The sequence below is a fragment of the uncultured Treponema sp. genome (assembly GCF_946187725.1).
Classification (GTDB): Bacteria; Spirochaetota; Spirochaetia; order Treponematales; family Treponemataceae; genus Treponema_D.
Genome location: NZ_CAMHSK010000001.1, coordinates 57,672 through 114,465, shown reverse-complemented (window position 1 = coordinate 114,465; position 56,794 = coordinate 57,672). Strand labels below are relative to the sequence as shown.

General features: G+C 42.6%; 56 protein-coding genes, 3 tRNA genes and 1 other RNA gene (1 of these 60 running past the window's edge). 31 read left to right on the top strand and 29 right to left on the bottom strand.

What is annotated here, in order from left to right:
* Positions 1 to 75: 75 nt before the first annotated feature.
* The 4 genes from Q0Q74_RS00560 (at position 76) to Q0Q74_RS00545 (ending at position 1,303) form a co-directional block, all read left to right on the top strand.
* Positions 76 to 160 (top strand) — tRNA-Ser (locus Q0Q74_RS00560).
* Between the two features lie 20 nt (positions 161 to 180).
* Positions 181 to 265: transfer RNA gene (locus Q0Q74_RS00555), tRNA-Ser, on the top strand.
* A gap of 36 nt (positions 266 to 301) precedes the next feature.
* Positions 302 to 376, top strand: a tRNA-Arg gene (locus Q0Q74_RS00550).
* A gap of 177 nt (positions 377 to 553) precedes the next feature.
* A complete protein-coding gene (locus Q0Q74_RS00545) occupies positions 554 to 1,303 on the top strand; it encodes a DNA/RNA non-specific endonuclease (RefSeq protein ID WP_294427486.1) in 750 nt (249 codons plus the stop codon).
* Positions 1,304 to 1,360: 57 nt separating this feature from the next.
* Here Q0Q74_RS00545 and ffs read toward each other — a convergent pair.
* From ffs to Q0Q74_RS00530, 3 genes are all read right to left on the bottom strand, one after another.
* An RNA gene (gene ffs, locus Q0Q74_RS00540) (signal recognition particle sRNA small type) lies at positions 1,361 to 1,455 on the bottom strand.
* Between the two features lie 78 nt (positions 1,456 to 1,533).
* Positions 1,534 to 2,802, bottom strand: a complete 1,269-nt coding sequence (locus Q0Q74_RS00535) for a M48 family metallopeptidase (protein ID WP_294427485.1) — start codon at positions 2,800 to 2,802, stop codon at positions 1,534 to 1,536.
* A 114-nt stretch (positions 2,803 to 2,916) separates the two neighbouring features.
* The gene (locus Q0Q74_RS00530; protein ID WP_294427483.1) at positions 2,917 to 3,105 is read right to left on the bottom strand and encodes a hypothetical protein; all 189 of its coding nucleotides are present in this window, start codon (positions 3,103 to 3,105) and stop codon (positions 2,917 to 2,919) included.
* A 164-nt stretch (positions 3,106 to 3,269) separates the two neighbouring features.
* Between Q0Q74_RS00530 and Q0Q74_RS00525 the strand changes: the two genes are divergently transcribed.
* Positions 3,270 to 4,631, top strand: coding sequence for a PFL family protein (locus Q0Q74_RS00525; RefSeq protein WP_294427481.1), 1,362 nt, complete (start codon positions 3,270 to 3,272; stop codon positions 4,629 to 4,631).
* 5 nt (positions 4,632 to 4,636) lie between these two features.
* On the opposite strand, the gene Q0Q74_RS00520 is transcribed toward Q0Q74_RS00525, so the two are convergent.
* From Q0Q74_RS00520 to Q0Q74_RS00510, 3 genes are all read right to left on the bottom strand, one after another.
* A complete protein-coding gene (locus Q0Q74_RS00520; protein ID WP_294427479.1) occupies positions 4,637 to 5,335 on the bottom strand; it encodes an epoxyqueuosine reductase QueH in 699 nt (232 codons plus the stop codon).
* A gap of 5 nt (positions 5,336 to 5,340) precedes the next feature.
* Complete coding sequence (locus Q0Q74_RS00515) at positions 5,341 to 6,201, bottom strand: DUF4846 domain-containing protein (RefSeq protein WP_294427478.1); 861 nt, start codon at positions 6,199 to 6,201, stop codon at positions 5,341 to 5,343.
* A 92-nt stretch (positions 6,202 to 6,293) separates the two neighbouring features.
* Positions 6,294 to 7,139 carry a YitT family protein gene (locus Q0Q74_RS00510; protein WP_294427476.1) on the bottom strand — a complete coding sequence of 282 codons (846 nt, stop codon included), beginning with the start codon at positions 7,137 to 7,139 and terminating at the stop codon, positions 6,294 to 6,296.
* Between the two features lie 97 nt (positions 7,140 to 7,236).
* On the opposite strand from Q0Q74_RS00510, the gene Q0Q74_RS00505 reads away from it, so the two are divergent.
* Positions 7,237 to 8,610 (top strand): MATE family efflux transporter, encoded by a 1,374-nt coding sequence (locus Q0Q74_RS00505; protein WP_294427474.1) that lies wholly within the window; start codon positions 7,237 to 7,239, stop codon positions 8,608 to 8,610.
* Here Q0Q74_RS00505 and Q0Q74_RS00500 read toward each other — a convergent pair.
* The 4 genes from Q0Q74_RS00500 to Q0Q74_RS00485 all read right to left on the bottom strand — a co-directional run bounded on the left by Q0Q74_RS00500 (position 8,607) and on the right by Q0Q74_RS00485 (position 11,446).
* Positions 8,607 to 8,771, bottom strand: a complete 165-nt coding sequence (locus tag Q0Q74_RS00500; protein ID WP_294427472.1) for a hypothetical protein — start codon at positions 8,769 to 8,771, stop codon at positions 8,607 to 8,609. The genes Q0Q74_RS00505 and Q0Q74_RS00500 overlap by 4 nt on opposite strands.
* Positions 8,752 to 9,438: a hypothetical protein gene (locus Q0Q74_RS00495; RefSeq protein ID WP_294427471.1), complete on the bottom strand. Its 687-nt coding sequence runs from the start codon at positions 9,436 to 9,438 to the stop codon at positions 8,752 to 8,754. The genes Q0Q74_RS00500 and Q0Q74_RS00495 overlap by 20 nt, the downstream gene beginning before the upstream one ends.
* A gap of 180 nt (positions 9,439 to 9,618) precedes the next feature.
* Entirely contained in the window at positions 9,619 to 10,395 is a 777-nt protein-coding gene (locus tag Q0Q74_RS00490; RefSeq protein ID WP_294427468.1) for a hypothetical protein, read from the bottom strand.
* Between the two features lie 238 nt (positions 10,396 to 10,633).
* The gene (locus tag Q0Q74_RS00485; protein WP_294427466.1) at positions 10,634 to 11,446 is read right to left on the bottom strand and encodes a hypothetical protein; all 813 of its coding nucleotides are present in this window, start codon (positions 11,444 to 11,446) and stop codon (positions 10,634 to 10,636) included.
* Between the two features lie 124 nt (positions 11,447 to 11,570).
* On the opposite strand from Q0Q74_RS00485, the gene Q0Q74_RS00480 reads away from it, so the two are divergent.
* Positions 11,571 to 11,873: a helix-turn-helix domain-containing protein gene (locus Q0Q74_RS00480; RefSeq protein WP_294427464.1), complete on the top strand. Its 303-nt coding sequence runs from the start codon at positions 11,571 to 11,573 to the stop codon at positions 11,871 to 11,873.
* Positions 11,874 to 11,915: 42 nt separating this feature from the next.
* Here the strand turns inward: Q0Q74_RS00480 and Q0Q74_RS00475 are convergent, their stop codons facing one another.
* Genes Q0Q74_RS00475 through hisD form a run of 4 tightly spaced genes read right to left on the bottom strand, consistent with a single transcriptional unit; the run spans position 11,916 to position 16,007 of the window.
* Entirely contained in the window at positions 11,916 to 13,769 is a 1,854-nt protein-coding gene (locus Q0Q74_RS00475; protein ID WP_294427462.1) for a YgiQ family radical SAM protein, read from the bottom strand.
* A complete protein-coding gene (locus tag Q0Q74_RS00470; protein ID WP_294427459.1) occupies positions 13,766 to 14,002 on the bottom strand; it encodes a NifU family protein in 237 nt (78 codons plus the stop codon). Before Q0Q74_RS00470 ends, Q0Q74_RS00475 begins: the two co-directional genes overlap by 4 nt.
* Before the next feature lie 10 nt (positions 14,003 to 14,012).
* A complete protein-coding gene (def, locus tag Q0Q74_RS00465) occupies positions 14,013 to 14,588 on the bottom strand; it encodes a peptide deformylase (protein WP_294427458.1) in 576 nt (191 codons plus the stop codon).
* A 48-nt stretch (positions 14,589 to 14,636) separates the two neighbouring features.
* Positions 14,637 to 16,007: a histidinol dehydrogenase gene (gene hisD, locus Q0Q74_RS00460; protein WP_294427456.1), complete on the bottom strand. Its 1,371-nt coding sequence runs from the start codon at positions 16,005 to 16,007 to the stop codon at positions 14,637 to 14,639.
* Positions 16,008 to 16,100: 93 nt separating this feature from the next.
* Here hisD and Q0Q74_RS00455 point away from each other — a divergent pair, with 93 nt between their 5' ends.
* Positions 16,101 to 17,591 (top strand): type I 3-dehydroquinate dehydratase, encoded by a 1,491-nt coding sequence (locus tag Q0Q74_RS00455; RefSeq protein ID WP_294427455.1) that lies wholly within the window; start codon positions 16,101 to 16,103, stop codon positions 17,589 to 17,591.
* A 29-nt stretch (positions 17,592 to 17,620) separates the two neighbouring features.
* The gene (rpiA, locus tag Q0Q74_RS00450; protein WP_294427453.1) at positions 17,621 to 18,340 is read left to right on the top strand and encodes a ribose-5-phosphate isomerase RpiA; all 720 of its coding nucleotides are present in this window, start codon (positions 17,621 to 17,623) and stop codon (positions 18,338 to 18,340) included.
* A 5-nt stretch (positions 18,341 to 18,345) separates the two neighbouring features.
* Here rpiA and Q0Q74_RS00445 read toward each other — a convergent pair whose 3' ends face one another.
* A complete protein-coding gene (locus tag Q0Q74_RS00445; protein WP_294427451.1) occupies positions 18,346 to 19,947 on the bottom strand; it encodes a CTP synthase in 1,602 nt (533 codons plus the stop codon).
* 155 nt (positions 19,948 to 20,102) lie between these two features.
* A complete protein-coding gene (locus Q0Q74_RS00440; protein WP_294427449.1) occupies positions 20,103 to 21,584 on the bottom strand; it encodes a chorismate-binding protein in 1,482 nt (493 codons plus the stop codon).
* 343 nt (positions 21,585 to 21,927) lie between these two features.
* Here Q0Q74_RS00440 and Q0Q74_RS00435 point away from each other — a divergent pair, with 343 nt between their 5' ends.
* The 3 genes from Q0Q74_RS00435 to Q0Q74_RS00425 are packed head-to-tail and all read left to right on the top strand — an operon-like array spanning position 21,928 to position 23,938.
* Entirely contained in the window at positions 21,928 to 22,869 is a 942-nt protein-coding gene (locus tag Q0Q74_RS00435) for a CsgG/HfaB family protein (RefSeq protein ID WP_294427447.1), read from the top strand.
* Between the two features lie 26 nt (positions 22,870 to 22,895).
* Complete coding sequence (locus Q0Q74_RS00430) at positions 22,896 to 23,258, top strand: DUF4810 domain-containing protein (RefSeq protein ID WP_294427446.1); 363 nt, start codon at positions 22,896 to 22,898, stop codon at positions 23,256 to 23,258.
* The gene (locus tag Q0Q74_RS00425) at positions 23,255 to 23,938 is read left to right on the top strand and encodes a GNA1162 family protein (protein ID WP_294427445.1); all 684 of its coding nucleotides are present in this window, start codon (positions 23,255 to 23,257) and stop codon (positions 23,936 to 23,938) included. The genes Q0Q74_RS00430 and Q0Q74_RS00425 overlap by 4 nt, the downstream gene beginning before the upstream one ends.
* A gap of 81 nt (positions 23,939 to 24,019) precedes the next feature.
* Here the strand turns inward: Q0Q74_RS00425 and Q0Q74_RS00420 are convergent, their stop codons facing one another.
* On the bottom strand, positions 24,020 to 25,150 hold the full coding sequence (locus tag Q0Q74_RS00420) for a D-alanine--D-alanine ligase family protein (protein ID WP_294427444.1): 1,131 nt from the start codon (positions 25,148 to 25,150) through the stop codon (positions 24,020 to 24,022).
* Between the two features lie 19 nt (positions 25,151 to 25,169).
* A complete protein-coding gene (locus Q0Q74_RS00415) occupies positions 25,170 to 26,942 on the bottom strand; it encodes a Mur ligase family protein (RefSeq protein ID WP_294427443.1) in 1,773 nt (590 codons plus the stop codon).
* Positions 26,943 to 27,057: 115 nt separating this feature from the next.
* On the opposite strand from Q0Q74_RS00415, the gene Q0Q74_RS00410 reads away from it, so the two are divergent.
* Positions 27,058 to 28,014 (top strand): M15 family metallopeptidase, encoded by a 957-nt coding sequence (locus tag Q0Q74_RS00410; protein ID WP_294427442.1) that lies wholly within the window; start codon positions 27,058 to 27,060, stop codon positions 28,012 to 28,014.
* 19 nt (positions 28,015 to 28,033) lie between these two features.
* On the opposite strand, the gene Q0Q74_RS00405 is transcribed toward Q0Q74_RS00410, so the two are convergent.
* A complete protein-coding gene (locus Q0Q74_RS00405; RefSeq protein WP_294427441.1) occupies positions 28,034 to 30,196 on the bottom strand; it encodes a methyl-accepting chemotaxis protein in 2,163 nt (720 codons plus the stop codon).
* 147 nt (positions 30,197 to 30,343) lie between these two features.
* Between Q0Q74_RS00405 and Q0Q74_RS00400 the strand changes: the two genes are divergently transcribed.
* The 3 genes from Q0Q74_RS00400 to Q0Q74_RS00390 are packed head-to-tail and all read left to right on the top strand — an operon-like array spanning position 30,344 to position 32,648.
* Positions 30,344 to 31,327, top strand: a complete 984-nt coding sequence (locus tag Q0Q74_RS00400) for an ABC transporter substrate-binding protein (protein WP_294427440.1) — start codon at positions 30,344 to 30,346, stop codon at positions 31,325 to 31,327.
* 13 nt (positions 31,328 to 31,340) lie between these two features.
* Positions 31,341 to 31,910, top strand: coding sequence for a DUF308 domain-containing protein (locus Q0Q74_RS00395; RefSeq protein ID WP_294427439.1), 570 nt, complete (start codon positions 31,341 to 31,343; stop codon positions 31,908 to 31,910).
* Between the two features lie 9 nt (positions 31,911 to 31,919).
* A complete protein-coding gene (locus Q0Q74_RS00390) occupies positions 31,920 to 32,648 on the top strand; it encodes an IMP cyclohydrolase (RefSeq protein ID WP_294427438.1) in 729 nt (242 codons plus the stop codon).
* Positions 32,649 to 32,691: 43 nt separating this feature from the next.
* Here the strand turns inward: Q0Q74_RS00390 and fabV are convergent, their stop codons facing one another.
* On the bottom strand, positions 32,692 to 33,909 hold the full coding sequence (gene fabV / locus Q0Q74_RS00385; protein ID WP_294427437.1) for an enoyl-ACP reductase FabV: 1,218 nt from the start codon (positions 33,907 to 33,909) through the stop codon (positions 32,692 to 32,694).
* Between the two features lie 70 nt (positions 33,910 to 33,979).
* The gene (locus Q0Q74_RS00380) at positions 33,980 to 34,711 is read right to left on the bottom strand and encodes a hypothetical protein (RefSeq protein WP_294427436.1); all 732 of its coding nucleotides are present in this window, start codon (positions 34,709 to 34,711) and stop codon (positions 33,980 to 33,982) included.
* Positions 34,712 to 35,057: 346 nt separating this feature from the next.
* On the opposite strand from Q0Q74_RS00380, the gene Q0Q74_RS00375 reads away from it, so the two are divergent.
* The 3 genes from Q0Q74_RS00375 to Q0Q74_RS00365 are packed head-to-tail and all read left to right on the top strand — an operon-like array spanning position 35,058 to position 38,528.
* Positions 35,058 to 36,464: an SPFH domain-containing protein gene (locus Q0Q74_RS00375; protein WP_294427435.1), complete on the top strand. Its 1,407-nt coding sequence runs from the start codon at positions 35,058 to 35,060 to the stop codon at positions 36,462 to 36,464.
* Positions 36,465 to 36,474: 10 nt separating this feature from the next.
* Positions 36,475 to 37,578, top strand: a complete 1,104-nt coding sequence (locus Q0Q74_RS00370; protein ID WP_294427434.1) for a hypothetical protein — start codon at positions 36,475 to 36,477, stop codon at positions 37,576 to 37,578.
* Positions 37,575 to 38,528, top strand: coding sequence for a hypothetical protein (locus Q0Q74_RS00365; RefSeq protein WP_294427433.1), 954 nt, complete (start codon positions 37,575 to 37,577; stop codon positions 38,526 to 38,528). Before Q0Q74_RS00370 ends, Q0Q74_RS00365 begins: the two co-directional genes overlap by 4 nt.
* Positions 38,529 to 38,538: 10 nt before the next feature.
* Here the strand turns inward: Q0Q74_RS00365 and Q0Q74_RS00360 are convergent, their stop codons facing one another.
* Positions 38,539 to 39,549: a LacI family DNA-binding transcriptional regulator gene (locus Q0Q74_RS00360; RefSeq protein ID WP_294427432.1), complete on the bottom strand. Its 1,011-nt coding sequence runs from the start codon at positions 39,547 to 39,549 to the stop codon at positions 38,539 to 38,541.
* Between the two features lie 128 nt (positions 39,550 to 39,677).
* On the opposite strand from Q0Q74_RS00360, the gene Q0Q74_RS00355 reads away from it, so the two are divergent.
* Positions 39,678 to 40,484 (top strand): hypothetical protein, encoded by an 807-nt coding sequence (locus Q0Q74_RS00355; protein WP_294427431.1) that lies wholly within the window; start codon positions 39,678 to 39,680, stop codon positions 40,482 to 40,484.
* Positions 40,471 to 41,532, top strand: coding sequence for a hypothetical protein (locus Q0Q74_RS00350; protein WP_294427430.1), 1,062 nt, complete (start codon positions 40,471 to 40,473; stop codon positions 41,530 to 41,532). The genes Q0Q74_RS00355 and Q0Q74_RS00350 overlap by 14 nt, the downstream gene beginning before the upstream one ends.
* A gap of 47 nt (positions 41,533 to 41,579) precedes the next feature.
* Here the strand turns inward: Q0Q74_RS00350 and yhbY are convergent, their stop codons facing one another.
* Entirely contained in the window at positions 41,580 to 41,894 is a 315-nt protein-coding gene (yhbY, locus tag Q0Q74_RS00345) for a ribosome assembly RNA-binding protein YhbY (protein WP_294427429.1), read from the bottom strand.
* A gap of 147 nt (positions 41,895 to 42,041) precedes the next feature.
* Here yhbY and Q0Q74_RS00340 point away from each other — a divergent pair, with 147 nt between their 5' ends.
* Positions 42,042 to 42,446, top strand: a complete 405-nt coding sequence (locus Q0Q74_RS00340) for a hypothetical protein (protein ID WP_294427428.1) — start codon at positions 42,042 to 42,044, stop codon at positions 42,444 to 42,446.
* Entirely contained in the window at positions 42,443 to 42,754 is a 312-nt protein-coding gene (locus Q0Q74_RS00335) for a hypothetical protein (protein WP_294427427.1), read from the top strand. Before Q0Q74_RS00340 ends, Q0Q74_RS00335 begins: the two co-directional genes overlap by 4 nt.
* Before the next feature lie 159 nt (positions 42,755 to 42,913).
* Here Q0Q74_RS00335 and Q0Q74_RS00330 read toward each other — a convergent pair whose 3' ends face one another.
* From Q0Q74_RS00330 to hypB, 4 genes are all read right to left on the bottom strand, one after another.
* Positions 42,914 to 43,996 carry a DUF5692 family protein gene (locus tag Q0Q74_RS00330; RefSeq protein WP_294427426.1) on the bottom strand — a complete coding sequence of 361 codons (1,083 nt, stop codon included), beginning with the start codon at positions 43,994 to 43,996 and terminating at the stop codon, positions 42,914 to 42,916.
* 35 nt (positions 43,997 to 44,031) lie between these two features.
* Entirely contained in the window at positions 44,032 to 44,376 is a 345-nt protein-coding gene (locus tag Q0Q74_RS00325; protein ID WP_294427425.1) for a hydrogenase maturation nickel metallochaperone HypA, read from the bottom strand.
* 58 nt (positions 44,377 to 44,434) lie between these two features.
* Positions 44,435 to 47,161, bottom strand: a complete 2,727-nt coding sequence (locus tag Q0Q74_RS00320; protein ID WP_294427424.1) for an FAD-dependent oxidoreductase — start codon at positions 47,159 to 47,161, stop codon at positions 44,435 to 44,437.
* Between the two features lie 130 nt (positions 47,162 to 47,291).
* Positions 47,292 to 47,960, bottom strand: coding sequence for a hydrogenase nickel incorporation protein HypB (gene hypB, locus Q0Q74_RS00315; protein WP_294427423.1), 669 nt, complete (start codon positions 47,958 to 47,960; stop codon positions 47,292 to 47,294).
* A 173-nt stretch (positions 47,961 to 48,133) separates the two neighbouring features.
* Between hypB and pheT the strand changes: the two genes are divergently transcribed.
* The gene (pheT, locus tag Q0Q74_RS00310; RefSeq protein WP_294427422.1) at positions 48,134 to 49,897 is read left to right on the top strand and encodes a phenylalanine--tRNA ligase subunit beta; all 1,764 of its coding nucleotides are present in this window, start codon (positions 48,134 to 48,136) and stop codon (positions 49,895 to 49,897) included.
* 34 nt (positions 49,898 to 49,931) lie between these two features.
* Here pheT and Q0Q74_RS00305 read toward each other — a convergent pair whose 3' ends face one another.
* Positions 49,932 to 50,084, bottom strand: a complete 153-nt coding sequence (locus Q0Q74_RS00305; protein ID WP_294427421.1) for a hypothetical protein — start codon at positions 50,082 to 50,084, stop codon at positions 49,932 to 49,934.
* A 35-nt stretch (positions 50,085 to 50,119) separates the two neighbouring features.
* Here Q0Q74_RS00305 and Q0Q74_RS00300 point away from each other — a divergent pair, with 35 nt between their 5' ends.
* The 7 genes from Q0Q74_RS00300 to Q0Q74_RS00270 all read left to right on the top strand — a co-directional run bounded on the left by Q0Q74_RS00300 (position 50,120) and on the right by Q0Q74_RS00270 (position 56,112).
* Complete coding sequence (locus Q0Q74_RS00300; RefSeq protein ID WP_294427420.1) at positions 50,120 to 51,004, top strand: hypothetical protein; 885 nt, start codon at positions 50,120 to 50,122, stop codon at positions 51,002 to 51,004.
* Positions 51,005 to 51,120: 116 nt separating this feature from the next.
* A complete protein-coding gene (locus Q0Q74_RS00295; RefSeq protein WP_294427419.1) occupies positions 51,121 to 51,903 on the top strand; it encodes a TatD family hydrolase in 783 nt (260 codons plus the stop codon).
* 78 nt (positions 51,904 to 51,981) lie between these two features.
* Complete coding sequence (gene dusB, locus Q0Q74_RS00290; protein ID WP_294427418.1) at positions 51,982 to 53,034, top strand: tRNA dihydrouridine synthase DusB; 1,053 nt, start codon at positions 51,982 to 51,984, stop codon at positions 53,032 to 53,034.
* A 150-nt stretch (positions 53,035 to 53,184) separates the two neighbouring features.
* Positions 53,185 to 54,207 (top strand): M23 family metallopeptidase, encoded by a 1,023-nt coding sequence (locus Q0Q74_RS00285; protein ID WP_294427417.1) that lies wholly within the window; start codon positions 53,185 to 53,187, stop codon positions 54,205 to 54,207.
* Between the two features lie 6 nt (positions 54,208 to 54,213).
* Positions 54,214 to 54,633, top strand: a complete 420-nt coding sequence (locus Q0Q74_RS00280) for a polymer-forming cytoskeletal protein (RefSeq protein ID WP_294427416.1) — start codon at positions 54,214 to 54,216, stop codon at positions 54,631 to 54,633.
* Entirely contained in the window at positions 54,633 to 55,175 is a 543-nt protein-coding gene (locus tag Q0Q74_RS00275; RefSeq protein ID WP_294427415.1) for a YaaR family protein, read from the top strand. Before Q0Q74_RS00280 ends, Q0Q74_RS00275 begins: the two co-directional genes overlap by 1 nt.
* A 4-nt stretch (positions 55,176 to 55,179) precedes the next feature.
* Positions 55,180 to 56,112, top strand: coding sequence for a regulatory iron-sulfur-containing complex subunit RicT (locus tag Q0Q74_RS00270; protein ID WP_294427414.1), 933 nt, complete (start codon positions 55,180 to 55,182; stop codon positions 56,110 to 56,112).
* Between the two features lie 2 nt (positions 56,113 to 56,114).
* Here Q0Q74_RS00270 and Q0Q74_RS00265 read toward each other — a convergent pair whose 3' ends face one another.
* Positions 56,115 to 56,794, bottom strand: partial view of a hypothetical protein gene (locus Q0Q74_RS00265; RefSeq protein ID WP_294427413.1) — the 3' portion only. Its footprint extends 52 nt past the window's final position; only the last 680 of its 732 coding nucleotides appear in the window; its start codon lies beyond the right edge, outside the window; it ends in the stop codon at positions 56,115 to 56,117.

Below are 56,794 nucleotides of genomic sequence, written 5' to 3'. Positions count from 1 at the left end.
AAAATTTGATTATTTTTTTGAAAAACTATTGACACAAATGATGAAAAAGTAATATAGTATCTAAGCATCATTCATGGAGCGATGGCAGAGAGGCTGAATGCACCGGTCTTGAAAACCGGCATACCGCAAGGTATCGGGGGTTCAAATCCCTCTCGCTCCGTTTTTTTATGATTGCAGATTGGAAGCGTGGTAGAGCGGTAATACAACGGATTGCTAATCCGTCACTTCCGTAAGGGGTGGGCAGGTTCAACTCCTGTCGCTTCCGTTAAAAACATCACTCTTCCAAAGTGTTGTTCATTCTGAGATTGTAGCTCAGTTGGATTAGAGCGCCACCCTGCGGAGGTGGAGGTCGCACGTTCGAATCGTGTCAGTCTCACGATTTAAGGTCAGTGAGTTCTGACCTTTTTTTTTGCCCTTTTCAATTTCAAATCATTCCTGTATTTACACGCCATTCTTTTCAGCAAATGTTTTACAGATAATTTTTATAAAATCAATAAAATTTTCTTCAAATAATTCCAAAAATATGCTAAAATACGGATAAGAGGTCTGTTTTATGAAAAAGCTCATCTTTTCGTTATTGCTTGTATGTCCTTTGTTTGCAGAGCCTGTTGTGGCACCTGTCGCAAATGGAAAAAATGCCTATACAATCCAAAATACAACTTATGAACTCGGATTTGCAGAGAATTATGGCCTTCCTGTCTGGGAAATGCACGAACTTACTCCACCGATGATGGCTGGTCTTCCTTCAGAAAAAGATGAATGGAAAATCGACACTCGTGTAAAAGGTTATAGAATCACACCAAAAGATCTTACGAGCATCAAGCTTGAAGCCGTTCAGCTTTATCCAAAAAGTCACGCACTTAACGACTACACGGCTCAGGATTCAGCTTTCTTTCTGTCAAATGTTCTTTTTATGCATAAGCAGCTCAAAGAATCCGTTTGGGACAGAATTACCAAATCTTTTGAAGAGCTCACTACACAATACGGAAGAAGCTATGTATATTCCGGTCCAATCTTCGAAAAAGAAATGCTCAAAGTAAAATACATGCACAATAATAAACTTGCGGTTCCTACGCACTTTTACCGCATCATCCTTTACTTTGATGGAGACCGTGCTGTTTATAAGTGCTACTGCATTCCGAACCGAATTCCTACCGATTATGAGCGTGGTTGTGATTTGGAAGAATTCTCTTACAACCTTTACCAGCTCGAAGCCGAAACAAACATAGATTTCTTTTCGCGTGAGATAGACGCATTCTTCCGGCAGGATAAAATGAAGTATCTTGAAAAGAAAGCACGCTAACTACAAAGCACTGATTGGCTACAAAAAGCTAAATCAGTGCTTTTTTTTGGCATAAAAAAAGGTCAGGGAGACCATGCACAATCCTTTACATCATAGAGCTGCTGCTTCCGCCCTGACTCGGTTTTGAAGAAAGGATTTGCTGGCGCCTGACCAACAAAAAGACTATATCAGAAAATGCAGTTCAAATCAAGAGAGAGACTCCACTGTATTCCCTGACAGATTTTGCAATATTAATCTTTTAAAGCAGAAATTCGCTCTAAAAGCGGTGGATGATTATAATTGAATACACTGTAAATCTTTGGCACTTGAATTTCGCTTAAATTTTCTTTATTGAGCTTAACCAATGCTGTACAAAGATGCGTTCCTGTACCGCAGATATTTTTTGCGAAAGCGTCAGCCTGAAATTCATCATGCCTGCTTAAAGTGTTCATAATCGGACTCAAAAGAGTTCCCCATTCACCAAAAACAAGGCTCATCAAAAAGATTCCGATGAACATCATCTGATAAGGAACAGTTTCTTCAATAAAGTTAAATCCAAATCCTGTATAAAGGGAAGGAAGTTTGACTAAAAAGCTCACAACAAAAAGCACGGCAAACACGGCAGGAATCATAATCAGCATTCTTTTAAGAATGTGATGGTGCTTATAATGTCCAAGCTCATGGCCAAGAACCGCTTCAATTTCATCAATCGTCAGCTGTTCAATCAATGTATCATAAAGAACTACCCTTTTTGATTTTCCGAAGCCTGTAAAATAAGCATTTGAATGACCAGAACGGCGAGAGGCATCCATTACAAAAAGACCGCTGGCCTTAAATCCGCATTTTTCGAGCAGCTCTTCAAGGCGAGTTTTAAGTTCACCATCTTCAAGTGGAGTGAATTTATTGAAAATCGGGGCAATGAAAATTGGATATATAATAGAAATTGACAGCGAAAAAATAAAATATACACAGCCAAGAAGAATCCACCACCAGGCAGAAGCGTACTTAAAAAGCCCTGTCATTACGAGAAGGAGCGGCGCAAAAATCACTATATTGACGAGGAAGCCTTTGATTTCGTCGGAAATCCACATTCCGAAAGTCATATTGCTGAAACCGAAGCGTTTTTCGATACCGAATTCTGAATAAAGTGCAAATGGAAGGGAAAGAAGAGCACCAGGAATTCCGCCCAAAACAAGGAAAATCATGGCAACAAAGAATGAATTATCTGTCCATGTCCAGATTCGCTCAAAGAGAGCAGGATAAAAATCGCAAAAAACCAGATAGAGAGTCAAAAGCAATTCTAGGATAGCACTTGGAATCCAGAGATGATATTTTGCATCTTCATAAAGGCATGTTTTATCGAGAGTTTCAAAATCAACATGACCAGTCAGAATTTCGGGGATTTCACGGCCATGCTTTTTGCGGAAAGAAAAATCAACACGCTCCAGAATCATATCCATGACAAAGCTGAAAGCAGTGCCAGCCAAAAAAATCAATACGAAAATATTAGATAAATCCATTATGGAAGAGATAGTAACACTTAATTGTGCTTTCAGCAATGAGCCAGCACTGACACGCCGGCAATGAGGATTATCTTTTCTGGAACGAGGGGAAAGAGTTCCCCTCCTATGTTATTAGCCGAAAATCAAGCTTGCAAGTTTACCGATTGGATCAAAATCAAGAAGAAGGATGTCGAGTGCGAAGAAAACCGCAAACCCTACCACTGCAATGAGCAAAAGGAGAGCGATTCCAATCAGCATCTGAACAGCAATTGGAAGAGAATCAAAACGAGAAGAATTTTTCTGAAGTGTATTTGCAGCCATAATAAACCTCTTTATGTTGGAATTTAGTCAGTAATATATTAAAGGTTGATTTTTCTGCCGTCCATGACATAAACCGACATCTATTTGAACTTTAAGCGATTTTATAATATGATAAGCATAATTGCTTTCCAAACTGGCAATTACGAAAACATCTGGAGAATGATATGTTATTTACACCTGTTGAAATTCAAGAAACTGTAAATATGTTTTTGCGTCACAAACTTGATGTGCGCTGTATAACAATGGGAATTTCCCTTTTGGATTGTGCCGATTCTGATTCAAAAAAGGCTAACCAGAGGATTTACGATAAAATCATGCGCAAAGCCGGAAACCTTGTTAAAGTCGGACAGGATATTGAAAAAGAACTTGGTGTTCCAATCATCAACAAGCGTATTTCTGTCACTCCGATTGCACTTGTCGCAGGTGCCAGCGAAGCAAAATCTTATGTCGAATATTGCAAAACCCTCGATAAATGTGCTCACGAACTTGGAATCAACTTCATCGGCGGCTTTTCTGCCCTCGTTCAAAAAGGAATCACTCCTGCTGACCGCATTTTGATTGATTCAATTCCAGAAGCACTTGCCACTACTGAATTCGTCTGTTCAAGCGTAAATGTCGGTTCAACAAAATCTGGAATCAACATGGACGCCGTAAAACTCATGGGCGAGACAATCAAAAAGACTTCCGAAGCAAGTGCGCACTGTGCAGTAAACGGCTGCTCAAAGCTCGTCGTATTCTGTAACGCACCTGAGGACAATCCTTTCATGGCAGGCGCATTCCACGGACCTGGCGAAGCTGACAGCGTAATCAATGTCGGTGTTTCTGGTCCTGGCGTAATCCTTGCCGCAGTCCGCGAATACAAAGGCCGCCCGATTAACGAGCTTGCAGAAGGCATCAAAAAGATGGCATTCAAAATCACCCGCTTGGGTCAGCTTGTCGGAACAGAGGCCGCAAATCGCTTGGGCGTAAACTTCGGTATCCTTGACCTTTCACTTGCCCCAACTCCAGCCGTCGGTGATTCAGTTGCACGAATCCTCGAAGAAATTGGTCTTGAAGGAGCTGGATGCCCTGGAACAACAGCGGCACTCGCTATGCTCACAGATATGGTCAAAAAAGGCGGCGTAATGGCTTCAACAAGCGTCGGCGGTCTTTCTGGCGCATTCATTCCGGTTTCTGAAGACGAAGGCATGATTAACGCAGTCAAACAAGGCTCAATCTGCCTCGAAAAACTCGAAGCTATGACAACAGTTTGTTCAGTCGGTTTGGACATGATTGCAATCCCTGGCGACACACCGGCCACAACAATCTCAGGCATCATGGCAGACGAATTTGCAATCGGTATGGTCAACAACAAGACAACCGCAGTCCGCTTGATTCCGGCTCCTGGCAAAAAAGCTGGCGACTGGATTGAGTTCGGCGGATTGCTCGGTGGATGCCCTGTAATGCCGGTAAGCAAATTCAGCTGTGCAGACTTCATCAACCGTGGCGGTCGAATCCCTGCACCAATCCACAGCTTCAGAAACTAAGCGTTTTATTTACGCATAGAAAACACGCAGCCGCAATAGTCCTGGCGCCACAAGCCATATTCTTCGCTCAATTGCGTGCTGCGTAAAAATCCGCCCTTCTTTTTAAAATCTGAAGGAAGAAACTTTGTATGCTGCAAAGAAGATAAAGTTTCTTCCAATTCAACAAGCACTTTTTTATTTTCTTCAAGTTCTCTTCCAATCACATTTATTTTTTCACTGTCTTTGTGCGGACTTATGCTCAAAGTTGTAGTGAACCAGTCAAAATCATTCTGACAGGCATAGATGAACGCTTTTTTCATGCGGAATTTGTAGCATCTTCGGCACCGTTCTCCCTTTTCTGGCTCATTCTGCAATTCAACTTCTGTGTGTACATTTGTCGCTTCAAAATAATCTTCCGGATTGTAATCATCAACCACGAGTTTTACGCTATTTTTTAACGCATCTGGAAATTCTGTAAGGAATTTTTTCAATTCTTCAAGACGGCGGAAATATTCTTCTTTGGGATGAATATTCGGATTGTAATAGTAAATCGTGATGTCGAAAATTTGAGAAAGATATTCGATAACATAAGACGAACACGGCCCGCAGCAGGCATGAAGAAGCAAAGTCGGCTTTTTGAAATCAGGATTCGAACTTCTTTCAGCTTCTATTTGAGAGATGATTTTTTCCAGTTCTTTTTGATAGTTGATTTTTTGAGTTGTCATAAGTTTTAGTCCAGATATTTCAGATGCCGCCAGCTTTCATTGGGAAAGGTATGTTCAGGAGTTCTAAGCGGAAGTATGAAATCATTTTCGTGATACCATGGATTGTTAATCCGTTTTAGATTTTTTAGAACAAGAAAGTCCTGCGCCGGTGAGCCGCCTTGTGCAAGAAGAACCGCTTTTTCTCCAGTTTCGGGATTAACGCAAAGGTCAACGACAAGACAAAGATGCTCAGGATTTCCCAAGTCCCAAAGGACATCACCGATTTTGAGCTTTTTAAATGAAATCGGCTCAGATTCATAAATTTGAACCGAAAGGACATTAGTATTCGAAAGGATGCTTTTTAAATAGTTTTCAAAGATTTCATCTTCGTTCGGCCGATTTTCATATTCAGTCCATTTTTTTAGATTTCCGGCCAGTTTCGTCCGAAAATTCCGCCTTGTGGAGAATCGCTCAAGCCAGTCCGTCCACCTGGATACAGTGCCGTTAGCAAGATGAAATGCGATTTTTTTATCAAGTCCAGCTTTTCGCATATATTCAGCGTACAGTCTTATAATTGAACCTGATGCCGTCTGAAATTCATTGTTATGAAGCGGAAGTGAAAAAACTGCCACATGAGCTTCCTGATTGAGCTTTTTGCGGCCATCGTACAGGAGAACAGGACTTTCTGCCTCTTTTAGAGGGTATTTTCGTATATATTCAGCAAAACTGCCTTTTTCGGCTTTGACTCTCACAAAATCTACAGGTACGGCGATTCTTTCTTCGAGTGTCATTCCTTCGTTTGTGGTGGCTGTAAGCGGATAAAACGAATCAGCATGTGCAAAAATCGGAAAGAGAATCAAGGAAGCTGCGAGAAAGATTTTCTTCATGTCTAAAAGTATGTCGTGCGATAAAGAAAAAGTCAAATTTTGAAGAATCTGCTGTGAAAAATCCGTCACTGAACACGAGCTGCAACATGATTTTAATCCTGTTTTTTCATGATGAAAGTGCCTTTGAGCATTTTCGTCTGCATGATATTCACAAAGGCCAGAGGGTCAATCTTCTTGATTGAACGGATAAGTTTTTCTTCCTCATCGCTTGAAATCACTGTGTAGAGCATTTTTCGCTCTGCCCCTTTGTAACAGCCTTTTCCGGTGAATAGAGTCGCGTCATGACCGGTCGTTTCGCGGATTGTTATAATCAGCTCATCAGTTTTATCAGAAATTATGAAGAGCGTGGATTTTTGATAGCGCTTGTAAAGGGTATTCAAAACCTGCGTGCTTGCATATTGAAAGATTATTGAATAAAGCGCACGAGACCAGCCGAAAAGAAGACCGAAAATCGCAAGAATCACGACATTTCCGGCAAAGATATGATACCAGATGCTGCGGCCAGTTTTTTCGGAGACATAAATTGAAATGAAGTCCGTACCACCGCTTGTTGCTCCCGCCAAAAGGCTCAAACTGATTGCTATGCCGTTAAGGATTCCGCCAAAAATCGTACACAAAAGGACATCATCAGTCACATCAAGCCCCGGAATGAAATCCGTAAAAATACCAGACGCAACAATCATCCAGAGTGAAAGCATTGTAAAATTCCTGCCAACATACTTAAAACAGATTGCAGCAGGAATTATGTTTAAAATCCAATAAAACAAAGCAAAAGGAACATTGATTTTAAGAAAGTGCGAGAAAATCTCTTGAAGAAGAAGTGTAATTCCCGTGAATCCGCCTGGAAGCAAGTGAGCCGAGTGAACGAAAGTGTTTAAATTGACTGCCATAAGCAAGGCACCCGCCGTCACAAGCAGAAAGCGTAAAAAAAGTTTCATATAATCACCTTATATTCTGATTCTAAACCCTGCTTTCACTTTCAGCAATTAAAATTGTTATATGGGCAGATAAAATGAATTCTGCTATACTCATCCAATGCTTTCACTCAACAGGAATTCTCCTCATCTAAAAGGCTTCTATAAAACACTTTTCTCAATCGCCATTCCAATAATCCTGCAGAATCTTTTGCAGACTTTCGTAAACATGATGGATACAATCATGGTCGGGCGGCTTGGTTCGGTGGCGATTGCGAGCGTCGGTCTGGGAAATCAGATTTTCTTCCTGCTCAACATGGTCACATTCGGCGTTTCTTCGGGCTGTGCAATTTTTATCTCGCAGTTCTGGGGAGCGCAGGATTTTAAGGGAATCCGAAAGACTTTTGGCATCATGCTCACGCTTTGCTTCGGCTTTTCGCTGATTTTTCTGGCGGGCGGTACGCTGATTCCAGAGAAGATTCTCCGTCTTTACACAAACGACGAGGCCGTAATAAACGAGGGCGTTCAGTATCTCAGACTTGTTTCGCTCTGTTATCCATTGTTCGCGATTTGTTTTTCGTGCCAGATGACATTCAGAAGCACTGAGCGGGTCATCCTGCCCATGGTAACGACCGCAATTTCCTTTGTAACGAACATTTCCCTCAATTATCTTTTGATTTTCGGCTTTGCTCCGCTTTCAATCCCGCGGATGGGCGTTCGAGGCGCGGCTCTGGCAACGGTAATTTCCCGCGCAATAGAAATGATAATCACGATTGTAGTTGCGAGCGTTAAAAAATACGAGGCAATGGGCAAAATCCGCGAGCTTTTGGGCTTCGACCGGGCGTTTTTGCTCAAACTTGTCAAAGTCGGAATCCCGGTTTTGCTTTCCGAATCTTTATGGGGACTGGGAATCACCACGCAGAATTCAATTTTCTCGCACTCAGGCACAGATTCTTTTGCGGCGTTCAGCATCATGAACACCGTGAACCAGCTCACCTGGGTCTTTTTCATCGGAATGGGAAGCGCGGCATCAATCATTCTCGGCAAAAAAATCGGCGCAAAGGACGAAGAAGGCGCAAGGGCCTACGCGCACCGATTCTGCTGGTTCATGCCGCTCATGGGCGCGATTATCGGCCTTCTTTTGTTCCCGCTTTCAAGACTTTTGCCATTCATTTTCAATGTAGAGCCACATATTATCGCAATTTCTCAGTCGATGATGCTCGTTTTGATGTGCATGTATCCGAGCCGGGCCTTTAACATGCTGATTATCGTAGGAATTTGCCGTGCGGGCGGCGACACAATCTTTGCCTCACTGATAGACAACGGCTGGATGTGGCTGATTGCAATCCCGCTTGCCTGTCTGGCAACCTTCATGTGGCAAAGCCCTGCATGGACAATAATGCTTTGCTTGGAAACCGAGCAGATTTTAAAGACTCTGTGCGGAATCTGGCGGGTTAAGTCGGGTAAGTGGCTTAGAAACGTAACGAGATATTAAGTTTTTTTTGTACCGCTTTTTGAAAAATTTACCATCTGCTTTAGATTTAGCAATTCGCTTGGATTATAACTTTCTGTAACATACTGCATTTTTGGAGCTGGCGGAACTTTTACATCTTTGGCAGTAATTTTTGTTTTGTCATTATTCTGTGGATTGTTCATTTTCATTCTCCTTTAACTCATTTATAATGATAGCCTTATCTGTTTCTATTTTCAATGGCTTGCTTACTTTTATAGAAAGTTCTTCATCAGCTTTTATTTCAATAGGATTTATAGTTTTTACAGAAAGAGGTTCAGTCAATTTATTTGGCAAAAACATTTTACATATGAAACTTCCAAGTAAAAAAACAATCGTTACCATTATTGTAATTATCAAAAAACGATAATATTTTATTTTTTGTTCATTATTATTTATATTTTTATTTGTAGATTCGATATATTGTGTATATAAGATTTCATCTACTTTTTCGTTAATTAAATCTTGGTTTACAGGAACATTTGCATCATTGAAATTTTTGATATAGGTTTGTTCAAAATCATAGAAATCTTTCGGATTTGCGGTATAAATATAAGTATAACCAGTTTGATGAGAATAAAAAAGAAAAATACAAAAACCAAATCCAAAACAAGATATTATGAGGCATGCCCAAAAAAGGATAAAAAGTGGCAAAGAATTATTTTCCGGTAAATTTGAAAAGAAATATGCAATACATCCAAAAATTAAAGAAAGCAAGCCTAAAGGAATAGAAATTATGTTGTTAAGCTCATTTTTTCGGCTATGTTCCCAATCATAGCGTTCTTTTGCATAGTCAAACACTTTGCTGTTCATAAAATTCTGACCTCCAATTTGTATTTACTATACAATAATTTAATTATAAATGTCAAGTTAATACTATAATCTTTATTGGTTTAGTTTTTCTTTGGAATTGTAGAATAGAAAGAACACTTTTTTTATAAATAAAATCCCGCACTGGCGAAAAATCGGGCAATGCGGGATATCTATGAAATATTAGTAAAATATATCATCTCCTCTATGTAATTCTAATCTGTAAGTACCGGATTTTTCATCAAACTCAAAACAAAAGAATGTTTTTATCCAAGTACGCTCTCTGCTAAATACTGTTGCATACTCATATGTGACTTTTGTTTGAATGTGTCCACCTTGAACAAGACTATCATAGTCACACCAGAACTCATACCCCTCACAAGAATAATGGTCGCCAACGCGGGTTACTTGTAAAGGGAGAACTAGTACTGCTCTTCCTGTATATCCATTGAATTTAAATCCATCAATGACATCCTTCATTTTTGTACATTCAAAAGATGCTGCAAAAGTGTTGTTATTGGAAATTTTACGTTTTCCTACTTCTTTCCCATTTAAAATAACAGGAACTTCATTTGGTAAAGACCATTCATAAACTTTTATATTTTTTACTTTGCCTTCTGGAATATAAGCTTCATACCAAATCTCATTATAAAAAGAACTTGAATCTGAATATTCATTCTTTTTAAATTCAATGTCGCTTGCATCGAACTGAACTTCAACAACATAGTCATACTTAGATATATCCTTGTATTTATCTTTTAATTCAGAAAATTTTTTCTGTATATCTGGCGATTTTTCTAATTGTGATTCATAACCTTTTGCCCATTTTTCTTTGCCAACCAGTTGTGGAAATTTCCACTCAAAACTTTCCCAGCCCTCTTTGTTAGGAAATTGCTCAGGATTGCTTCTTGTTAAACTAGCAGATGGAAATCGACCAGAGCTAAACTGAATTGTCACCATTTCTGAAGGAAGCGGTGCTAGTGCCTTTCTGGCCCCCCACTCAAATAAATCTGAATACGAAGTTACGGTCGTCCATTTTATATCTGCCCATTTGCTAAAGGACTCCTCATTACGCTATAGCCATACTTCCTGTGTAACTCCAGAAGATTTTCCAACCAAGGCCGCACCTGTTATACAACTTGTTAATAAAAAGGCAATTATGGTAACTCCAAAACATAAAATCTTTTTCAAAATCTCGCTACACTAAAAAATCAAGATATTTCTTCTTGAATTCCTTATAATGTGCAGAAATTTTTTCACTATTACTGCCAGTCATTCGTTTTACGAAATCATCAATTTCCAAAACATGAACCGAATCTTGATGTTCGGTCTTTAATAGGGATTTCGCTTCTTCAACTTTTGCCTTGAGGTCAGAGCGAAACGAGGGAAAAACAAAATAGACTTCACCATACTGAACATGACATAGGTTTCGCCACAATTGGTATTCTTTTAGAAATCGTTTTTCATCGATATTTTTGGAACAGATTTTTTCTAATTCTGCTTTATAAGTTCTATTGTATTTTTCTTGGTGACTAGTATCATTTTTTGCTTTACCAAACGAATCTTCTGTGTATTTCACTTCAAAAAAATAATTCTTTTTATCCGCACAAATATAAAAATCAAAATTTGTCTTTCGATTTTCATTCTTCTCGAACGAATTTTCTTCAATATGTTCAAATTCCGCTTTTGAAACATTACCAATTTCCTTTTCAAGAAAATCTTGATACAACTCTCCTTCCATTACTGGAACAAAAAGATTTAGTGCAAATGCTTGTGAAGAATTAAGGTGGTGAAAATACCGATGAATCTGATTTTTTGATTTCAGTTCAGAAAATGTCGCGTGCAGTTTTTCTTTGAAATCTGTTTGTAAGAGATTTTTCTCGATTTCATCTTTTGGGAGAATATGCGAATAGTCTTGACTTCTGAAATTTCCTTTAGCTTTGGTTTTCAAAACAGCTTTTTTGTAGGTTTCAAGGTGAGAGAATATTCGGAATTTTGAAAACATTGTCATTCCTTCGCCTAGTAAGAATATTATAAGCATTGCTTATATATATAAGTTTATATCCGCAATACTTAATAGTAAATAAGCAATATTTATAGAAAAATAATTTATATCACTGTGAATTATAAAATTTATGGATAAGATACAGGCTTGTCTTGCGAGCAATATGAAACGATATCGAAAACAATTACATTTTTCTCAGGAAAAACTTGCAGAAGAAGCAAAAGCCTCTGCAAATTACATTGCTATGATTGAAAATGGCAGATATTTTCCATCACTACCGATGCTTCGTCAGATTGCAGCGGCACTTAATGTTGATTCTTTGGATTTATTTGATAAGGGTGGCTTCGAGTTTCACAATTTAGAAAATTTACGATCGGAAGTAATTGAAAGTGTATTGCAGTCTGTGAACGCTGTGTTTGATAAAGCAGAGTAGTTAGTTAAAAGTTCAAAAATATAAACCTACAAATAATAAATTTTACTTCATCAGCACTTTAATCAAATCCCTTCTTCCGGCCTTTTCCAGGGCTTCTTTTACTAAAGGCCAGTTTTCGCGGCGGTTGAATTGCAGGAGCGCGCGCTGTAAGCGGCGTTCGTGTGCTCCACGGGCTACGTAGACTTCTTCAAATTCGCCGTTTTCAAGGCGGTTACGCGGGTTGAGGCCTGTCCAGTACATGCAGGTTGAAAGGCTTCCCGGAGTAGGGTAGAAGTCCTGAACCTGGTCTGGGACGAAGCCTGTCTTTTTGAGATAAAGTGCGACTTCAATTGCTTCGGCAAGGCCTGCTCCCGGGTGCGAGCAGATGTAATAGGGCACGAGATACTGTTTTTTGCCGAGTTTTTTGTTCCATTCGGCATACTCTTCGGCAAATTCTTCGTAAAGCTCGTGGCTGCTCTTTCGCATGAGGCGGAGAAGTTTGTTTGACACGTGTTCAGGCGCGACTTTGAGCTGGCCTGAAATGTGATGCTCCACCAGTTCCTTGAAGAAAGTTTTGTCCTTGTCCATCATCAGATAGTCAAATCGGATTCCAGAGCGGATAAAGACTTTTTTGACTTTTGGAAGCGCGCGCAATTTTCGCAAAAGCTCGACGTATTCCGTGTGATCGACATTCACGTTTTTGCATGGATTGGTTCCCATGCAGTCTTTGTTCGGGCAGGCTCCACGGTCTTTTTGGAAGCGGCACGCATCGTGGCGGAAATTTGCCGTGGGGCCACCGACATCGTGAATGTAGCCCTTAAAATCCGGGTTTTCGGTGATGATTTTTGCTTCTTTAATGAGGCTTTCGTGGCTCCGTGCCTGAATGCGCCGGCCCTGATGAAAGGTAATCGCACAGAATGAACAGGCTCCAAAGCATCCGCGTGAGCTTACGAGACTGAACTGAACTTCGGAGAGCGCGGGAATGCCTGTCTTTCCGTTTTCGGCAGGAGAGTCGTACATGGGGTGCCATCTTCGTGTAAAAGGAAGCTCGTAAATCGCATCGAATTCTTGTGTGGTGAGGGGGAGGGCGGCCGGCTCCTGCACAATAAAGCGGGCATCAACCGGCTCAATCAGAAGATGGCCGTTAATCGCATCGGTGTTCTGCTCCTGAACGAGATAGCTTTCGGCAAAGAGCCTCTTGCATTCCGGCGTGTTTTTGGCAATTTCGGCGTAAGAAGGGAGCATGATTGCGGCGTTATTCTGATTGCGCTCGTTCCAGCTTACATGTTCCGGCAATTCTTCGGCCTTGCTCGTGTACCAGACAGTTCCGCGCACACCACGGATAGCTTTGGCAGGGATTCCTTCACGGAGTTTTGCGGCTATTTCGAGGATAGAATGTTCGCCCATGCCGTACATGAGCAAATCAGCCTTTGAATCAAGGAGAATCGAACGGCGCACGGTGTTTGACCAGTAATCGTAGTGGCTCGTGCGGCGCAAGCTTGCCTCAATTCCGCCGATAAGGATATTCACGCCCTTGTAGGCTTCACGGATTTTTGAAATGTAAGTGATTAAAGCCCTGTCCGGCCTGTGGCCCGCGACTCCGCCGTGAGCATAAACGTCTTCGCTCCGGGGCTTGTTGTTGGCGGTATAGTTTGAGACCATGCTGTCCATGGCTCCAGCACTCACCAGAAATCCAAGCTTTGGGCGCCCGAACTTGCGGAATTCTTCGACATTCTTCCAGTCCGGCTGAGGCAGAATCGCCACGCTGTAGCCGTTCGCTTCGAGAAGCCGCCCCAGAAGAGCCGAGGCAAAAGAAGCATGGTCAACATAAGCGTCACCTGACACAAAAACAAAGTCAGGCTCGTCTATGCCACGGTCGAGAAGGTCTTGTTTTGAAACTGGAAGAAAAAGGCTCACTGTTCCTGAACGACCTCAGAAACTTCTGGGCATGCGTCTTTGAGGTAACGCTCTACGCCCATTTTGAGGGTCATAAGTGCCATCGGGCAAGAGCCACATGCTCCTGTGAGGCGCAAGTGTACGCGGTTCTGCTCGTCGATTGAAACGAATTCCATATCACCGCCGTCTGCCTGTAACTGAGGGCGGAACATATCAAGTGCTTCCATTACGGTAGCTTCCTGTTCTTTTGTCATAGTTTTACTCCTATTGTGATTTTTTTGCTTGCTTTGCGGCAAGTTTTGCTGCTATGCTTGCGGCTTTTCTTGCCTTCTCTGCTTCTTTTTTGGCAGCTCGTTCCTGCCGTTTTTTCATCTGCTCTGTGACTTTTGCGGCATATTGAGGATCGCCACGATCGATGTACACGATTCCTTCAAGATGATCATATTCGTGTTGAATGATTCGTGCAAGCAAGCCTTCTGCATTAAGGGTGAACGGCTTTCCGAACTCGTTTAATGCCTGAACCGTAACCTTTGAAGGCCGTTTGATTGTTTCATTGAAACCTGGAAGTGAAAGGCATCCTTCATCATAATCGCACAAATCAGCACTTGTTCCGATAATCTGCGGATTGATAAAAACTCTTCGAATATCATCGTCTGAAATAATCACGAAATATCGTTTTGAAATACCGACCTGAGGAGCTGCAAGACCAACTCCATCAGCTTCAATCATGGTCTCGAACATTTCATTGAATGTTTCGCGGAGTGAATCATTAATTTCTTCCGGCTCAACTGGAACACATTTCTTCCTTAATACTTCTTCGCCTAATTTGTAAATTTTCATTTAATTCTCCAACAATCAAATACTTGGTCAACGCTGACCAATTCAAACTTAATTTTTGCCGAGTCTTATTCGGGCCGCCCTTGCATGACCTGCCAGACCTTCAGCATCTCCCAAAAATCCCGAAGCCTCTGCCGAAGCTACAGCACCTTTTGAGCCAGGAATTGCCCGCAGCGTAGTGACAGTCTTTAAGAACACACGGACGCTCAATCCGCCGGTGAATCGTGCACTTCCACTTGTAGGCAAAGTGTGATTCAAACCTGCTGCATAATCACCGAAAACTTCTGCACTTCCGTGACCGATGAACAGCGAACCGTAATTGTGAACGAGCGAGGCAATCTTGTCACGAGCAGGCCCTTCATCCATTGCAAGTTCAAGATGCTCAGGAGCCTTTCTGTTTGCCGCTTCTGCCGCCTGTTCCAGATTTTCGCAAATGATGATTCTTCCACAATTTTTGATGCTCTGTTCTGCGGTGGCCTTTGTTTCGAGAGTTTCAAGCTGCTTTTCGATTTCTGAAGCGACCGCTTTTGCAAGTTCTTCTGAATCAGTTGCAAGAACCGGCTGGGCAACGACATCATGCTCTGCCTGTGCAAGAAGGTCTGCGGCAACCCATGCAGGATGAGCTGCCTTGTCGGCAATGATGAAAACTTCTGTTGGACCGGCAATCATGTCGATTCCGACCGTGCCGTAAACAAGTTTTTTTGCCTCAGCGACGAATTTATTGCCAGGCCCAACGATTACATCTGTGCGTGGAACAGATTTTGTGCCAAAAGCCATTGCACCGATTGCCTGTGAGCCTCCGCAAGCGAATGCCTTTGTTACGCCACAAATATATGCTGCCGCCATGATATTTTCGTCTGCATAAGGCTTGCCTCCGACAAAAGGTTTGCCGGGAACACCAGTGCCAGCTTTTTGGGCAGCGGCAAGGTCACTTGGATGAACGCGTGGAGGCGTGCACAAAATGACTTCTTTGACACCAGCCGCTACTGCCGGAGTAATTGTCATGACAACAGTAGAAACGAGCGGGAACCGGCCTGCAGGAACATAAACGCCGGCACGGTCAACAGGAATGTTTTTCTGACCAGTGAACACGCCCGGTTCAAGTTCGACTTCAAAATCATCGAAAGATTCCCGCTGTTTTTTGGCAAAGCGCAATGCCAAATCATGACTGTATTGAAGTGATTTGTATAAATCAGGATTTTCACGCTGCATTTTTTCGGCAGCGGCCTTCAGTTCTTCCTGAGGGATTTCGAGTGAAGACGGAGCTGAAACATCAAATTTTGCACCATATTCAGCAAGCGCTTCATCACCACGTTTTTTTACATCGGAAAGAACATCTTTTACAATATCAATAGAACCGCCGAAATCACGGCCATCAAAAAAATCAGGCTCTATTTCTGCGTATTTTTGTATTCTTATCATGGAATTAATATAATGGATTTTACGAATTTTTACTATAGAAATGTGGCGGTAAAAACAGTTGATTGAGGATTTGATTATAGATATTATTAAGATATGTCGAAACCTTTGATTTGCCTTTGCCTTACGGCTGACACCATCGAAAAAGATTTAGCTCTTGTTGATAAATACCGTCCATATATCGATTTAGTTGAACTGCGCGTTGACCTTCTTGAAGATGACGAAAGGCTCAATATCCGCGATTTTCCGGCCCTTGCAAAAATTCCCTGCATTTTAACAATCAGACGAACAGTTGACGGCGGAAAATTCTCTGAGGGTGAAGCTGCCCGTTCCATGCTTTTTGCACGCGCTCTGGCTTATGCAAGCGAAGACAGCAAAAAGAATTTCGCTTATGTCGATTTTGAAGAAGATTTTCATATTTCAAGCCTTCAGGATGCGGCCATGGCTTACGGCACAAAAATCATCCGTTCGTTCCATGACATGAAGAATCCAATCGAGAATTTTGCTGAAAAACTCCGTTCAATGCAGAGTTCACGCTTCGAGATTCCAAAAATTGCTTTCATGCCGCACACTCTCGATGATGTCACAAAAATGTACAAAGAAATGCAAAAATTCAAGAATTCTGAGCAGATTGTTGTGGCAATGGGTCAGCTCGGTCTTCCATCACGAATTCTGGCGCAAAAATTCCATTCTTATCTGAGCTACACTTCTCCGGCAGACCCTGATTTGCTTCTTTCGGATATTGGTCAGATTGATCCGCAAACTCTTGAAGAAACATACAATTTCCATGCCATTAACGATGAGACTAAAATCTTCGGAATCACAGGATGGCCGTTAAAATACACTTCAAGCCCTAAACTTCACAATGCAGGATTCAAGCAAGAAGGCATGAACGCGGTTTACATTCCGTTCAGGGCAGAAAAAGCAACTGAAGCCTTCGAATTCGCACATGAGCTTGGAATCAAAGGTTTTTCCGTCACTATTCCACACAAAGAAGAAATCATTAAAAATCTGTTTACCGTAGAAAAAAAGGTTGATGAAATCGGGGCGTGTAATACTGTCATAAATGAAAGCGGTGTGTGGCTCGGCTACAATACGGACTGCATTGGTTTCACAAAAGCAGTTCTCGAATTCACGGGCGAAAAAAATCTCAAGAAAAAGCATGTTGCAATCATCGGGGCAGGTGGTGCTGCAAAGGCAATCGCTTACGCCGTCAAAAAATTGGGCGGAAAAGCATGTATTTTCAACAGAACCATTGCAAAAGCACGCGTTCTCGGCAAAAAATACGGATTTGAATACGCTCCGCTCGGTCCTGAATCAATAACCACGCTCAAAAAATACAAGGATATCATAATTCAGACTACATCAAAGGGCATGGGAAGCACAGAGCCTTCAAACGAAAAGAACGACCCGCTCTGGTTCTACGACTTTGCTGGCACAGAAATGATTTATGACATCGTTTACGAGCCGGAAGTCACACCGATTATGGCCCGCGCAAAAAAAGCCGGCTGCAAGGTAAATAACGGCTACACAATGCTTAAATATCAGGCTGACGAACAGTTCAAATTGTTTATGTCAGCAAAATAAATACAAAACTTAGCACAAGCGAGGAATTTATGGCAATTTCTAAGGATGAACAGAAGGTTCTTGCGGCAAAAACCGCAATCGACACACTGATTGAGCAAGGCAAAATCTTCTCAGGCATGAAAATCGGATTGGGAACAGGCAGCACGGCACTTCCTGCCGTAAAACGCCTTTCTGAACGAATCGAAGACGGAACCCTTCATGATATCAAGGCAGTTGTCACAAGCTTCCAGACCGAAAATTACTGCAAGGATTTGGGAATTCCTGTTTACACGCTCAATGACCGCGTAATCGATGGAGAACTTGATCTTGCTATTGACGGTGCTGACGAAATTGACCCACAAAACAATCTCGTTAAAGGCGGCGGTGCGGCTCTTCTCCTCGAAAAAATCGTTGCTTACAACTCAAAGGCATTTGCTGTCGTAGCCGATGAATCAAAATCAGTGCCAGATTTGGGAACAAAATTCCCGCTCCCGGTTGAAATCATCGGTGGTGCAAGGCGTGCCGTTGAAAAAGAACTCAATAAAATCGGTGCAAAATGCGTCCTTCGTGAAGGCGTGCGAAAATGCGGCCCCGTAATCACTGACAACGGAAATCAAATCCTTGACTGCACCTGGGAAAAGCCGGTCAACCCGGTCGAAATGGAAGACAAAATCGCTAAAATCACTGGCGTTGTTGAAGTAGGATTCTTCACAAGGCTCCGCCCCACGGCTTTCATCGCTCATGGTGACGGAACAGTCGAAATCAGATAAACAGATTAAGAATTGCTTGCCCGAACGAACTCAACGAACAGTTTGCCAGCATTGTTCGGGCGGCTCTTGAATTCAGGGTGGAACTGTACGCCAACGAAGAATTTGTGTTTTTCCTGAGGCAATTCCACGGTTTCCACGATTTTATCATCGGGGCTGGTTCCACTGATTACAAGACCGGCCTCGCTCATTTGAGTACGGTAATCATTATTGAACTCATAGCGGTGTCTGTGTCGTTCTTCAATTAAATCAGCACCATAAGCCTTTTTCATAATCGTATTTTCTGCAATTTTACAAGGGTAACTGCCAAGTCGCATTGTACCACCCATAATTACGCCTTCCTGATCCTTCATCAAATCAATCACCGGATTTTCACAAAGTTCATCAAATTCACGGCTATTTGCATTTTTAAGCCCAAGAACATCGCGTGCAAATTCAATCACGCAAATCTGCATTCCAAGACAAATTCCAAAGTACGGAATGTTGTGAGTGCGTGCATATCGGCATGAAGCAATCATTCCTTCAATTCCCCGCTGACCAAATCCGCCTGGAAGAATAATGCCTTTACAATCCGAGAAGATTTCGGCGGCAGTTTCGTCAGTGACCGAATCAGAATCGACCCATTTGATTTCAACAGATTTTCCGATTACAAAAGACGCATGATTCAAGCTCTCCACAATACTCAAATACGAATCATGAAGTTTTACATATTTTCCGACCAGAGCGATTTTGATTTCTCCTGAGCGGGCATGTATTGTTTCTACCATGCGCGACCAGTCAGCAAGCGCTGTGTAATCAGTGAGTTTTTCTAGCCCCAAATCACGGCAAACAACATCGTCCATGTTCTGCGCATGAAGCATAAGCGGTACTTCATAAAGACTCTTACAAGTTGTGTTATTGATAACGCAGTCCGGAGCAACATTACAGAACAGTGAAATCTTTTTTCGGATTTCACCAGGAATTTCTTTATCACAGCGGGCTACGATAATATCAGGATGAATTCCCACGCCCATGAGCTCCTGAACTGAATGTTGGGTTGGTTTTGACTTAAACTCATCGCTACCAGAAATATAAGGAACCAGGCAGACATGAATGAACAGACAGTTTTTGCGGCCAACTTCAAAAGAAAGCTGACGAATTGCTTCAAGGAACGGCTGGCTTTCAATGTCACCGATTGTTCCGCCGATTTCGACGATGCTGACATCACAACCGGAAACTTCCGCATTCTTCAGGATAAAATCCTTAATCTCATTTGTTACATGAGGAATAATTTGTACGGTCTGACCAAGATAATCCCCGTTTCGCTCTTTGTTCAGAACATTCCAGTAAACACGGCCACTCGTGAGGTTAGAGTATTTGGTAAGATTCTCGTCAATAAAACGCTCATAATGCCCCAAATCAAGGTCGGTCTCAGCACCGTCATCAGTTACAAAAACCTCGCCATGCTGAAACGGACTCATTGTGCCCGGATCAATGTTCATATAAGGGTCAAGTTTTTGCGAAGCGATCTTCAATCCCCTGCATTTCAAAAGTCTTCCGAGCGAAGCTGCGGTAATTCCTTTTCCAAGACCAGAAACAACACCACCTGTAACAAAGATAAATTTTGACATAAGTAAAACCTCAGAAATTTAAAAAAAGAAAGCCGTAGACCTTACACAGAGACTTTTTCTGCGTAAAATCCACGGCTTCGTTGTCGTATTTCGCCGAATATATTAGCGGTTTACGGGATTTTTTGCAATGCTTAAACAAAAATCCGCAAAATCAGCTATTTTTTCGTTCCTTCGAAGACTGAGCGCAATGCACCGAGTTTTTCATTTGTTTCTTCCCATTCACGGTCGGCATTTGAGTCATAAACGATTCCGCCGCCGGCCTGCAAACTCCAGACTTTATCCTGCTTTAAGGCACAACGGATTGCAATACAGAAATCCAAATCACCGTTCGACTGGATGTAGCCAACTGCACCTGCATAGAATCGGCGCTTGATTTTTTCAATTCGGCTCAGGATTTCAATTGCACTGATTTTTGGGGCACCAGAAACCGTTCCGGCAGGGAAAGCCGCCCTCAGTACCTGAATTGCTTTGTATGCAGGAGAAACTTTTCCCTGAACATCGCTGACAATGTGCATTACATGGCTAAAGAGTTCAACATCCATAAAACGGGCAACTTCAACGCTTCCGTTCGTACAAACTCGTCCCAAATCATTGCGTGCCAAATCAACAAGCATCAAATGTTCAGCGCGTTCTTTTCCGTCATTCAGAAGCTCGTTTTTCAATGCTTCGTCTTCAGCAGAATTCTTTCCACGACGGCGGGTGCCTGCAATCGGTCGGATTGAAGCAATTCCTTCACGCACACGAACAAGACTTTCCGGCGATGAACCGATTAACTGGCGCTCACCAAAATCAATGTAGAAAAGATAAGGACTTGGATTCACAGCACGAAGTCTTCGGTAAATCTCCAGGGCTGAGTTATCACATTCAAACTGGAGACGGCGGCTTGGAACGGCCTGCAGAAGATTTCCGGCGATGATTTCTTTTTTGATTGCCTCAACTTTTTCTTTGTATTCCCGTTCGCTCTGTTCAAGATTTGTAATTGTTCGGACAGGACAAGGCTCTTCTGGTGCCGAAAGATAAGAAAAATCCATGTCATTCAGGCGCTTTTTAAGGTTTGCAACCGAAGCATCCAAATCAATCTGATGCTCATTATAATTGAGTGCAAAAATATGAAGTTTTTCCGTAAAATGATCAAAAACAATATAAATATGACCTGCAACGAATTCACTTTCAGGGATATGCAGTTCATCCGTTTGCGGTGCCAGATTAATCGTGTCACAGCGGGCAGAAAATTCATAGCTGAGATAGCCCAATCCGCTTGAAGGAACTGGAATCGTATTAGGGATTTCATTTCCTTCTTCATCATGAACTACTGTCAAATCATTCTGTTCTGCAACATACAAAAGTGCATCGAGAATATCCGGCGTGTGCAAAACCCGGCTTCCTGGGGCAATTGTTTCACCTGTCGTATTCTTTCCTTTATATGGCAGGCGGCGACCGTCAATCAAAAAGGCGACTCCTTCATCATCCTGTACAATATGAAAAGCCGGTTCCAGAAGAAGAATTGAATACCTCTCCTTTCCACGGGCAAAACTTGCGCTTTCAAGAATTGCGGTCGCTCCGATTTTACGGGCAAGACTAAACGGGGTATATCGGTCGCATGGAATCGAAAAATATATTGAATCTGTTCGTGTCATAGAAATCTCCTTCAAACTTGGAAGCGTGCTGTTGTTACTGTTTATAGAAACAGTATAGTGAGAAATTTTGTTTCTGTCAATAGAATCATCCTGTTTTAGAAATTTTCGCTTCAGTTCTTGAGCGGTCGAAGCTTAGCTTCGACCGAGACTCGCTCAAAACTCATCTCATGAGTTTTGCCCCTTCGGGTCGCTCCCTATGTCAATAGAAACAGTTTATTTTAGGAATTTTCTCTTCAGTCCATGAGCGTTCACAAATGGCTTTATTTCCTTGTTTTTTGAGAATTTCCGTGTTAAATTTGAAGTGTCAATTTTAAGACAAAATACAACTTTATAGGAGATGTATATGAAATTATTCAAATTCCTTGGTTTAGGCCTGATTTCGTTCGCAATGCTCAGTTGTGGCTCAACGGCAACCACCACAGTCAGCAAAACAGAGGGAACTCTAAATGAAGGCGTAAATGCCGCTTCTTATCAGGGATTAAAAAGAACTGTCGCAATAGCACGATTCTCAAACGAAACAGAATATGCGAAAGGTGCTTTCTACGACAAAGAAAACGATCCGCTCGGAAAACAGGCTGTCGATATTCTTTCCGCAAAACTCGCAGCAAAAGGCAAATTTGTTCTTTTGGAACGCGCTGATGCCGAAAAGATTCAGGCTGAAATCAACAATTACGGCGGAAGTGCCCAGAAAGTCGCTGCTGATTACCTCATTATCGGTTCAATTACAGAATTTGGCCGAAAGACGACTGGCGATGTCGGACTGGTTTCACGCACAAAACGACAGACTGTTCAGGCAGGTGTAAGTCTTCGCCTTGTTGATGTCGCAACTGGTCAGATTGTGTACTCAGAAGAAGGTCATGGCGAAGCAGAAACAGAATCTTCAACAACACTTGGAATGGGTGGTGTTCAGGGCTACGATGCAACATTGAGCGACAAGGCAATTTCTGCCGCAATCGAAAAGCTGGTTGATAACATCGAACAGACCTGTATGGACAGACCGTGGAAATCATATTTCCTTTCTTATGACAAAGACGGAATAATTATCGCGGGCGGTGCAAAACAGGGGCTCAAAGTCGGTTCTGTGCTTTCTGTCTACGAACGCGGAAAGCAGGTTAAAAATCCGCAGACAGGCATGATGATTGAACTTCCAGGAAAACAGGTTGCAAAAGTTTCTGTTCTCATGCTCGGTGGAACCACAATCACTGATGAATATGCAATCGTCGAGTTAACAGATGGTTCGGTCAATTCGGCAAATCTTGCTTCCTATGTGATTCAAGACAAATAATTCTTACTATATAAAGGAGGCTGCCGATGAAAAAATCACTGGTGAACGCAATCAAAATTGCGGTCATTTCTTCAATCGCCTTGCTTGCCATATCATGCAGTTCAACAGAATTGTACAGCTGGTATAATTATCAGAGTGATTATTATCACTATCTGAAGAATGCAGATGAAAAATCGCAGGAAAGGCTTCTTCAGACTTATCAGGTAATCATTACCAAGCAAAAGGATATTCGGGGTGTCGTGCCGCCGGGAATTTACGCAGATTACGGCTGGCTGCTCTTGCAGAACGGAAAGGCTGAAGAAGGAAAAGCAATGCTCATGAAGGAAATCGAGCTTTATCCTGAATCGGAAGTCTTTGTCGGAACTTTGTTAAAGAGGTACGCACAATGAAAAAATCACTGATTATTACGCTCACAGCACTTCTTTCAGTCTTTTTGCTGACTTCATGTGGCACAACGAAAAAAACCGCTTTTCCCAAAATGTATGAGGAAGAACCGCTTGTAATGCTCGTCATGCCGCCAATCAACAACAGCGATAATGTTGAGGCAAAAGATTATTTCTATACTACGATGAGTGTGCCGCTCGCAGAGGCTGGCTACTATGTTCTACCACCAGCCATGACGATGGCAACTTTGCAGAGGGAAAGCGCCTATGATTCAGAAATGTTCATAGACGGCAATCTGTCAAAATTCGGTTCGATATTTGGTGCGGATGTTGCAATTTTTACGATTATCAAGGCATGGGATAAATCTGTAATCGGCTCAAGAATTACGATAGAAATCGAGTATATCTTCAAATCAACGAAGACAAATGAAGTTCTCTATCATCGTGACGCAACAATTGTTTGTGACACATCAACTGGAGCAAGCAGCAACAATGGACTGGCCTCACTCATAATTCTGGCCGCCGATGCACTCAAAACCGCCGCAACTGATTATATTCCAATTGCCGTAAAGTGCAATAAAACCGCTCTGAGCGACATTCCGGCTGGAAAATACAATGCAAAACATGGAGCAGATGGCGAAGAAAGCGCACTCGCAACAAAAGTGCGTCTCACGACATCTCAATAGTTTTGTGTTTTCCTAAAACAAATTGCCCCGCGTCCGGCAGCAAGTCGAACAGCGGGGCATTTTCTTTATTGGTAATTTTTTTTATCTTGAAGTCTGAAGCTTTCTTGTTTTATGGAATCGTGAAACAGCTTCTTCAATCAGAAGATTTGTAAGCGATGTAAAATCAAGGCCGAAAGCAGCACACATTTTCGGGAACATGCTGATTTGAGTAAATCCCGGCATTGTATTGATTTCGTTAAGATAAAGCTTGTCAGTATCCTTATCAATGAAGAAATCAACACGGCTCAATCCTGCCAAATCAAGGGCAGAAAATGCTTTTTTGGCCAAAGTACGAACTTCTTCAAGTCTCTCTTCCGGCAAGTTTGCTGGAATCAGTAAATCTGCTCCATCAGGGTCATTGTACTTCGCATCGTAATCATAAAAATCATGTTTTGGAGCAATTTCTCCTGGACCATAAGCAGTTGTTTTTTCTGCAGGAACAGAATCATCGTCGATAGTCGGGTTACCTGTGACCGAACATTCGATTTCGCGGGCATTAATTGCCTTTTCAATCAAGATTTTATCATCCCACAAAAAAGCCTCGACAATCGCACCGTTCAAATAACGCAAATCTTTTGCCAGTGTCGCACCATCTGAGCTTCCAGCGGCACAAGGTTTAACGAAAAGCGGGAATCCGAGCGTATTTTTTGCATATTCCAAAAGGTCATCGTAGCGCTTCCAATCTGCCAAATCTGAACGACGGATACAAATTCCCGGCACAACAGGAATTCCAGCCTGAGCAAGCGCAACTTTTGTCTTTTCTTTATCCATTGTGATTGCACTTCCAAGGGTTGTACATCCGACATACGGCACATCGACCATTTCAAAAAGTCCCTGAATCGTACCGTCTTCTCCGAAAGGCCCATGCAGAACCGGGAAAACAACATCTGTTGCAATTACTTTATCACCGACACGGAAAGTGCGTTTTGTTCCACCAGCAGGAATAACGCTCACTTCCTGAGACTCATCCTCAATTATCTTGAAAGCAGCTTTTGTGTCAGCCTTGATTCGCTCAAATTCACTCTGTGGCTGCAAAAACCATCTTCCATTTTTTGTGATTGCGATGAGCTGAACATTATTTTTTAAATCGATATTTCTTGCTACCGCTGCTGCTGAAACCAGAGAAATTTCGTGCTCTCCAGATTTTCCACCGTAAACTACTGTGACTGTCATATTTTCTCCTGATATTTTGTTAAAACCCCATCTCTGTAAGTGCTTTTTCTGCCTCACCAATTTCATCATAGGGCATTACTCTGTCTTTAAAAATGATGCTGTTTTCATGCGCTTTTCCGAGCAAAAGAACAATGTCATCCTTGCCAGCCAGCTTAAAAGCCTGTCGTATTGCCGTGGGGCGATCTGGTGTGATGAACAAATCTTTACCCATCGTTTTACCACATTTTTCTGCACCGACTGCAATCATTTTCAAAAGTTCAACGCTGTCTTCTCCACGAGGGTCTTCATCAGTAAGAATCACTACATCACAGAAACGGGCAGCAATTTCACCTTGAAGCGGGCGTTTTTTTAAATCGCGTTCTCCACCGCTTCCAAAGAGCGAAATCATTTTGCCTGAACAACGGCGGCGCAAAGGCGGGAAAATCGTTTCAAAACTCGAAGGAGTGTGCGCATAATCAACAATCAATTCAAAAGGCTGACCTTTGTCGATTACGGTCATGCGGCCTTTTACAGGAACCAATTTTTCGACTAGAGTGGCAATTTTTTCAATAGGTTCACTTGTCAGTCTGCTCACAGCTTCTATTGCAGCCATGAGATTGTATGTGTTGAAAGCTCCGGGCAAGCTTGATTTTACATGGAAAACCTTTGGAGGAACAGGTTTTGCGTTTGAGTCAATTACATGCGGCTCGGTCATGTCAAAAGTAAGACCGAATCTAGCCGATGCAATATTGCGGCCAAGCAAAACAGGAATTGAATCCGGGATTTTTGGCAAAGCCTGTGCTCCTGCTCCCTCCCCTGCTGATTTTCCGGCCTTTCCTTCGGTCGTGAAACCCAAAACAGGCTGCTTTGTTGCCTTAATAAAGAATTCTGCACTTGGGTCTTCAAGATTCACGATTCCGAATGAAGGAACTTTTATCTTTTTACCCAAAATCATTTTTTCATGGTTGTGTTCATCAAGTTTTCTGAAAAGATTTGCCTTGTCATCACGGTACTGCTCAAAAGTACCATGGAATTCAAGATGCTCCAGAGTGACATTCATGAAAATTCCGCAGTCAAAAAGAAGGTTTCCGGTGCGGTTGAGCTTTGGAGAAAGACCGTGACTTGAAGTTTCGACTACGGCATATTCACAGCCATTTTCGACCATTTCATAAAGCTGCCGCTGAATAATCGTGGCTTCCGGTGTGGTCTGATGCTGAGGATTTGCAATTGCCTCTCCGCCCAAAGAATACTGAACGGTTGAAATAAAACCTGCTTTGTGACCAGAAAGTCTCAAAAGCTGCCAGACGAATGAAACTGTTGAAGATTTGCCTTCTGTGCCAGTAACGCCAATCACAGCGAGTTTTGAAGAAGGATTGTCATAGAAATTTGCAGAGACCGGTGCCATCACCTTGCGTGCATTCTCAACACGAATGAAGACAGGGGGCGTTGCGGGGGCATCCCCCGCAGAGGGGGTAGCGGAAGACAGCGATGCTGGCTGGAGTGAGGGGGAGACTTCCCCCTTTAAATTTTCAAGGGAAGCTGAAATTGCCTGTGCGGTCTTTTCGTCAAAATCGTCCTGGAAAACGACAGCACTTGCACCATTTTCAATTGCTTTTGGAATAAACACATTGCCTGTGGTGTGCGTTCCGGGAAGCGCAAAAAAGAGAGAACCGGGCTTTACATCGCGGCTGTCAAATACAAGGGATGTTATTTCGGGATTTACAACATTTGCTGAATCAATTTTTGTTTTACCGTCAGAAGCGACGACGGTGTAATTAATAGAAGAAAGTGTTTCAAATAGAGATTTTTTCATTTTTCCCACCAAATGACAGTTTAATGTTTTACAAGACGGAATTCAAGAATTGCTTAAATGCATTTTTTCTTCTATGTGAAAAAATCTGTGTTATACTTAACCATTAGTTTTTCAGATGAAACGATTTGTTCTGATTTGTACCACAGTTTTTCTTCTCTCAAATTTAACGGCGCAAAAAGATTCAGGTTCAAAAAATTCGTCACCCAATCTTGACCTGTTTACACAAGGACTTTCATCGCCTGCCTTTTGCCCGGCTGAAATCAAAGAATTCATGGCTTTTTACCCCGATTTGGAATATTCTGCGATTTACGATATTGAAGTTCAAGACTGGAAGATTGATTTGAGTGCTGACTTATTTTATGAAAGAACTAACAAACCCAAAGGCCGCAAAACTGCCGTGTTTTATTGGGCAGACGGCCGAATGTTGCCGAAGGAAGAGCTTCCCCAAAAAGACAATTACTGGACGCTCCGCTATCCGTATTCAAACACGCTCCGTGACCCAAAAACTTTTACAGACGAAGAGCTTGAACAAATCAGAAAATTCAGTTCGACCGAAAATCGTAAAAATGGCGGCGGTTCACCGATGTTTTTCTTTGATTTCCTGTATTCAGCACAGTCTCGCGTAATCATTGAAGACCATATAATCCGCACAAAATTTTTAGGAAAATCAACACGGATTCATGAACGAGTTTATGATGCGCTTAAAAGAATTGAGAAAAAAATCCTCGAAAATGCGGATGATGCCGAAGTCAAAACATTTATTGACACATTGAAATCCGCAGATGCCTATTGCTGGCGTGAAATTGCCGGTACATCGCGAAAATCATTTCATTCGTACGGAATTGCCATCGATGTGCTTCCAAAGCGCTTAGCCGGAAGGTCAATTTACTGGGATTGGGAAAGAAATCGTTCTGGTGATAACTGGATGCTTGTTCCGCTGGAAAAACGCTGGACCCCCGGCAGCAAAGTAATCAAAATCTTTGAGGACGAAGGGTTTATCTGGGGTGGCTACTGGCTTATTTTTGATAATATGCACTTTGAGTACCACCCCGAATTAATCGGCAACCAGTAAGCCCAGCGGAACATCAAAATCAGATTCGGAATTTGTTAATTTCAGTTGTTACATTAACAATCGAATCACGGTTTTTGTGAGCCTGCTTATTTACATCCGAAACTGAGTGAGTAATCTCGCTGATTTCGCCTGAAATTTTATCCATGTTACCAGAAAGTTCTACAGAAAGACCGGCAAGCCGTTCAATTTCTTCACGAACATCCTGACCGTCTTTGTTGATTTCAACGACACCACTCTTTACATCCTGTGAAAGGCTGTTTATGTCGTGGATTACATTCAAAATCTGCTGACTGCCAGAAGTCTGCTCGTCCATAGCGGCTTTAATGACAGATTCCTGCTCAGAAACTTCTTTTGTATTGTTAAAGATTTTCTCGAACTGGTCTTTTATGTCTTTTGAAGCGGTCGAAATATTGCTAATCAAATCCTTCAAACCGATAAGTGCCTCGGAAATCTTTTTGCCCTGAGTTGTAGAATCTTCCGCAAGTTTTCTGATTTCGCCCGAAACGACCGCAAAGCCCTTTCCTACTTCACCAGCATGAGAAGCTTCGATTGCGGCATTCATAGCGAGAAGGTTGGTCTGGCTCGCGATGTTTGAAATGATGTTGGATGCTTCAAGCAGGCCGTCTGAATTTTCGACAATCCTGTTCGTAAGCTCAACGGTCTTTCGTACAACTTCACGGCCCTTTTCTGCAGAATCCGTAAGCTCCCGAACAGACACGACATTTTTATCGAGAATATCTGTGACCGAGCGGATATTTGCGACCATCTCTTCGATTGCACTTGAACCCTGAGAAACGCTAAGCGCCTGTTCTGCGATGTTTGAATTTAATTTGTCGATGTTCTCAGAAATTCGCTTCATTTTGCTTGAACTTTCTGCAACATCTGCTCGTTGAACACCAATCTGATTTTTGATAACCACGACATTTTCATCAATCTTTTGAACCGCATTTGTAGTTTCATTCATGTTAACAGCAAGATTTGATGCAACCGAGTCCATTACCGTTGATTCATTTTTGATTGATTTAATGAGCGTGCTGATTTTTTCAATCGTTTTGTTGAAATAAATCGCCAAATCTGAAAGTTCGTCATTTCCTTCCTGAGGGAGCCGCTTTGTCAAATCACCGTCACCTTCAGAAATATCCTTTAAGAGAGAAACAGTAGACTTCAAAGGATCCGTGATTTTCTTGGCAAGGAAGAACGCAACAAGAACGCTGACCACAACAGTTACAAGCGCAACAATCACAATTACTGACAGAATAACGCCATTCGCCTTGTTGATATATTCAAGTGGAGCTACAACGATGTAATCAAGTTCAACATAAGCATTTTCTGACCGGATAGAAGTAAATTCATAATCAATGTCATTGTAAGAAGTTGTAAAGGTAATTTTGTCACCGTGCTTGAAATTCTTGAGTTCTTCTATATTAAGTGTGTCGATTTTCTTGAATTCGGTATCTGGGTCAAGCTGATTCAAAATGATGTTTCCGCTGTTATCCAGAATGATGAATGACAAATCAGTTTTGTTCTTTTTGAAGGCTTTCATCAAAGAATCCAGATAATCAAATTTAACATCGGTTGCAATAACACCACGAGGCTTGCCGTTCACATCATTGAAATACTTCGATGCAACAATTGTTCTTCCGCCAAGCGCCGTTTCGTATACATTTGAGATAAAGGTTTTTCCGTGATTGTTCTTTGCGTTTTTGTACCATGAGCGAGTTCTTGCATCATAATTGTTTGGACGAGGTTCTACCGGATAGCGGACATAGGCACCGTTTGATTCAAGCGAGACCGAAATTCCTGTGATTTCAGGCTTTTCATCGGTGAATGCTTTTTCAAGCTCGTAAACAGAGCGTTCGTAAGCACCGAATTTGTCTGGATCAACAGGAATCTTTCCACTCGGATCCGTCATGTTGACATAAGAAGTAATTCCGTCGTTATCTTCTTTAATAAGCTCAATTTTTGCGAAAGCGTTTGAAAAAGTATCAAAACTTTCAAAATAATTCTCTATTGCGACATCGACTTCGGAAATGATGTTCATGAATGAACTTTCAAAGGCTTCCCTGTCGATTTTTGTCATTTTATTGTAGATGATTGCACCAAAGGACATTAAAACAAAGACCGTTAATGTTGTAATACCGATGATGATTTTTGAAAAGACTGTTATTCTGATTTGTTTCATAGCAAGCTCCTTTAGAAGTGACAGTTGTTAAAGTATTGTAAATCCGAAAATTACATTCCGCAAGTTTTTTATTAAGACAAGTATAAGTTCAATTTAAGCCAGAATTTTGGATTTTACACGAATCATGATTTGTATTATAATCAGTTCATGCAAAGCCACAGTCTTTCAAAAAAATTCACGCTTTTTATTCTTGTCGTTTTATCGATTTTATCTTTCTCTTGTAAAGAAAAATCGTATCCACCACGCACTGTCAGAATCGCAATCCAGCCTTCAGCCGCATTTATTCCGCTCTACATCGCAAGATATTCAAATCTCATCGAAAATGCCCTCGCTCCAAAAAATGTCACTGTTGTCTGGCAGGACTTTGAATCTGGTCCACCAATGAATGATTCTCTTGAAGCTGATTTAACAGACATAGGCGTAATCGGGGATGTTCCAACTATCCGTGCTCTTTCCAGCAGCACAAAAATGAAACTTGTCGGCATTCCTGCAAGCGGCCCAAATGCGTATGCCATGCTCGCAAATTTGGAAGATAAAACATTAAATTCCTACAAAGACATCAAGGGCAAAAAGATTGCAACTGTGTTCGGTTCAACTGGTCATAATTTCATCAAAAAACTGCTCGAAAAAGCAAAGCTCTCTTTCGAAGATATTTCTTTCCTCAACATTGCCGCTTCTGATGCAGAATATGTGCTCAGGACAGGCAAAGCTGATGCTATTGTAATTTGGGAACCAAACATCACTCGCCTTGTAGACAAAGGTGTCGCAAAAATCATCGCTCAGGGTGATGAAACTGACCTAAGGGGCACAAACGGTTTTGTAGTCCGCGAAGAATATCTCACAGGGAACGAAGACATCATTTCCGAAATCCTCAATCAATATGCCGAAGCAGTAAAGCAAATCCCCACCCTTGACGAAGAAATGCTTTCAAAACTGTCACTGGCACTCAAAATCAGTGCAGACCAAATCAAATCAATTTCCCAGAAATACGATTTCGCTGTCGAAATCACTCGCGAAGACATTGATGCCCTTCAGGACACAATCAGTTTCCTGGTTAGCATAAACAATCTTGAATACGAATACCGCGTCGAAAGAAAAATCGATATAAACTATTACAAGAAAAATAATTAAGGAAGTGCTTAGTATGGACAAAAACAAATTTTTCCTTGGATTCATGACTGCCGCTCTGGGACTTTTTCTGCTCATTTCGCCAGATACTTTTATCTCTTTCTTCGTGATTTTACTTGGAGTTGCCGCAATTATTGACGGTGTTTTTATCCTTGCTACAACACGCGATTTGATTATTGACCCGCAGTACAAACTGATTGTTACCGTTCGTGGCGTTCTAAGTATTGTCGTCGGTCTTCTTTCCGTAATTCTTCCGATAGCAGTGGCTGCAGTAGTTTGGAAGGCAATGGCTTACACACTTGCATTTTATCTGATTGTTTCTGCAGCAATGCAAATCTACACAATCACAAAACTTCATCGCAATGGAATCATGGTACGCCAGTCACTAATCGAAGTGCTTTCTTCCCTTGTGATTGCGCTTGTTCTTTTCATCATTCCGGCTCAAACTGCAGGGCACTTTATCATCCGTCTTTTCGGAATCGTACTTCTTGTAATCGGAATCGGTTTAATTATCATTCAGTGGAAAAGCCGCCCAGAAGTAATTGTACCGGATTCAGTCGAAGATGTTGAGGATTCTACCGAATAGGAGAAAAATATGGAAATCAAAAAGTTGAACAAAATCTTGTCAGAAAATGAGTATCCGGGCCGAGGAATCGTTGCCGGAAAATCAAGCGACGGCAAATACGCTGTTTCGGCCTATTGGACAATGGGGCGCAGTGCCGGAAGCAGGAACCGTGTTTTTGTTACTGAAACAGAAAATGGTACAGAAGTCGTCCGCACAAAAGCATTCGATGAAAGCCTGATTGCTGGAGACCCGTCACTCATCATTTATGCGGCAGTCCGCCAGCTCGGAAACAAAACAATCGTCACAAATGGCGACCAGACTGACACTATTTTTGAAGGCTTAAAAAACGGTGAAACTTTTGAGCAGTCACTCAGAGTACGAAAATATGAGCATGATGCACCAAATTTCACTCCGAGAATCTCTTCGCTTTTAAATGTAGAAAACGGCAAGTATGATTATGCAATTTCAATTCTGAAGAGTGATTGCGGAAACGGTGACAACTGCCTTCGCTTCACATACACCTACGACAATCCGCAAAACGGTGAAGGTCATTTCATCCATACATATAAAGAAAACGGAAATCCTTTGCCAAGTTTTGAAGGTGAGCCAGAAAAGGTCGAAATCAAAGGTTCCATTGATGAATTCGCGCAGATGATTTGGAATTCACTCAATGAAGAAAATAAAGTATCGCTTTTTGTACGCTTCATCGATATTGCAAGCGGCAAATACGAAGAGCGGATAATCAACAAAAACAAATAAAAAAAAGGCTGTCCAATCGGGCAGCCTTTCATTTTACTCAATCTTAGTCGATTGCTGTCATGTCAGTGACATCTTTTTCATAATCAACGCCATCTACAGCAAAGCCGTTGATATTGAGGAAGTCTTTACGAATTCCGTCGATATCAATATGCTCACGAATATTCTGTTCGTTAACGACCTTCATGTGCTCGTCGATTTCTGCCTGAATTGCAGGATCAAGTTCCCAGTCATCGATTCGGATTCGACCTTCTTCATCAACCGGAACATTTTTATCTGCAGTGTAAAGGCGCTCTGTAAAGAGTCGTTCAATCTGCTCTTTGCAGCCCTCGTGTGTGCCATGCTTTTTCTGAACAAGGAAAAGACAGCCAAGGTACATTGCAATTACAGGAATTACAGAACTTGAACGAGTGATAAGACCTTTGTTTACTGAAACATAAGCTGCACCGCCAATTTTTTTGAGCTGAGCATCAATGTTCTTTGCGCGTGCTTCAAGGTCTTTTTTGGCAGCACCAATTGTGCCGTCACGGTAAATCGGGTGTGTATATTTTGGACCAATATATGAATATGCGAGAGTGCGGCATCCTTCAGCAAGAAGATCTGCATCACCAAGATATTTAATCCATCGTTCCCAGTCTTCACCGCCCATTACTTTTACAGTATTGGCAATGTCATCACCTTCAGCAGGCTGTGCTTCCATTGTTCCGAATTTTTCGGTCATCATGTCCAATGAAGCTCCACCATACGGCTTACCGACCGGTTTAAGAACAGAACGATACATTACCTTTGTGTCCGGGTCAGTACGAACTGGAGAAGCAAGTGAGTAAACGATGAGATCGAATTTCACTCCCCATTTTTTTGCCTCGTCGATTACAGTCTGGCGACATTCATCGCTGTATGCATCCATGTTGAAAGTTGCTGTTCGAAGACCAGCTTTAGCAGCTGCACGGTCAAAGGCCTTGTTATTGTACCAGCCTGGAGTGCCTCCCTTTGAAACAGTTGGCTCTTTTTCAAAAGAAACACCGATTGTATCAGCGCCATATTCAAAAGCCGCCATGATTCGACTTGAAAGACCATATCCTGTTGAACAACCAAGCACAAGAACATTTTTTGGAGCATATCCGCCTTCTTTAGCAGATTTAATGCCCTTCTTTGATTTCTGTGCGATTGCATATTCAATTTGATTCTCTGTATCTTTTGCACATCCGACCGGATGAGCGTTAATACAAATATTCGAGCGAATCATCGGTTTAATTACAGCCATGTTTATCTCCTATGTATAACGGAACAATACTATCTATTTTGACAAAAACAGTCAATGTGTCAAAATAAACTTAGTTCATCTCGTCAACTGTAATAACAAGATTTCCTCTTTCAAAACTTGTAGTATATTTGAAATCTTTTTCTTCGCGTGAAATGATTTTAATGTACTTGTAATCACCGAATTTCTTGCCAGCTGTTGTAACTGCATATGTATCAGATGCTTTTGGTCCTTTGAGGATTGCAATTGTTCCGGCTTTCTCCTCTTCTTCTTCGTCATCATAAGCGTAGATTCGGAATGAAGCACCGAGTCTGAAAGATTTTCCTGCAGCAATTTTAAGACCAGAGAATGTTGAATTCAGAAGCGACACATCGTATTTTTTAGAGTGAGATTCGTCGATTTCACGGTCATCATAGAACCAGACATGAAGGTCTTTGTTTGCCTTTCCCCAGCTGTATTTGAATGTCTTGCCGGTATTTGTAGTAACTGCAATATATCTGAAACTTGAGAGTGCGCGGTTGTATTTATCAACAGACTTGATTACCTGCTTGTCACCAATTCCATAAAGACGGGTTTTGCCGAATTCGAGCCACTCCTGTCTGTTATCGTGCCAGCCATAGAGAACAACCTCAAAGTTGTTTGAAGTAGAAACATTTGTAATTTCAGCGTTGCCCTTTAATTCCCCAACTCGGTCTTGAGTATCAATGATGTAAGCGTTCGGGTCTTCTGAATAAACTGGTGCCTCTGCAAAAATGCTTCCTGCAAGTGCAATACCAGCAGTCAAAATTGCGATAAGTTTTTTCATAAAATTTACTCCTTTAGAATATTTAGAATAGTTAATATTTTACATCTATGGAGCGAGTCTAGCAATATTGAAATAATCAAAAACCGCTTTCAAAATCAAAGCAATTATCAAAAAAACATTGTTATTATCTTAAAATGAAATATAATAGACTTGTTCGGAAACCTATGTTTCCTCACCAGTCTTTGCGAGTTTTTTCAGGCTAAAGCCTTACAAAAACTCAGTTTATATATGATGGTTTTTGTCATTCTTAAATTGTCCGGCAAATACTTTCAATAAAAAAACAGAATTGCCCGGAGAAAGCCATTCACAAAAAGCAATTTCCAGGCAGCTCAAATGGAGAACAAAAATGGGTCTTATGGCGTTAGCAGCAAATGCTGTCGGTGGTGCAACAGGAATCGGGGCAATTTCCTCACTTGCCGGAAGTTTGGGCGGCACTCTTGCCGATCAGTGGAAAGAGTTTTTTTATTGTGACGCTATGGATGCGGACACACTTATTGTCAAAGGTCAAAAACGGACAGGTAAACGCTCTGCAAATACAAAGAGCACTGACAACATAATCACAAAAGGTTCAGTTATTACAGTAGCTGATGGTCAATGCATGATTATAGTAGATAATGGCAAAGTTGCAGAACTTTGTGCGGAACCAGGCGAATTTGTATACAATTCATCAACAGAGCCTTCAATTTTCGCAGGAAAACTCGGTTCAAGCATCATAGATTCTTTTAAGGAAATCGGGCGAAGATTCACTTTTGGTGGAGAACCTCCAAAAGACCAGAGAGTTTATTATATCAACACAAAGGAAATAATCGGCAACAAATATGGCACTGCCGCCCCAATTCCTTTCCGAGTAGTCGACAAAAACGCTTTCATCGACCTCGACATAGGAATCAAGTGTTTCGGCGAATACAGTTACCATATCTCAAATCCGATTTTGTTCTATACCAATGTCTGCGGAAACATAAGCGAAAGCTACAAACGAGATTCTATCGAAAGCCAGTTGCGTGCTGAACTTCTTAATGCCCTTCAGCCAGCATTCGCGCGAATTTCTGAAATGGGAATCCGATATTCAGCAATCTCAGGCCACACAACAGAACTTTCAAATTTCCTGAACGAAGTCCTTTCTGAAAAATGGCGAAACCTCAGGGGTATCGAGATTGTCTCATTCGGCATTTCATCATTAAAGGCAGACGAAGAAGTTGAAAAAGAAATCCGCGAAATGCAGAAGTCTGTTCAGGCAAAACGGGCAGATATTTACACCGGCAAAGAAGAAGCTGATTTATATGGTGGCGGATTAAACGCAAGACTTGCAGCTTCACAGGCACAGGCAATGAGGGATGCCGCAAACAATGCAAACGGCACGATGAGCGGCTTTATGGGAATGGGTATGGCAGGAATGATGGGCGGCTATCAGTTCCAGGCAAACCCGCAAACTCCACCGTCACAGCCAGCCCAGACAGCATCCGCAAACGCAGGTTCAGACAGCTGGAAATGCCCAAAATGCGGCTCAACTGCTTCAGGCAAATTCTGTCCAGAATGCGGAACTCAAAAACCTGCCGCAACGATCGGCTGGACATGTGCATGTGGAACCGTCAACAAGGGCAAATTCTGCTCCGAATGTGGCAAGCCAAAACCTGCGGGCGCACCACTCTACAAATGCGACAAATGTGGCTGGGAACCTGCTGACCCGCACAACCCACCAAAATTCTGCCCTGAATGCGGGGACCCTTTCGACACGGGCGACATCGTAGGCTAAGGAGCATATTGTGGATATCGTTGAATATAAATGCCCCAACTGTACCGCAGACCTCAAATTCCAGCCTTCATCACAGAGACTGAGCTGCGATTACTGCGGCGGTTCATTTACTATAGAAGAAATTAAAAAGATTTTCGCAAAAACAGAAAGTTCACTCAACAATGAACAGAAGGATAAAGCTCAGACCGATAAATCCGATGAAAGTGAACAGCCCCAGTCAGATGATTTTTCTGAAAACACTAAGCTCTATCACTGTTCAAGCTGTGGTGCAGAAATCATGGCAACTACCCAGCAGACAGCCTTGTTCTGTTATTACTGCCACAATCCTGTAATTCTCTCCGGAAAGATGACCGGAAAATTCCGTCCCAAGAAAGTCATCGGTTTCAAAGTAAGCAGAGATGAAGCAATCAAAACTTTCAAAAAATGGTGCTTCAAACGCTTTGTACCAAAAGATTTTAAGACTGACCAGCAGCTCGAAAAAATCACCGGTCTCTATGTTCCATTCTGGCTTTCCGACGGCAAAGTAAAATTTGATTTTTCAGCAAATGGCTATAAAGTGCGCAGGTGGACCAGCGGAAGCTATGATTACACGGAAACAAAAGAATTCCTCGTCAAACGAAACGGAAAGCTTGTTGCTGAAGGAGTTCCTGCTGACGGTTCAAAACGCATCGAAGACAGTTTAATGGAAGCTATTGAACCATTTGACTACTCCGAAATGCAGGATTTCTCAATGTCGTACCTCAGCGGATTTTTCGCAGAAAAATACGACATGGACGATATCATGATGCTTCCAAACATAAAAAACAGACTCTCCAGGGCCTGCAAAAAAATCATAATGAACACCGTCAAAGACTACAGTTCTGTCAAAATCGCCAATGAATCTTATGATGTCTCTGATGTCAAAATGGATTACGCGATGCTGCCGGTGTGGTTCATGAGCTACAAATATAAAGAAAAAGTATATGAATTCGTTATGAACGGCCAGACAGGTAAAATCGCCGGAACTCCGCCGCTCGATAAAGGCAAACTCAGGCTCTACTCATGGACTATTATGGCAGCCTGCTCGCTTCTCACCGCTTTTTCCGGCTGTTTACTTCTTGGAGGTATATTTTGAGCGAATCTAAAAAATCATTCAGTCCGGCAACTCTTGTCGGAATCGCACTAATTGTACTGGCAATAATTGGTGCATGGCATTTTTCTTTCATGCCGCTCAATGCAAAAAATGATGCGAAAGGCTTCAACGGTGATTCAAACCAAAGTATTTTCATGGAATCCGATGATGAAGACGCTTTCTTTTCAGAGATGGAAAGATTGCAGCTCACCCTTGCCATCCGGGAGGTTTCTGAAAAACTAAAGATGAACATCATCGTGTTCGCAAGCCGGACACCAGTCAGCGATGAAGATACCAGAGAATTTGCCGATTCAAGCTATGATGAAATTTACGGTAAGGACACAGACGGTATTTTCTATTATCTTGACATGTCAGGCAAACGCCCCGCTTACGATTACCTTTCCACAAGCGGAAAGGCCGTTCTTTTCTATCAAGAAAAAAAAGAAAACATTTTCTCAAAACTCGACAATTATCTTCCGGCTTCTTATGAAGTTGCCGAAAACGGCTATGAACCTTATCGTGAAGATATAAAAAAGGCAATTCTCGTATTTTTGGACGAACTTGAATATTATGCAGAAACTTTCGATGAAAAGACCTCCTATTTCCAAAGTCCAAATACCGGCAAGTATCTTTATTATCTGGGCGATACACTTTATGTCACCTATTCACGACCGCCAAAACAGCGGTTCATGATTTGCCTTTTCGCTCTTCTGCTTGGCTTCATAGTTTCAAGGATTTTTGCGGCATCTGTCAAAAAGGAATATGTTTTCGTCACCCCTGTTGAAGCTGATATTTACATTTCAAAAGAAAAATCAGAATTCAATGAAATGTCAGACACATTCCTCCGCGAGCACACCTCAAAGCGGCACCACTCATCTTCAAGCTCTGGCGGTCATTCTGGTGGCGGCCACTCAGGCGGTGGTTCACACGGTGGCGGCGGCCATCACCGATAGGCAATACCGTCTAATTGATTTTAACTACGGTTCCGCCCTGAATCAGCCTTCCGTTAATAAATTCGTGTTTAGGCTTCGACCGGGCGGAATCTTCTATCAGTGCAAAAAGAAATTCTGCCATGGTCTGCCCTGCAACTTTTCCGTTCTGCTCGTAAGTTGTAAGTGGCGGCACCATCATCGAAGTGAGATTAATTCCATCATAACCAACAATGCTTATATCTTTTCCGGGAGTCAAATTCATGCCCCGGAGTTCATAAATTCCACCGAGAGCAGCATAATCATCAGGATAAAAAATGCAGGTAGGCGGCTCATTTAAAGAAAGAAGTTTTTTAGTCGCTACAGAGCATCCAAGCGTATCATGGTAAAGCACTTCCGCAAAATAATCATCAGGAATAGAAATTCCGTGCTTTTCACAAGTTTTTTTGAAAGCTTCGACCCGCTGATCCGTAACCCATGTTTTTTCACCGTGAATCATAGCGATTTTCCTGTGCCCCATCGAAATCACATATTCACACAATTCCTCGATTCCTGCCGCAGTATCACTTAAAACCGCAGAATGTTGGGCATCCAATGCAAAATCCAAAGTAACCGTGGGAATTTCGCTCTTAATCAAATCAATTATACCCGAAGATGAAAAATCACATGAAAGAATGGCTACACCGTCATAGCTCCTGGCTCTGGCATGCGAGTGATAATCGTAATTCTGAAGGGAATTTCCCCCGATAAAAGTTATGTCGTAACCTTTCTTAAAAGCAACGCTCTGAATCCCAGAAACGACCGTAGCAAAATATTCATGCTGAAGACCGACACCCGTTTTTTCCTCAAAAATCACACCAATATCGTAAGTGCGGTTGGTTCTGAGCGTTCGTGCTGCAAGATTCGGATGATATCCCATTTCGCGGGCTTTTTTTCGTACAAATTCAGTCGTTTCAAGCCCGATTTCCGGACTGCCTTTGAGTGCTTTACTCACTGTTGAAAAAGAGACCTTACATTCACGCGCAATATCTTTGAGTGTTACCAAATTAAAACTCCAGACAGAATTTCATTTTCAAACATAATATATCTTTTTTAATTTTAATACAACGATTTCGTAACCTTATAAGAATTCATTTCTATCCAAACACAACTAAAATCGATATAATAGAAAGAATGGACAACGAAGAAATCAAACAAAAACTTTTGCAAATTGAAAATACAGACCTGGAATTCACCGTCACAATGACAGGTAAAGAAAGCACACGCGTAAACGGTCTTTACAAGCCAGAAACTCACGAAATTCTGCTTCACAACAAAAATTTTAAGAGTGACATGCAGCTCATTTACACCGCGATTCATGAATACACTCATCATCTTCTGACCGAAGAATTTCTGGCTGAAACAGGCGGCAAACTTCCAATGAAAGGCAGCAAAGTCCACACGACCGCCTTCTGGACAAAATTCCACATTCTCCTTCAAAAAGCCGAAGAACTCGGAATCTACAAAATCGATTTGGACGAATCTCCTGAACTTAAAGAACTTACCGAAAAAATCCGCAAAGAATATATGGAAGTAAACGGTAAACTCATGCAGGAATTCGGAAAACTGCTCGCTCAAGCACACGAACTGTGCGAAAAGGCAAATATCCGCTACGAAGATTACCTTGACCGCATCCTCTGTCTGCCCCGAAATTCCGCCAAAGACATCACAAAACTCGGCAAGGTTGAAGTTGATCCGGCACTTGGTTTCGACAACATGAAAAAGGTCGCCATGCTCAAAAAGAGCGAAGACCGCGATTCAGCCTCAAAACAGATTCTCAGCGGAAAATCACCTGACACGGTAACTGAACTCATGAAAAAGGCCTCGTCAAACAGCGATCCCCGCGCAAAACTCGAAAAAGAAAAGAACCGCCTCACAAAAACCATTGAAGCACTTCAGCAGAGATTGCAATATGTGGAAGAAAGCCTTGAAAGTTTATAATATGGCCGCAAATCAACTGTCTGCCGCCCTTTCGCCCTTCACTAACGCTCATTGCCGTAAACGGCAACTACGGGGCTTCACGGCGGGCGGGCTTTTACTGTTAAACGCAATACTTTTCGCTGAGGTAAAGACCGAAGAAAAATCCGGCTCGCTCACCATGCCGTCAATGCCTTCCAGCCCGGCAGTTTCAATGCCCAGCGTTGGAAGCGGTTTTTATGCTCCAGGTCGCAGTGATTTCTACAATCCGAATCTGCAAAGGAAAAAGCAGACACCTTCATCACAAACCACGGATTCCAAGTCCGTTACACAAAATTCTTCAGCATCTTCTGCATCAGACTCAAGCACTCAAAATCAGAATGCCACGCTCAATCAAACAAAAAAACTCAACACGCTTGCAAAATCCGCTTCATCTTCACTCAATCAGCTTACCGCAGATGACATTTCATCGATGAACAATCTCGGTGTTTTAGGCTCGCTTTCGGGCCTTCTCGGACGCGGAAACTCAAACTTGCAGAGCCAGCTTCTTTCAAATCAAAACATGGTTTCGGCAAATACAGTTGATTCTGCGACATTGCAGCAAATTTTGGGTGAATTGACGGAACTGAAAAACAAAGTGGCCAGCGGAACCAGCGTAAGTGAACGCAATGCCGGAGAAAACACTTTTTCAAACATCGTTAAAAAAGAACCGAAAATTCTCCGCTTTGTCGTGAATGGCTACGATATCCTTCCAACATGCAAAAAAATCTATTTTTCGGAAGAAGAAGCCGACGGAACATTTTTGCTTACCGGCGACCGCAAATACATGTCAGAAAACAAAGTCCGAAGCGAAACCTTTTATTTCTATTTCCATGCCAAAGGCACCGAAAATGGAGTCACAAAATACACCATCACACCGGCTGTTAGTCAGGACTATGAGAACCAATATTCGTATCTGTATCAGCTGACAAAAAAGAACGCACTCTCCGCCGACAGAACCGGAAATCTTGTGACATTGCGTGTCGGTGAAGGTGCATGGACAATGGATTTACTGCTTTCGATGGATAAATAAAAAAGTGCTGATTAACATTTGATGCGGTTATTCAGCACTTCCCGGAACTATTTGGCGAGTTTGTCCAAATCCTTTTCAAATTTGCGGTCTTTGGCTTCTTTTGCAGGACGATAAAGAATCAGGACATTTCCAATAAGGCGGACAAGTGTAGAATCTGTTTTTTCTGAAATTTGAGCACTTAGTTCGCGTTTTTCTTCTTTAAACTCATTGAATTTGACTTTGATAAGTTCATGTTCAGCAAGCAGGCGTGTAATCTGCTTAATCTGCTCTTCGGTCACACCAGCACCACCAACCTGAACAAGTGGATTAAGCGGCTGAGCGTTTTTTTCCAATAATTTTCTCTGTTTTGCGTTAATTTCCATAGGTTCATTATAATTTTTCTGAGGATTTTGTGCTAGGGTATGCCGTGCAACAGAGACAGGCAACAGCTCTAAAAAACGATAGCATTACTATCAGAGATGTGGTATAATATTTTCCGTAAAATTCTTTCTATTTTAATGGAGAAAAATATGGCTTGTTTTTTAGTTCCAACAACAGAAGCAATCGTCACAACAATCCTGGCAAAGGCAATCAAATCTAAAGAAAACAAAATTGCCCTTTCAAAACCTGAATTGGCTGACAGCACAGTAAAAATCCCGTTTTCAACAAAACTTGGCTGGCTCAATAATATGCTCTGGGGCGGCTCAGCACTCCTTGCTTTTGAGCATGTATGGCACGGTGAGGTCGTTCCATTCTTCCCGTTCCTTACAGCTGTAAAAGACGGAAATGTTGCAGAAATGCTTCAAGAGATGGGAACCGCTGGAATTTCAATGGCTCTTCTGGTCACATCAGTATGGGGAATCATGGTCGGAGTTACTTCAATCATGGAAAAAAATCAGAACAAAGCGAAAGTCACAGGAGCGGTACAGGCATGACACTTTTAACAACAGTTTTCGCAGCCGCAATATGCACGACTATCTGGTATAAAAATGAATCAGCACGAGAGCTTAAAGTCAGCACTCTCTGCTTTATGTTTTGGGGAGCATCTTTGATGTGGCTCATCGATGCCGTTTTTGAATACGGCGAAGCAGGTGCAGAATTTTTTACACCGGCACCGCTTGATATGCTCAATGATTTGTTCCTGGGGCTTTCAGTAGTGGCATTGGGCCTTGTAATCTGGCTCGTGATTCTGCTCGTAAAAGACCCGAAAGGAATCGTAAGAAAGGCTTTATTGAAGAAATAAAATTCGTAAAGAACAAAAAATGCCGCGCCCGCTATGGAGCGCCTTTAGTTGCCGCTTGCGGCAATGAGCGTTAGCGAAGCGCGGAACAGCGGCAGACAGTTGATTGCGCCCATAAAAAAAGGAGCTTCATAACGAGGCTCCTTTTTGTTTTTCTGTCAGTTAGCGTTCAGCGCGTTCCATTGCTTCTTCGTAATCCTTTGTTCCGACGAAAATCTCATTGGTGTAAGGATTTTTTCCAGCGGCTTTTGCGCGCTTAATGATTACGAACAGTGCGACAACATTGATTGCAAGTGCGAGCATTGAAACTACGCCCTGCGGTACAGGATTTGCCGTGATTCCCTTTGATGCGAGTTCTGCTGCAGAATTGATTGCAGTCATGTCGAATGCGTTAAGTCCGGCTTCAGCGGCTCCCTGATAGAGGGTCGGAAGTACAGCTGTTGCATTTTTAATCTCGAAGAGCGGGAATACCTGTGCGAACATACACCATAGTGCAAGAGTGTTTGCACGGTTCTGAATCCAGCCGCCCTTGTTCCAGAATGCAGCCGCAAATGTCGGTGCGAGCAAAAGTGCAACGCCACAGTACCATGTATGTGTCGGCAAGTTTGCATATGTGTACTGGAAGTTCCATACATCGTAAGCAAGGATGAACCAGATTGTCATGTCCGGCCAGAGCATATCCTGATGATGTTTGTCTTTTGAAGAATAGATTCCCCACCAGCCTGTCATACAGAGAATGTTGATGAGACCAGCGATTCCGTTTGCGACATTCCACCAGCCGCCGTAAAGCCATACATTTTCGCTTGATTTCCACCAGCCACCTGCAAGAGAACCGCCTTTGATTGCGCTTTCAAAATCAGAAGCAACTGCAATCAAAATGTTGATTCCAACGATTACGAATGGCCATGCCTTGAACCAGTGTGACTTTCCAAGTTTGCCCCATTTGTATTTGAGCACCATGAAACCGATACAGCCGATGTCTGCCGCATACAATTTTGCATAATGGAACCAGCCGTTCATGTAAAGATAGGTCTGATTGTTCAAAGCCCACTGTGCACCGCCCGCAGCTGCCACTGCAACGACGATAAAGTAAACGGTAAGTCCGAGCGGAAGAGCGACCAGAAGTGCAATTCCACCAGCCTTTGTTCTTCTTGCGATTTCGTTTGCAAGAATCAAACCGACAAATACAGCGACCCAGCCCAAAAGCTGCCAGAGAACGCCGTCTCCATAAAGTTGAAATAACATTTTATCCTCCTGAGTGTGCCGTGCCGTAAAAAGCACTAACACGCTTCAATCTGCTTGATATTCATCTCATTGCCTTTCTGCAGCACGGTGTTTTCGCTTTGACAGAAAGGACAAGTGCGGCCGAATTCGACCGTTTTGTAAGTCTTTTCGCAGTCATTGCAGACTGTTACGGCTTCGATAGTCTCGATTTTAAGGGCAGCTTCTTTCATCACTTCGGATTTTTTGATTGCCCATTTCCAGCAGTCATGCAAGTAGTCAGGCACAACGCCGCTAACCTCACCGATTTCGAGCGTAACGCTCTGAATTTTGGCAAGACGCTGTTCTTCTGCCAGTTCTTCGAGTCGTTTTATAACATGAAAGACAATTCCAAGTTCGTGCATATATAATTAGCAATTAGCAGTGAGCAATTGGAAGGGAGCAAGCCCCTTAAAATCCCAATTACTTCTCCAGCGAATTCCTGTTCGGGTTGAGCAGAACTTTGATTTCGCGTTTGACGATGTTCGGCAGGATTGCCTTGAGCTTGTCCTCACTCGGAATCATGCGGCTTGCTTTCGGGTGCTCGCGGTGCAAGTGGATTGCATCGAAGGCACATTTTGTCGTACAAACACCACAGCCGATACACTTGTTCTCGTCAACAACGCTCTGACCACAGCTCAAACAGCGGGCAGTTTCCTTTTTAATCTGCTCTTCTGTGAAGCAAAGCTGTGTTTCCTTGAACTTGCTTCCGACTTCACTGATAGTCTTTTTAGCCGGAACCTGACGAGGTGTGTCATCGTAGCCCTTAACGAAAATATCTTCTTTATTAAGCTCGATGAATTCTCGCTTATCACGGCCAATTGTCATGCTAGAATGTGGCTGAACGAATCTATGGATTGAAACAGCCGCCTTCTTTCCAGCCGCAATCGCATCAATCGCAAATTTCGGACCTGTGTAAACATCGCCGCCCGCAAAAATGTCCGGCTCAGCTGTCTGGTAAGTCACGCCGTCAGCAACAACGCCGTTTCCGCGACCAAGCTCAACTTTTGTTCCAGCAAGCATGTCACCCCAGACGATTGCCTGTCCGATTGAAAGGAACACATTTTCGCACTCGATTGTGATTGTGTCGTTTTCATCATATTTCGGGTTGAAACGGCCTGTTTCGTCTTTTACAGAAACGCACTTCTTGAACACGATTCCTTTGACTTTTCCGTTCTCGGTAAGAATCTCTTTTGGTCCCCAGCCGCAGTTGATTTTGATTCCTTCCTCTTCGGCTTCTTCGATTTCTTCAAGGGTTGCAGGCATTTCTTTACGCTGCTCAAGACAGAACTGCTGAACCTCTGTTCCGCCACATCGCCATGCAGTACGGCTCACATCGATTGCAACATTTCCACCGCCAACAACAACTGTTCGACCAGTCACTTTGTAATCATGGTCGTCTGCAACAGTGCGAAGGAAATCAACCGCAGTCATAACGCCCTCGGCATCCTCACCAGCAATTCCGGCTTTTCGACCGCCCTGACAGCCAATCGCAATGTAGAAAGCCTTGTATCCCTGTTCACGAAGCTGGGCAATTGTGACATCTTTTCCAACTTCAACGCCAGTTTTGATTTCAACGCCCATTTCCTTCATGACATCGATTTCAGCCTGAACGACATTTTTTTCGAGTTTGAAGCTTGGAATTCCGTAAACGAGCATACCGCCCGCAACTTTGTTCTTTTCAAACACAGTCGGACGATAGCCTTTTTCTGCAAGGTAGAACGCACATGAAAGGCCAGCAGGACCGCCTCCGATAATCGCAATTTTCTGCTCAAATTCACCGCGGTTTGAAGGAATTACCTTCTTCGGAATAAAGCGTGTTGCCGCATCCAAATCTTTCTGAGCGATGAATTTTTTGACTTCATCAATAGCAATTGCTTCATCGATTGTGCCACGGGTACAAGCCGCCTCACACCTTTTGTTACAAATTCGGCCACAAACAGCCGGGAACGGATTTTCTTTCTTAATCAGCTCAAGTGCCTCAGTGTAACGGCCTTCGCTTGCCATCTTCAAATAGCCCTGAATTCCGATGTGAGCCGGGCAAGCAGTCTTACAAGGAGCCGTTCCTGTCGAATAGCAGTTTGTGCGGTTTGTATCGCGATAGTTAATGTCCCAGTTTTTCTCAGACCATCTATGATTATCCGGCAAAATGTGCTTCGGATATTCGACTTTCTTTCCGTCTTTTTTGCAAAGTTTCTGACCAAGCTTAACTGCACCAGCCGGACAATATTCAACACAACGGCCACAAGCAACACATTTGTCAGATTCAACGCGGGCAACATAAGCCGAGCGCGAAAGATTCGGCGTGTTGAAAAGCTGGCTTGTTCGGAGCGCGTAGCAAACATTCACATTACAGTTACAAATAGCAAAAATCTTGTTTTCGCCGTCAATGTTCGTAATCTGATGAACAAATCCGCAGTCTTCAGCGTGTTTCAAAATCTCAAGAACCTTTTCGCGTGTGACATAATGACCGCGTTTTGTCTCAACGAGATAGTCAGCCATGTCACCAACACCGATACACCAGTCTTCAGGGTCATCGGCACAGCCTTCATCGAAAGTTCTTCGGCTCAATCGGCATGAACAAGGAGAAGCCGCATATTTTCCATCGTATTTGTCGAGCCAGTGAGAAATGTGCTCTACGCTAACACTCTGATTCTCGGCCTCAATCGCCTTTTCAACAGGAATAACATGCATACCGATTCCGGCACCGCCCTCCGGAACCATCGGAACGACCTTAGTAAGCGGTTCAAAGCTCATTCTCTCGAAGAAACGACCCAATTTCGGATGCTCTTCAAGCTGTTTCTGATTCATGTTCGTAAACTCAGCGCTTCCCGGAACATACATCGGCAAAATGTACTGCTTTTCGCGCTTAGGATTCTCCCAGTTGTATTCGATAAGACCCGCCATCGCCATATCCATGAGAATCTTTTCGAGATATTTTTCGTCCTTTCCGGTCTTTTTAGCAAGCTGCGGCAAAGTCACCGGCTTTCGCACATCCATTTTGAGCGCGACTTCTGCCATTTCGTCGGTCACAATTTCGTTCAATCCCCAGTATTCCGGGTCATTCTCGTTAATTTTTCGACCAAGCCTGTCCGTAATCTTCTGACCAAGCTGTAAAATAAGCGGCCTGACTGTTTCTTTTTCTGCCATTTTCGTACCTCTTTCTTCTATACTATTGCGCGAATCAACCGTCTCCTGGCTTTTCGCACTTCCACTTTCGTTCCATTCCTACGCTTCGCTTCGGAACGCCTTCGGCGGTGCTACAATCCAGCGCGTGAAATTATTTGTTATGAGCATTCAACTCTTCGGCAAGCCAATCCGTCCATTCTTTGACACCCTCGCCGGTTTTTGCGCTAATCGGGAAGATTTTTACATCTTTGTTGAGCTTTGTTACATATTCCCGCACTTTCGACATGTCAAAATCAAAATACGGCATGACATCAATTTTGTTGATAATCAGAGCATCAACCTTGCTGAACATGAGCGGATATTTGAGCGGCTTGTCATGACCTTCCGGCACCGAAAGAATCATCACATTCTTTGCAGACCCAGTATCAAATTCTGCCGGGCAAATCAAATTTCCGACATTTTCAAGCACGACCAAATCAAGTCCGTCATAGCCAAGTTCATTCAATCCCTGCTCGGTCATTGCCGCATCCAAGTGGCACATTCCGCCCGTGTGCAGCTGAATCGATTTTACGCCCGCATTTGCCATCGTCTCGGCATCGACGCTCGAATCAATGTCCGCTTCCATAATTCCGATTTTGATTTTGTCTTTGAGAGCCTCAACGGTTCGGAGCAAAGTGGTAGTTTTTCCGCTCCCCGGCGATGACATAAGATTCATCAAAAAAGTTTTCTTAGATTTGAGCTTCTGCCGTAAAATCTCGGCTTCCTTGTCGTTGTCAGCAAGGATATTTTCCTTCACTTCAATCACGCGAACTGTATCCATAATCGACCGCCTTAGAAAAATACAGAGAGTTTTAAGAAATGATAGCACCACTATCAAATTTGTGTCCTATTATATCACATTGCACAGAAAAGAAAAGAGGGCGTTTTACCGTTGATTGCGCTAACTTTTTTCTATATAATAAAGGTTCTATTGAATAAAATTCGAGGAATATCATGCCAAAAATTGAAGTAAACGAAAAACTTTTTTTTAATCTTCTTGGGAAAAAATATGACTACGACACGCTTGAGAAAAAGCTTGTCTGCGGAAAGGCCGAGCTTGACGAAAAGCCTGACATGTCAATGAGCGAAGATGAACGCGTCATCAAAATCGAACTTAACGATACAAACCGCCCTGATTTGTGGTCAACCGGCGGCGTTACTCGTCAGCTCCGCTTGCACGAAGGCGCAAAACGCTCTGACTACTCTTCATTCATCTCTCGCAAGGGAGCAATCAAAGACTGTGGCAATCGCACAATCACTGTCGAAGAGGGCCTCAAAGATGTCCGACCGTTCATGGTCAGTTTCGTAATTTCTGGCAAACCAATCGACGATCCGATGCTCAAAGACATCATCCAGACTCAGGAAAAGCTCTGCTGGAACTTCGGCCGCAAACGAAAGTCAATTTCAATGGGCGTTTACCGCATGAGCGAAATCAAATGGCCATGCCACTACAAGGCTGTTGATCCGGACAAAACTTCATTCGTTCCGCTCGCTTGTGATTCCCCGATGACTTGCCGCCAGATTCTCACTGAGCATCCAAAAGGAAAGGATTTTGGCTGGATTCTCGAGGGCCTCAAAAAATTCCCGCTCCTTACAGACGATAAAGACGAAGTTCTTTCAATGGCACCAATCATCAACTCGGCGACTTTGGGAGCCGTTCAGGTTGGTGACAAAGATTTGATGGTTGAGCTTACTGGCGACAACATGGAGAACTTGATTCTCGCCGCAAATATCGTTGCATGTGACTTCCACGATGCAGGATACGAAATTCTTCCGGTTAAAGTCGTTCATCCTTACGAAACAGGCTTTGGCAAAGAAATCACTGTTCCGTTCTACTTCCAGAAAGAAGCAAAGGCAACCCTGGCCGCAATCAACAAAAAGCTGGGCAGTGACCTCACAAAAGAGCAGGTTCTCGACGCGCTCAGCCGAATGGACAACGATGTTGTTGCAAAAGACATTCCTGTAAGCGAAAAGACAGCAAAATATTGCGCAGCAAACAAGAGCGACGTTGAATTCACAGTTCAGCCGGCTCCATACCGCAACGACTTCCTCCACGAAGTTGACGTTATCGAAGACGTAATGATTGGCATGAGTCTCGACTACTTCAAGCCACAGAAACCAAACGACTTCACAATCGGCAAACTTTCTGATGTCACATTGTTCAGCCGAAAGACAAAAGAAATCATGGTCGGCTTGGGCTATCAGGAGATGATTTTCAACTATCTCGGCTCAAAACGAGATTATATCGACCGCATGAACATTTCTGCTGACAAAGTAATCGAGATTTTGAACCCGATGAGCGAGAACTATCAGTTCGTTCGCCCGTCAATCATCGCTTCATTGCTCCGTGCAGAAAGTGCCGCTGCAAACGCAATCTTCCCGCACAAGATTTTTGAGATTGGTAAAGTTGCATTCCTTGACGAAAGCGAGAACACAGGCACAAAAACAATCCAGTCACTCGGATTCATGACTGCAGCAAACAACGCAAACTTCAACGACTTGGCTTCTGAAGTCGCCTCTATCCTTTACTTCCTCGATCACAAATATGAGGTCAAAGAAGCAAACGACCCGCGCTTTATCCCAGGCCGTCAGGCAGCAATCATCGTCAAAGGCAAGCAGGTCGGAATCTTCGGTGAAATCCACCCGCAGGTTCTCGAAAACTGGCAGATCGCAGTTCCATGTGTCGCCGGTGAAATTGATATAGAGGAATTAATGTAAATACGCCTTCGCAGCGTAGCTGCTCGGAGACTCGCTAAAAACTCACCTCGTGAGTTTTTACGGCTTCGCCGTCGCTCCCTGCGTTAGGGATTGTAGCCCCGAAGTAGCCGTAGGCTATGAGCGTTAGCGAAGGGCGGAAAGCCCGACCTGCCGAAAGGCAGGTAACGCCCAAAGTCTTCAGGCTCATTCAGAACCACAACAAAAATCCCAACCTTTCAAAAGATGAAACCAAAAGTATACGACAATAAACCCTTAAAAACATTCAATCCACTCGTTGCGTACGCGGGCGTTCTGTTTGGACCGCCTAGTTTCATCACAAATTTTAAATGTTTTGCCACGATTCTTAAAGAATTTTTCTTTCTCCAGTATTTTGAAAAATTCCATATTCTGCACATTCCGGTTGTTCATGTTGACCATCCGCTCGACCAAAAGATTCCGTTTACGCCTTCAAAAGTTTCCGTTTATCTCGACTTTATCAATATGTGGGTTCGCCCGCTGGCAATGCTTGTAAAAAAATTCGGATTCTGGCACGCATCTGTTCTTACAAAAAAGTGGATGTTACGATTCAGAAAACTTTATCAGTGCTGCGGAAAAATTTATCACTTCCGACTTACGACCACAAACCGCCCGAACTACAAAGAAATGCGTGAATTCCGCCAGATTCACGCCCTTGATCCTCATTTCCTGTGCGTTCCAAGTCTTCATGTTTCAACGGTCTTTCTTGCATGGGGTTTCTATCGAAAGATTTTTTCTGAAGAGGCCTTCACCGAAATCGAAAAAACGTTCTGGGAAAAAGAATTATACAATTGCGCTCTCGAAATCACGGAAACTGTTCTGTATGTCAAACAGCATTCGGTAAACTGCATTCCTGCGGCTATTTATCTTGCCACGGCGAATTTCCCGGAACTTGTTAGCACTGAAGATGCCAGAAAATTCATCTCAGGCATGTTCGCTTCACCAGAAGGCTTCTCAAATGAAGATGCAAAACTGATTCGAAATCATATACTTTCAACTTACGAAAACTATTTTGCTGAAGGGGCGAAATCTGAAAACTGGTACGACCCTATCTGGAATTTCCTTTTAACCTACAAATCAACTGCAATTTGACAGTTACGATTTTCTCTGCTATTCTATTAGAATAAACAAAACAACATTGTTTAAAAGTATGAATCTCCGCACTCAACGGAGCTTCTTTATCATCATATCTATATTGGAAGAAAGCCATGCAGTTTTTTGATACTCACGCCCATATCGGGCTCATTTATGAGGACCCGATTGAACAGTTACGCGTTATTCAGCAGGCAAAACAGGCCGGCGTTACGCGTATCGTAAGCATTAATAACAGTCTTCATGATTTCAAGAAAGTCTACCCAAATATCAAATCTATGCCTGGAGTGTATCACGCTGTTGGCGTTGCTCCTGTCGAAGTAATGAATCCTGGGAAAGACTGGATTAAAACAATTGAAGAAGGTCTCAAACTGCCGAATGTAATTGCTGTCGGTGAATGTGGTCTCGACTATTACAAGCAGTTCGGTGACAAGCGAATGCAGACTGAGCTTTTTATCACTCAGCTTGAAATCGCTAAAAAATACGACAAGCCGGTAATCATTCATAGCCGTGAAGCCGGAAAAGATGTTTTCGACATCCTTAAAGAGCGAATTCCGCCGGCTGGAGCAATTTTGCACTGCTACGGTGAAGATGCCGCTTATGCAAAAAAATGTCTCGAAGCAGGCCTTAATGTTTATTTCTCATTCGCTGGAAATTTGACTTACCGCAATGCAAGAAATCTGCATGAAACAGTCCTTAATATTCCGACTGACCGAATGCTGATTGAAACAGAAAGTCCGTTCATGGTTCCGGCAGAATTCCGGGAACGAAAGCGTGCAATGCCGGCATATTTGCCTTCAACAGCCCGCTTCCTTTCAGAAATGCTCGAAATCGATCTTGAGGAATTGAGCAAGATTCTGTGGACTAACAGCTGCAAGATTTTCCGTTTACCAGAGTAATTGGGATTTTCTTTCAGAAAATTCTCTCTTTGCTTTTACCCCGCATCCGTGCGGGGCATTTTTTGAGAAGTTCTATTTATGTCGCTATATCACCCTGTTCAAATCGGCAATCTTTCTCTTCCAGGCAATCTGTTTCTTGCCCCTGTGGCGGGATATTCTGACCGTGCGTTCCGTTCTATATGTGCGGAATGTGGAGCAGATTTTGCATACACAGAAATGGTCAGTTCAGAAGCTCTTACACGCAACAACGAAAAAACTGAAACCCTGATGCGTCGTGCTCCAAATGAATCGGCTTATGCCGTACAGATTTTCGGCGGAAATCCAGAAACAATGGCTCAGGCTGCACGAATCGTTCTGGAAAAAACCAGCTGTGAGTGCATCGACATTAACGGTGGATGCCCTGTTCCAAAAATCATTAAATCAAATGCGGGCAGTGCACTCACTCGTGATCCGGAGCATCTTTTCAAAATCGTAAGTGCCGTTGTCGAATCTGTAAAAAACTATGACGGAAAGCGCCTGAACCGTGCGAACGAAATTGTTCCATATAATACGCAAGTTCCTGTAACTGTGAAATTCCGTCTTGGTTGGGATTCCGAAAGCATTACATGGAAAGAATGTGCAGAAGCCGCAATCAAAGCTGGTGCAAGCGCAGTTACAATGCATGGTCGGACACGCGCCCAGGGATACGAGGGAAAATCTGACTGGAATGCACTGGCAGAACTTGTCAAATTTGTCGCAGAATTATGCGCTGATTCACAAAAAATTCCTGTCTTTGGAAGCGGGGATGCTTTCACTCCTGAAGATGCAAAACGAATGCTCGAAGAAACCGGCGTTGATGCAGTAATGTTTGCCCGTGGAGCGATGGGAAATCCATTTTTATTCACAAAAACTCATGAATTTCTCACGAATGGCACAATAACTGAGCTTCCAGTCGAAAAGAGAATTCAGGCAGGATTCCGGGAACTTGATTTGCTCATTCAGGATTTAGGCGAACTTTCCGCATGCCGCGAAGCAAGAAAAAGATTCTGCGCATACTCAAAAGGTCTGGAAGGCGGTGCCGCACTGCGTAAAGAAATCGTCTCAGCAGAGAGTGCTGCCGATTACAGAGCAATTTTTTCTCAATATTTATAATAAAATCCTCAAAATTTGGATATAAGTAATAGCAGTTTTTGCCGATAATATACTGATAGACTGTGTATGTTTGACACGAACTCTTATTGTGTGATATATTTCTAAGAATTATCTAGAAATAAATTTTTAGCCGAATTATTGGAGTTACAATTGGCAAGAACAAGACATTATAAAAAGATTGAAAAGAATTTGGTCTCGTCTTTTTTGCACGGCTTGCAGCATCTTTGCAATGGCATCGGCAAAATCTTTGTTAAAATTTTCCGGGTATGTGACAGCAAACTCACAATCATGATTGTTCCCCACTCTCAGAGCAAAGTTATCAACTTCCGTACAAATGTCTTCGCACTTGCATTCGGAATCGTACTTGTAGCAGGAATTGTTTCATCTTTCATCTATTTTAAAAAGCAGGATTCCGGCATCCGTGAAGAACTTGCGCGCTCAATGAAAGAAAACCGAGAACTTCTTGCAAGCTTCGATGAGCTCCGCGATGAAAACAACAATGTCCTTCAAACAGCAAAACGATTCCGCTCATCTCTTTCACAGACACTTTCTCTTCTGGGAATCAACCAGTCTAACACAGTGGCAAAAGCAGCCATGTCTGACAGCGATTTAAATTCACTTTTTGATACACAAGACACAGTTGCAGGCTCTACAAAAGAAGCCTCTGATATGCGCCAGCTTTCTTCTTATTTAGAGAGTGCAATTCAGCCAATCGAGCAGATTGGTAAAATGCTCGAAAGTCAGGAAACACTTTTCGCAGACATTCCAAACATTTGGCCAGTTCGAGGCGGCATTGGTCATGTTTCGCAGCCTTTCGGTCAGACAACTCACCCAATCACAGGCAACTGGTACATTCACAAAGGATTGGATATTTCAACATGGAGAAGCGGTGACCCAATTCTTGCAACAGCAAACGGTCAGGTTGTAACAGTAGCTTACGATTCAGGCTTCGGAAATTATGTAATCATCAAACACAAGCACGGAATTTACACCCGATACTGTCACATGGCTTCAACACGAGTCAAAAAAGGACAGTTTGTATCACAGCGAGATGTAATCGGCTATATCGGAAGCACAGGTATTTCAACAGGCCCGCACTTGCATTATGAAGTTCACATCGGTTCAGATGTTGTAGACCCAGCAAAATATGTAAACATTAAGGTCGCCAAATAAACAAATATGGCTTTTTTAGCAGACGATATTTCAATTAATACAATCATCGGTCTTGGCTCGGCAGTTTCTGGAGATGTCCATGCGAACGGTTTTATACGCGTGGACGGAGATATCGACGGAAATCTCGAATCCACCGGTAATATCATCGTCGGCGATAAAGCCCGTATAAACGGAAGCATCACTGCACTTTCTATCGTAATCGGCGGAATCGTTTTAGGTGACATTTACGCACCAAATGGAATCAAGTTGCTTTCATCGTCTGCAGTCATCGGCAATATCACAACCAAAAATCTTGAAATCGAAGAGAATGTAATCTTCCACGGTCATTGTATCGCACTCAAAAATGACGAAGAATTCACGGCAGCAGAAGAGCGTTTCTCAAATGAAATCGGCATCCGAAGCCATGCCGTCAACAAGGCACATTGATGGCTGAAATATCATCAGTAAATTCGCAGCTCAATTCACAGTCACTTTATTTTGCGGCGACCCAGGCAGCTTCACAGCAAATGGCACAGCAGGCAAAAAAAACTGAGAAAAAAGAAAAATCGGCCTTTGCCATGAGCCTGAGTCATAATCAGGAAAAAGCACAGCTCATGTCAGAAGGGCTTCCTGTAGAACTTGCGGGAATGAGTCAGGAAGAAGCAATTGTTTTTCTGAAAGACGAGATGGACATGGCTGGCGATGAGCTAAAAGCCCGTCAGAGTCTTGAAGCGATGGAAAAATATCGCAAAAGAGTCAGCCAGTTCATGAAATTCGTTGTAAAAAACAATTTTGAGTTCATCAGAAAAAAACGCTTCGGCAGAAACAGAAAAGGAAAACCAATAGATCCTTTCTGTCAGATTCAGATTATTGACCAGAAGCTGAACCAGCTGGCAAACGAAATGCTGATTCTTCATGGAGCAAATCTGAATCTTCTTGCAAAAGTAGAAGAAATTAACGGTCTAATCATAGATTTGATGGCGGGGTAACACAATGAGTGATATTTTTGAACAAGATATAAGTGAAAGCGAAGAAGACATTTCAAAACTTGAAGACGCAGATTTTAAAGCCTACGAAGCTGAAGAAGACGAACATTTTGTTTATCCGAAGATTTTATATCTCGCACGACTAGAATATTCAAGCGAGGGCGTTTATGTCACCGTTCCAGAAAAATTTGAAGAATTAAAAGGCGGTGACAGAATCATCATACCGACCCGCTATGGAAAAGACATGGCTCTTGTTTTGGGACGTACCAAAAATCCGGTCGGCTTAAAATCAAGTGACATCGTAAAAGTCGAACGAAAAGCCAACGACGAAGATATCAAAAAATTCAATGAATTTTCTGCAAAAGAAGAAGAAGCTTTCAAAACTTTCAAGGAAAAAGTTGCGGAACACGGACTTGATATGAAGCTCGTAGCAGTCCATTTTCTGCTTGAAGAATCAAAAGCACTCTTTTTCTTCTCAAGCGAGAACCGTGTTGATTTCCGCGAACTCGTCAAGGATTTGGTCAGCGTATTCAAAATGAGAATTGAATTGCGCCAGATTGGCGTGCGCGACGAAAGCCGTATTACTGGAGGTTTGGGCGTTTGCGGAAGACCATATTGCTGTCATTCAGTACGCGACAAATTGCCTCCGGTTTCAATTAAAATGGCAAAAGAACAGAATCTTTCGCTTAATTCAACAAAAATTTCCGGTCAGTGCGGGCGTTTGCTCTGCTGCCTTAGCTACGAATACAACTGGTACGCTGAAGCACGAAAGAAACTCCCAAATGAAGGCCTGCATATTTTCTATGACGGCTCAAATTTCCGAATTACCGATGTAAATCCAATCAAGCAGATTGTGAGAATGTTGAGCGAAGACGGAAGACTGCTTGAAATTCCAGCAAGCAGATTCATAAAAGACGGGGGTAAGTGGCTGATAAAATAAACTCAACTTATAACAACGACAAGTTCATCTGATTTGGCAGTAAATTCGCTTTTATCAAAGCCACCAAAATAGTCAAATTTTGTAAAACCTGCACTGCTTGCATACTGCTCGATTTGATTTTTATTGAGCGGCAAGATTTCGGCATTTTCGGTAACGCAAATTCGCTTTCCATTGCCGGTTTCAAGTTCCTGTTGCAAGACTTTTTTTCCGTCATTTCTGGTCTGAATGCTTGAAAAGAGCCTGACACGGATGCTTTGGCGAACAGGTAATTTTACAGTCGAATCAAAGTTGTACTTTTCAAAATTTGGCAGTGAGATGATTAGCTTGCCCTTTGGAGCGAGAAGTTGCTTGCAATCATAAAAAAGCTTTGCCATAAGCGAAGTGTCGCGGGTAAAGATGATTCTGCCGTTAAGGATAGAAATTATATTGTAGAACCCCTTGCCCAAAAATCTGCACATTTCCAAGCTGGACATCTGGAAAAAGCGGAGTGCCATTAGCTGAGTGCGACGCTTACGGTTTGCGGATTCGAGAAGAGAAGGAATTGTTTCAAGACCTGTTACATCAGCTTCACCTTTTGCAAGAAAATGTTCAAAAGTACCGGCACCACAACTAATGCCCAGGTATTTGACAGGCAAAGCGAAGTCTTTTGTTTCTTCGGCATAGAACTTTTTTAATTCATCGT

Excerpts from the sequence above, each read along its gene's own strand:
- Q0Q74_RS00545 (WP_294427486.1), top strand. The coding sequence starts at position 554 with ATGAAAAAGCTCATCTTTTCGTTATTGCTTGTATGTCCTTTGTTTGCA.
- Q0Q74_RS00535 (WP_294427485.1), bottom strand. The coding sequence starts at position 2,802 with ATGGATTTATCTAATATTTTCGTATTGATTTTTTTGGCTGGCACTGCT.
- Q0Q74_RS00530 (WP_294427483.1), bottom strand. The coding sequence starts at position 3,105 with ATGGCTGCAAATACACTTCAGAAAAATTCTTCTCGTTTTGATTCTCTT.
- Q0Q74_RS00525 (WP_294427481.1), top strand. The coding sequence starts at position 3,270 with ATGTTATTTACACCTGTTGAAATTCAAGAAACTGTAAATATGTTTTTG.
- Q0Q74_RS00520 (WP_294427479.1), bottom strand. The coding sequence starts at position 5,335 with ATGACAACTCAAAAAATCAACTATCAAAAAGAACTGGAAAAAATCATC.
- Q0Q74_RS00515 (WP_294427478.1), bottom strand. The coding sequence starts at position 6,201 with ATGAAGAAAATCTTTCTCGCAGCTTCCTTGATTCTCTTTCCGATTTTT.
- Q0Q74_RS00510 (WP_294427476.1), bottom strand. The coding sequence starts at position 7,139 with ATGAAACTTTTTTTACGCTTTCTGCTTGTGACGGCGGGTGCCTTGCTT.
- Q0Q74_RS00505 (WP_294427474.1), top strand. The coding sequence starts at position 7,237 with ATGCTTTCACTCAACAGGAATTCTCCTCATCTAAAAGGCTTCTATAAA.
- Q0Q74_RS00500 (WP_294427472.1), bottom strand. The coding sequence starts at position 8,771 with ATGAACAATCCACAGAATAATGACAAAACAAAAATTACTGCCAAAGAT.
- Q0Q74_RS00495 (WP_294427471.1), bottom strand. The coding sequence starts at position 9,438 with ATGAACAGCAAAGTGTTTGACTATGCAAAAGAACGCTATGATTGGGAA.
- Q0Q74_RS00490 (WP_294427468.1), bottom strand. The coding sequence starts at position 10,395 with ATGGTGACAATTCAGTTTAGCTCTGGTCGATTTCCATCTGCTAGTTTA.
- Q0Q74_RS00485 (WP_294427466.1), bottom strand. The coding sequence starts at position 11,446 with ATGACAATGTTTTCAAAATTCCGAATATTCTCTCACCTTGAAACCTAC.
- Q0Q74_RS00480 (WP_294427464.1), top strand. The coding sequence starts at position 11,571 with ATGGATAAGATACAGGCTTGTCTTGCGAGCAATATGAAACGATATCGA.
- Q0Q74_RS00470 (WP_294427459.1), bottom strand. The coding sequence starts at position 14,002 with ATGACAAAAGAACAGGAAGCTACCGTAATGGAAGCACTTGATATGTTC.
- def (WP_294427458.1), bottom strand. The coding sequence starts at position 14,588 with ATGAAAATTTACAAATTAGGCGAAGAAGTATTAAGGAAGAAATGTGTT.
- hisD (WP_294427456.1), bottom strand. The coding sequence starts at position 16,007 with ATGATAAGAATACAAAAATACGCAGAAATAGAGCCTGATTTTTTTGAT.
- Q0Q74_RS00455 (WP_294427455.1), top strand. The coding sequence starts at position 16,101 with ATGTCGAAACCTTTGATTTGCCTTTGCCTTACGGCTGACACCATCGAA.
- rpiA (WP_294427453.1), top strand. The coding sequence starts at position 17,621 with ATGGCAATTTCTAAGGATGAACAGAAGGTTCTTGCGGCAAAAACCGCA.
- Q0Q74_RS00445 (WP_294427451.1), bottom strand. The coding sequence starts at position 19,947 with ATGTCAAAATTTATCTTTGTTACAGGTGGTGTTGTTTCTGGTCTTGGA.
- Q0Q74_RS00440 (WP_294427449.1), bottom strand. The coding sequence starts at position 21,584 with ATGACACGAACAGATTCAATATATTTTTCGATTCCATGCGACCGATAT.
- Q0Q74_RS00435 (WP_294427447.1), top strand. The coding sequence starts at position 21,928 with ATGAAATTATTCAAATTCCTTGGTTTAGGCCTGATTTCGTTCGCAATG.
- Q0Q74_RS00430 (WP_294427446.1), top strand. The coding sequence starts at position 22,896 with ATGAAAAAATCACTGGTGAACGCAATCAAAATTGCGGTCATTTCTTCA.
- Q0Q74_RS00425 (WP_294427445.1), top strand. The coding sequence starts at position 23,255 with ATGAAAAAATCACTGATTATTACGCTCACAGCACTTCTTTCAGTCTTT.
- Q0Q74_RS00420 (WP_294427444.1), bottom strand. The coding sequence starts at position 25,150 with ATGACAGTCACAGTAGTTTACGGTGGAAAATCTGGAGAGCACGAAATT.
- Q0Q74_RS00415 (WP_294427443.1), bottom strand. The coding sequence starts at position 26,942 with ATGAAAAAATCTCTATTTGAAACACTTTCTTCTATTAATTACACCGTC.
- Q0Q74_RS00410 (WP_294427442.1), top strand. The coding sequence starts at position 27,058 with ATGAAACGATTTGTTCTGATTTGTACCACAGTTTTTCTTCTCTCAAAT.
- Q0Q74_RS00405 (WP_294427441.1), bottom strand. The coding sequence starts at position 30,196 with ATGAAACAAATCAGAATAACAGTCTTTTCAAAAATCATCATCGGTATT.
- Q0Q74_RS00400 (WP_294427440.1), top strand. The coding sequence starts at position 30,344 with ATGCAAAGCCACAGTCTTTCAAAAAAATTCACGCTTTTTATTCTTGTC.
- Q0Q74_RS00395 (WP_294427439.1), top strand. The coding sequence starts at position 31,341 with ATGGACAAAAACAAATTTTTCCTTGGATTCATGACTGCCGCTCTGGGA.
- Q0Q74_RS00390 (WP_294427438.1), top strand. The coding sequence starts at position 31,920 with ATGGAAATCAAAAAGTTGAACAAAATCTTGTCAGAAAATGAGTATCCG.
- fabV (WP_294427437.1), bottom strand. The coding sequence starts at position 33,909 with ATGGCTGTAATTAAACCGATGATTCGCTCGAATATTTGTATTAACGCT.
- Q0Q74_RS00380 (WP_294427436.1), bottom strand. The coding sequence starts at position 34,711 with ATGAAAAAACTTATCGCAATTTTGACTGCTGGTATTGCACTTGCAGGA.
- Q0Q74_RS00375 (WP_294427435.1), top strand. The coding sequence starts at position 35,058 with ATGGGTCTTATGGCGTTAGCAGCAAATGCTGTCGGTGGTGCAACAGGA.
- Q0Q74_RS00355 (WP_294427431.1), top strand. The coding sequence starts at position 39,678 with ATGGACAACGAAGAAATCAAACAAAAACTTTTGCAAATTGAAAATACA.
- yhbY (WP_294427429.1), bottom strand. The coding sequence starts at position 41,894 with ATGGAAATTAACGCAAAACAGAGAAAATTATTGGAAAAAAACGCTCAG.
- Q0Q74_RS00340 (WP_294427428.1), top strand. The coding sequence starts at position 42,042 with ATGGCTTGTTTTTTAGTTCCAACAACAGAAGCAATCGTCACAACAATC.
- Q0Q74_RS00335 (WP_294427427.1), top strand. The coding sequence starts at position 42,443 with ATGACACTTTTAACAACAGTTTTCGCAGCCGCAATATGCACGACTATC.
- Q0Q74_RS00330 (WP_294427426.1), bottom strand. The coding sequence starts at position 43,996 with ATGTTATTTCAACTTTATGGAGACGGCGTTCTCTGGCAGCTTTTGGGC.
- Q0Q74_RS00325 (WP_294427425.1), bottom strand. The coding sequence starts at position 44,376 with ATGCACGAACTTGGAATTGTCTTTCATGTTATAAAACGACTCGAAGAA.
- Q0Q74_RS00320 (WP_294427424.1), bottom strand. The coding sequence starts at position 47,161 with ATGGCAGAAAAAGAAACAGTCAGGCCGCTTATTTTACAGCTTGGTCAG.
- hypB (WP_294427423.1), bottom strand. The coding sequence starts at position 47,960 with ATGGATACAGTTCGCGTGATTGAAGTGAAGGAAAATATCCTTGCTGAC.
- pheT (WP_294427422.1), top strand. The coding sequence starts at position 48,134 with ATGCCAAAAATTGAAGTAAACGAAAAACTTTTTTTTAATCTTCTTGGG.
- Q0Q74_RS00305 (WP_294427421.1), bottom strand. The coding sequence starts at position 50,084 with ATGAGCCTGAAGACTTTGGGCGTTACCTGCCTTTCGGCAGGTCGGGCT.
- Q0Q74_RS00300 (WP_294427420.1), top strand. The coding sequence starts at position 50,120 with ATGAAACCAAAAGTATACGACAATAAACCCTTAAAAACATTCAATCCA.
- Q0Q74_RS00295 (WP_294427419.1), top strand. The coding sequence starts at position 51,121 with ATGCAGTTTTTTGATACTCACGCCCATATCGGGCTCATTTATGAGGAC.
- dusB (WP_294427418.1), top strand. The coding sequence starts at position 51,982 with ATGTCGCTATATCACCCTGTTCAAATCGGCAATCTTTCTCTTCCAGGC.
- Q0Q74_RS00280 (WP_294427416.1), top strand. The coding sequence starts at position 54,214 with ATGGCTTTTTTAGCAGACGATATTTCAATTAATACAATCATCGGTCTT.
- Q0Q74_RS00275 (WP_294427415.1), top strand. The coding sequence starts at position 54,633 with ATGGCTGAAATATCATCAGTAAATTCGCAGCTCAATTCACAGTCACTT.
- Q0Q74_RS00270 (WP_294427414.1), top strand. The coding sequence starts at position 55,180 with ATGAGTGATATTTTTGAACAAGATATAAGTGAAAGCGAAGAAGACATT.